The 54,109-nt window shown below is 69.3% G+C and carries 59 protein-coding genes and 4 pseudogenes (1 of these 63 cut by a window edge); 31 read left to right on the top strand and 32 right to left on the bottom strand.

The window, feature by feature from the left end:
- A protein-coding gene (locus ACZ6ZQ_RS33195; RefSeq protein WP_469772228.1) for a winged helix-turn-helix transcriptional regulator crosses the window boundary here: on the bottom strand, window positions 1-72 show its beginning. Its footprint begins 330 nt before the window's first position; only the first 72 of its 402 coding nucleotides appear in the window; the start codon lies at window positions 70-72; its stop codon lies beyond the left edge, outside the window.
- 1,386 nt (window positions 73-1,458) lie between these two features.
- Here ACZ6ZQ_RS33195 and ACZ6ZQ_RS33190 point away from each other — a divergent pair.
- The 7 genes and pseudogenes from ACZ6ZQ_RS33190 to ACZ6ZQ_RS33160 form a co-directional block, all read left to right on the top strand.
- Window positions 1,459-2,466 (top strand): serine/threonine-protein kinase, encoded by a 1,008-nt coding sequence (locus tag ACZ6ZQ_RS33190; RefSeq protein ID WP_469772227.1) that lies wholly within the window; start codon window positions 1,459-1,461, stop codon window positions 2,464-2,466.
- A gap of 535 nt (window positions 2,467-3,001) precedes the next feature.
- Window positions 3,002-3,658 (top strand): recombinase family protein, encoded by a 657-nt coding sequence (locus tag ACZ6ZQ_RS33185; protein WP_469772226.1) that lies wholly within the window; start codon window positions 3,002-3,004, stop codon window positions 3,656-3,658.
- 60 nt (window positions 3,659-3,718) lie between these two features.
- A complete protein-coding gene (locus ACZ6ZQ_RS33180) occupies window positions 3,719-4,036 on the top strand; it encodes a trypco2 family protein (protein WP_469772225.1) in 318 nt (105 codons plus the stop codon).
- Between the two features lies 1 nt (window position 4,037).
- On the top strand, window positions 4,038-6,704 hold the full coding sequence (locus tag ACZ6ZQ_RS33175) for an NACHT domain-containing protein (protein WP_469772224.1): 2,667 nt from the start codon (window positions 4,038-4,040) through the stop codon (window positions 6,702-6,704).
- Window positions 6,701-7,237, top strand: coding sequence for a DUF6801 domain-containing protein (locus ACZ6ZQ_RS33170; RefSeq protein WP_469772223.1), 537 nt, complete (start codon window positions 6,701-6,703; stop codon window positions 7,235-7,237). Before ACZ6ZQ_RS33175 ends, ACZ6ZQ_RS33170 begins: the two co-directional genes overlap by 4 nt.
- Before the next feature lie 60 nt (window positions 7,238-7,297).
- A complete protein-coding gene (locus tag ACZ6ZQ_RS33165; RefSeq protein WP_469772222.1) occupies window positions 7,298-7,828 on the top strand; it encodes a hypothetical protein in 531 nt (176 codons plus the stop codon).
- A 279-nt stretch (window positions 7,829-8,107) separates the two neighbouring features.
- Window positions 8,108-8,473: pseudogene (locus ACZ6ZQ_RS33160) on the top strand (ISKra4 family transposase); the annotation flags it as partial.
- A 128-nt stretch (window positions 8,474-8,601) separates the two neighbouring features.
- On the opposite strand, the gene ACZ6ZQ_RS33155 reads toward ACZ6ZQ_RS33160, so the two are convergent.
- Complete coding sequence (locus tag ACZ6ZQ_RS33155; protein WP_469772221.1) at window positions 8,602-9,024, bottom strand: DUF6223 family protein; 423 nt, start codon at window positions 9,022-9,024, stop codon at window positions 8,602-8,604.
- A gap of 219 nt (window positions 9,025-9,243) precedes the next feature.
- On the opposite strand from ACZ6ZQ_RS33155, the gene ACZ6ZQ_RS33150 reads away from it, so the two are divergent.
- The 4 genes from ACZ6ZQ_RS33150 (at window position 9,244) to ACZ6ZQ_RS33135 (ending at window position 12,865) form a co-directional block, all read left to right on the top strand.
- Window positions 9,244-10,371, top strand: coding sequence for a sensor histidine kinase (locus ACZ6ZQ_RS33150; protein WP_469772220.1), 1,128 nt, complete (start codon window positions 9,244-9,246; stop codon window positions 10,369-10,371).
- A complete protein-coding gene (locus ACZ6ZQ_RS33145) occupies window positions 10,368-11,030 on the top strand; it encodes a response regulator (protein ID WP_469772219.1) in 663 nt (220 codons plus the stop codon). The genes ACZ6ZQ_RS33150 and ACZ6ZQ_RS33145 overlap by 4 nt, the downstream gene beginning before the upstream one ends.
- A gap of 480 nt (window positions 11,031-11,510) precedes the next feature.
- Complete coding sequence (locus ACZ6ZQ_RS33140; protein WP_469772218.1) at window positions 11,511-11,927, top strand: hypothetical protein; 417 nt, start codon at window positions 11,511-11,513, stop codon at window positions 11,925-11,927.
- A 443-nt stretch (window positions 11,928-12,370) separates the two neighbouring features.
- Window positions 12,371-12,865, top strand: a complete 495-nt coding sequence (locus ACZ6ZQ_RS33135; RefSeq protein ID WP_469772217.1) for a hypothetical protein — start codon at window positions 12,371-12,373, stop codon at window positions 12,863-12,865.
- Between the two features lie 97 nt (window positions 12,866-12,962).
- Here ACZ6ZQ_RS33135 and ACZ6ZQ_RS33130 read toward each other — a convergent pair whose 3' ends face one another.
- Entirely contained in the window at window positions 12,963-13,865 is a 903-nt protein-coding gene (locus ACZ6ZQ_RS33130; protein ID WP_469772233.1) for an EamA family transporter, read from the bottom strand.
- A gap of 147 nt (window positions 13,866-14,012) precedes the next feature.
- Window positions 14,013-14,492 carry a MarR family winged helix-turn-helix transcriptional regulator gene (locus tag ACZ6ZQ_RS33125; RefSeq protein WP_469772216.1) on the bottom strand — a complete coding sequence of 160 codons (480 nt, stop codon included), beginning with the start codon at window positions 14,490-14,492 and terminating at the stop codon, window positions 14,013-14,015.
- 68 nt (window positions 14,493-14,560) lie between these two features.
- Here ACZ6ZQ_RS33125 and ACZ6ZQ_RS33120 point away from each other — a divergent pair, with 68 nt between their 5' ends.
- Window positions 14,561-15,400, top strand: coding sequence for an alpha/beta fold hydrolase (locus ACZ6ZQ_RS33120; RefSeq protein WP_469772215.1), 840 nt, complete (start codon window positions 14,561-14,563; stop codon window positions 15,398-15,400).
- Window positions 15,401-16,040: 640 nt separating this feature from the next.
- Here ACZ6ZQ_RS33120 and ACZ6ZQ_RS33115 read toward each other — a convergent pair.
- Window positions 16,041-16,745 carry a type 1 glutamine amidotransferase domain-containing protein gene (locus ACZ6ZQ_RS33115; RefSeq protein WP_469772214.1) on the bottom strand — a complete coding sequence of 235 codons (705 nt, stop codon included), beginning with the start codon at window positions 16,743-16,745 and terminating at the stop codon, window positions 16,041-16,043.
- 137 nt (window positions 16,746-16,882) lie between these two features.
- On the opposite strand from ACZ6ZQ_RS33115, the gene ACZ6ZQ_RS33110 reads away from it, so the two are divergent.
- The 6 genes from ACZ6ZQ_RS33110 to ACZ6ZQ_RS33085 all read left to right on the top strand — a co-directional run bounded on the left by ACZ6ZQ_RS33110 (window position 16,883) and on the right by ACZ6ZQ_RS33085 (window position 22,999).
- Complete coding sequence (locus ACZ6ZQ_RS33110) at window positions 16,883-17,791, top strand: LysR family transcriptional regulator (RefSeq protein WP_469772213.1); 909 nt, start codon at window positions 16,883-16,885, stop codon at window positions 17,789-17,791.
- 342 nt (window positions 17,792-18,133) lie between these two features.
- On the top strand, window positions 18,134-19,393 hold the full coding sequence (locus ACZ6ZQ_RS33105) for a glycosyltransferase (protein ID WP_469772212.1): 1,260 nt from the start codon (window positions 18,134-18,136) through the stop codon (window positions 19,391-19,393).
- A 663-nt stretch (window positions 19,394-20,056) separates the two neighbouring features.
- The gene (locus tag ACZ6ZQ_RS33100) at window positions 20,057-20,575 is read left to right on the top strand and encodes a hypothetical protein (RefSeq protein WP_469772211.1); all 519 of its coding nucleotides are present in this window, start codon (window positions 20,057-20,059) and stop codon (window positions 20,573-20,575) included.
- Between the two features lie 211 nt (window positions 20,576-20,786).
- Window positions 20,787-21,311, top strand: coding sequence for a DUF1153 domain-containing protein (locus tag ACZ6ZQ_RS33095; RefSeq protein WP_469772210.1), 525 nt, complete (start codon window positions 20,787-20,789; stop codon window positions 21,309-21,311).
- 474 nt (window positions 21,312-21,785) lie between these two features.
- Window positions 21,786-22,331, top strand: a complete 546-nt coding sequence (locus ACZ6ZQ_RS33090; RefSeq protein ID WP_469772209.1) for a hypothetical protein — start codon at window positions 21,786-21,788, stop codon at window positions 22,329-22,331.
- Between the two features lie 248 nt (window positions 22,332-22,579).
- A complete protein-coding gene (locus tag ACZ6ZQ_RS33085) occupies window positions 22,580-22,999 on the top strand; it encodes a hypothetical protein (RefSeq protein ID WP_469772208.1) in 420 nt (139 codons plus the stop codon).
- Window positions 23,000-23,139: 140 nt separating this feature from the next.
- Here the strand turns inward: ACZ6ZQ_RS33085 and ACZ6ZQ_RS33080 are convergent, their stop codons facing one another.
- A complete protein-coding gene (locus ACZ6ZQ_RS33080) occupies window positions 23,140-23,607 on the bottom strand; it encodes a hypothetical protein (protein ID WP_469772207.1) in 468 nt (155 codons plus the stop codon).
- Between the two features lie 232 nt (window positions 23,608-23,839).
- Here ACZ6ZQ_RS33080 and ACZ6ZQ_RS33075 point away from each other — a divergent pair, with 232 nt between their 5' ends.
- A complete protein-coding gene (locus tag ACZ6ZQ_RS33075; RefSeq protein WP_469772206.1) occupies window positions 23,840-24,016 on the top strand; it encodes a hypothetical protein in 177 nt (58 codons plus the stop codon).
- 112 nt (window positions 24,017-24,128) lie between these two features.
- On the opposite strand, the gene ACZ6ZQ_RS33070 is transcribed toward ACZ6ZQ_RS33075, so the two are convergent.
- The 5 genes and pseudogenes from ACZ6ZQ_RS33070 to ACZ6ZQ_RS33050 all read right to left on the bottom strand — a co-directional run bounded on the left by ACZ6ZQ_RS33070 (window position 24,129) and on the right by ACZ6ZQ_RS33050 (window position 27,910).
- Window positions 24,129-24,761 (bottom strand): class I SAM-dependent methyltransferase, encoded by a 633-nt coding sequence (locus ACZ6ZQ_RS33070; RefSeq protein WP_469772205.1) that lies wholly within the window; start codon window positions 24,759-24,761, stop codon window positions 24,129-24,131.
- Window positions 24,762-25,565: 804 nt separating this feature from the next.
- Window positions 25,566-26,090: a hypothetical protein gene (locus tag ACZ6ZQ_RS33065; RefSeq protein ID WP_469772204.1), complete on the bottom strand. Its 525-nt coding sequence runs from the start codon at window positions 26,088-26,090 to the stop codon at window positions 25,566-25,568.
- A 524-nt stretch (window positions 26,091-26,614) separates the two neighbouring features.
- Complete coding sequence (locus ACZ6ZQ_RS33060; protein ID WP_469772203.1) at window positions 26,615-26,995, bottom strand: hypothetical protein; 381 nt, start codon at window positions 26,993-26,995, stop codon at window positions 26,615-26,617.
- Between the two features lie 223 nt (window positions 26,996-27,218).
- Window positions 27,219-27,370: pseudogene (locus ACZ6ZQ_RS33055) on the bottom strand (LexA family protein); the annotation flags it as partial.
- Window positions 27,371-27,547: 177 nt separating this feature from the next.
- Window positions 27,548-27,910 (bottom strand): hypothetical protein, encoded by a 363-nt coding sequence (locus ACZ6ZQ_RS33050; protein ID WP_469772202.1) that lies wholly within the window; start codon window positions 27,908-27,910, stop codon window positions 27,548-27,550.
- A 230-nt stretch (window positions 27,911-28,140) separates the two neighbouring features.
- Between ACZ6ZQ_RS33050 and ACZ6ZQ_RS33045 the strand changes: the two genes are divergently transcribed.
- Window positions 28,141-28,620, top strand: coding sequence for an HIT family protein (locus ACZ6ZQ_RS33045; RefSeq protein WP_469772201.1), 480 nt, complete (start codon window positions 28,141-28,143; stop codon window positions 28,618-28,620).
- Between the two features lie 427 nt (window positions 28,621-29,047).
- Here ACZ6ZQ_RS33045 and ACZ6ZQ_RS33040 read toward each other — a convergent pair whose 3' ends face one another.
- Both ACZ6ZQ_RS33040 and ACZ6ZQ_RS33035 read right to left on the bottom strand, forming a co-directional pair.
- Complete coding sequence (locus ACZ6ZQ_RS33040) at window positions 29,048-29,551, bottom strand: DUF3995 domain-containing protein (protein WP_469772200.1); 504 nt, start codon at window positions 29,549-29,551, stop codon at window positions 29,048-29,050.
- Entirely contained in the window at window positions 29,548-29,889 is a 342-nt protein-coding gene (locus tag ACZ6ZQ_RS33035) for a DUF6191 domain-containing protein (RefSeq protein WP_469772199.1), read from the bottom strand. Before ACZ6ZQ_RS33035 ends, ACZ6ZQ_RS33040 begins: the two co-directional genes overlap by 4 nt.
- Window positions 29,890-30,445: 556 nt before the next feature.
- Here ACZ6ZQ_RS33035 and ACZ6ZQ_RS33030 point away from each other — a divergent pair.
- Window positions 30,446-31,021 (top strand): hypothetical protein, encoded by a 576-nt coding sequence (locus ACZ6ZQ_RS33030; protein ID WP_469772198.1) that lies wholly within the window; start codon window positions 30,446-30,448, stop codon window positions 31,019-31,021.
- Entirely contained in the window at window positions 31,018-31,548 is a 531-nt protein-coding gene (locus ACZ6ZQ_RS33025) for a hypothetical protein (protein ID WP_469772197.1), read from the top strand. Before ACZ6ZQ_RS33030 ends, ACZ6ZQ_RS33025 begins: the two co-directional genes overlap by 4 nt.
- On the opposite strand, the gene ACZ6ZQ_RS33020 is transcribed toward ACZ6ZQ_RS33025, so the two are convergent.
- The 8 genes from ACZ6ZQ_RS33020 to ACZ6ZQ_RS32985 form a co-directional block, all read right to left on the bottom strand.
- Entirely contained in the window at window positions 31,484-31,972 is a 489-nt protein-coding gene (locus tag ACZ6ZQ_RS33020; protein ID WP_469772196.1) for a luciferase domain-containing protein, read from the bottom strand. The two genes, ACZ6ZQ_RS33025 and ACZ6ZQ_RS33020, sit on opposite strands and share 65 nt — an antisense overlap.
- 563 nt (window positions 31,973-32,535) lie before the next feature.
- Window positions 32,536-32,970: a hypothetical protein gene (locus ACZ6ZQ_RS33015; protein WP_469772195.1), complete on the bottom strand. Its 435-nt coding sequence runs from the start codon at window positions 32,968-32,970 to the stop codon at window positions 32,536-32,538.
- Window positions 32,967-33,401 (bottom strand): MarR family winged helix-turn-helix transcriptional regulator, encoded by a 435-nt coding sequence (locus tag ACZ6ZQ_RS33010; RefSeq protein WP_469772194.1) that lies wholly within the window; start codon window positions 33,399-33,401, stop codon window positions 32,967-32,969. The genes ACZ6ZQ_RS33015 and ACZ6ZQ_RS33010 overlap by 4 nt, the downstream gene beginning before the upstream one ends.
- A gap of 322 nt (window positions 33,402-33,723) precedes the next feature.
- Complete coding sequence (locus ACZ6ZQ_RS33005; RefSeq protein WP_469772193.1) at window positions 33,724-34,008, bottom strand: sulfurtransferase TusA family protein; 285 nt, start codon at window positions 34,006-34,008, stop codon at window positions 33,724-33,726.
- The gene (locus ACZ6ZQ_RS33000; RefSeq protein WP_469772192.1) at window positions 34,005-34,175 is read right to left on the bottom strand and encodes a hypothetical protein; all 171 of its coding nucleotides are present in this window, start codon (window positions 34,173-34,175) and stop codon (window positions 34,005-34,007) included. Before ACZ6ZQ_RS33000 ends, ACZ6ZQ_RS33005 begins: the two co-directional genes overlap by 4 nt.
- Window positions 34,172-34,603 (bottom strand): aminotransferase class V-fold PLP-dependent enzyme, encoded by a 432-nt coding sequence (locus ACZ6ZQ_RS32995; RefSeq protein ID WP_469772191.1) that lies wholly within the window; start codon window positions 34,601-34,603, stop codon window positions 34,172-34,174. The genes ACZ6ZQ_RS33000 and ACZ6ZQ_RS32995 overlap by 4 nt, the downstream gene beginning before the upstream one ends.
- Window positions 34,542-35,219, bottom strand: a complete 678-nt coding sequence (locus ACZ6ZQ_RS32990) for a cysteine desulfurase family protein (protein WP_469772190.1) — start codon at window positions 35,217-35,219, stop codon at window positions 34,542-34,544. The genes ACZ6ZQ_RS32995 and ACZ6ZQ_RS32990 overlap by 62 nt, the downstream gene beginning before the upstream one ends.
- Window positions 35,216-35,884, bottom strand: coding sequence for an ArsR/SmtB family transcription factor (locus tag ACZ6ZQ_RS32985; RefSeq protein WP_469772189.1), 669 nt, complete (start codon window positions 35,882-35,884; stop codon window positions 35,216-35,218). The genes ACZ6ZQ_RS32990 and ACZ6ZQ_RS32985 overlap by 4 nt, the downstream gene beginning before the upstream one ends.
- An 86-nt stretch (window positions 35,885-35,970) precedes the next feature.
- On the opposite strand from ACZ6ZQ_RS32985, the gene ACZ6ZQ_RS32980 reads away from it, so the two are divergent.
- Window positions 35,971-37,335, top strand: coding sequence for an MBL fold metallo-hydrolase (locus ACZ6ZQ_RS32980; RefSeq protein WP_469772188.1), 1,365 nt, complete (start codon window positions 35,971-35,973; stop codon window positions 37,333-37,335).
- On the top strand, window positions 37,332-38,588 hold the full coding sequence (locus ACZ6ZQ_RS32975) for an MFS transporter (RefSeq protein ID WP_469772187.1): 1,257 nt from the start codon (window positions 37,332-37,334) through the stop codon (window positions 38,586-38,588). Before ACZ6ZQ_RS32980 ends, ACZ6ZQ_RS32975 begins: the two co-directional genes overlap by 4 nt.
- 45 nt (window positions 38,589-38,633) lie before the next feature.
- Here the strand turns inward: ACZ6ZQ_RS32975 and ACZ6ZQ_RS32970 are convergent, their stop codons facing one another.
- Window positions 38,634-38,774, bottom strand: a complete 141-nt coding sequence (locus ACZ6ZQ_RS32970; protein WP_469772186.1) for a hypothetical protein — start codon at window positions 38,772-38,774, stop codon at window positions 38,634-38,636.
- A gap of 20 nt (window positions 38,775-38,794) precedes the next feature.
- Here ACZ6ZQ_RS32970 and ACZ6ZQ_RS32965 point away from each other — a divergent pair, with 20 nt between their 5' ends.
- A complete protein-coding gene (locus tag ACZ6ZQ_RS32965; RefSeq protein WP_469772185.1) occupies window positions 38,795-39,889 on the top strand; it encodes a cytochrome P450 in 1,095 nt (364 codons plus the stop codon).
- On the top strand, window positions 39,886-40,137 hold the full coding sequence (locus ACZ6ZQ_RS32960) for a hypothetical protein (RefSeq protein WP_469772184.1): 252 nt from the start codon (window positions 39,886-39,888) through the stop codon (window positions 40,135-40,137). The genes ACZ6ZQ_RS32965 and ACZ6ZQ_RS32960 overlap by 4 nt, the downstream gene beginning before the upstream one ends.
- Window positions 40,138-40,279: 142 nt before the next feature.
- Here the strand turns inward: ACZ6ZQ_RS32960 and ACZ6ZQ_RS32955 are convergent, their stop codons facing one another.
- The 6 genes and pseudogenes from ACZ6ZQ_RS32955 to ACZ6ZQ_RS32930 all read right to left on the bottom strand — a co-directional run bounded on the left by ACZ6ZQ_RS32955 (window position 40,280) and on the right by ACZ6ZQ_RS32930 (window position 44,856).
- A complete protein-coding gene (locus ACZ6ZQ_RS32955; protein ID WP_469772183.1) occupies window positions 40,280-41,485 on the bottom strand; it encodes an RNA polymerase sigma factor in 1,206 nt (401 codons plus the stop codon).
- A complete protein-coding gene (locus ACZ6ZQ_RS32950; RefSeq protein WP_469772182.1) occupies window positions 41,482-41,832 on the bottom strand; it encodes a YciI family protein in 351 nt (116 codons plus the stop codon). Before ACZ6ZQ_RS32950 ends, ACZ6ZQ_RS32955 begins: the two co-directional genes overlap by 4 nt.
- A 41-nt stretch (window positions 41,833-41,873) precedes the next feature.
- Window positions 41,874-42,356, bottom strand: a complete 483-nt coding sequence (locus ACZ6ZQ_RS32945) for a VOC family protein (protein ID WP_469772181.1) — start codon at window positions 42,354-42,356, stop codon at window positions 41,874-41,876.
- Between the two features lie 618 nt (window positions 42,357-42,974).
- Window positions 42,975-43,352 (bottom strand): annotated as a pseudogene (locus ACZ6ZQ_RS32940) (GntR family transcriptional regulator); the annotation flags it as partial.
- A complete protein-coding gene (locus ACZ6ZQ_RS32935; RefSeq protein ID WP_469772180.1) occupies window positions 43,345-44,139 on the bottom strand; it encodes a hypothetical protein in 795 nt (264 codons plus the stop codon). The pseudogene ACZ6ZQ_RS32940 and the gene ACZ6ZQ_RS32935, both read right to left, overlap by 8 nt.
- A 90-nt stretch (window positions 44,140-44,229) precedes the next feature.
- Window positions 44,230-44,856: an SUKH-4 family immunity protein gene (locus ACZ6ZQ_RS32930; protein WP_469772179.1), complete on the bottom strand. Its 627-nt coding sequence runs from the start codon at window positions 44,854-44,856 to the stop codon at window positions 44,230-44,232.
- On the opposite strand from ACZ6ZQ_RS32930, the gene ACZ6ZQ_RS32925 reads away from it, so the two are divergent.
- Both ACZ6ZQ_RS32925 and ACZ6ZQ_RS32920 read left to right on the top strand, forming a co-directional pair.
- Window positions 44,840-45,313: a DUF4158 domain-containing protein gene (locus ACZ6ZQ_RS32925; protein ID WP_469772236.1), complete on the top strand. Its 474-nt coding sequence runs from the start codon at window positions 44,840-44,842 to the stop codon at window positions 45,311-45,313. The two genes, ACZ6ZQ_RS32930 and ACZ6ZQ_RS32925, sit on opposite strands and share 17 nt — an antisense overlap.
- 138 nt (window positions 45,314-45,451) lie before the next feature.
- Window positions 45,452-48,304 carry an FG-GAP-like repeat-containing protein gene (locus ACZ6ZQ_RS32920; RefSeq protein WP_469772178.1) on the top strand — a complete coding sequence of 951 codons (2,853 nt, stop codon included), beginning with the start codon at window positions 45,452-45,454 and terminating at the stop codon, window positions 48,302-48,304.
- A gap of 23 nt (window positions 48,305-48,327) precedes the next feature.
- Here ACZ6ZQ_RS32920 and ACZ6ZQ_RS32915 read toward each other — a convergent pair whose 3' ends face one another.
- Window positions 48,328-48,519 (bottom strand): hypothetical protein, encoded by a 192-nt coding sequence (locus ACZ6ZQ_RS32915; RefSeq protein WP_469772177.1) that lies wholly within the window; start codon window positions 48,517-48,519, stop codon window positions 48,328-48,330.
- 89 nt (window positions 48,520-48,608) lie between these two features.
- Here ACZ6ZQ_RS32915 and ACZ6ZQ_RS32910 point away from each other — a divergent pair.
- Window positions 48,609-49,115: pseudogene (locus ACZ6ZQ_RS32910) on the top strand (oxidoreductase); the annotation flags it as partial.
- 427 nt (window positions 49,116-49,542) lie between these two features.
- Here ACZ6ZQ_RS32910 and ACZ6ZQ_RS32905 read toward each other — a convergent pair.
- Complete coding sequence (locus tag ACZ6ZQ_RS32905; protein ID WP_469772176.1) at window positions 49,543-50,121, bottom strand: hypothetical protein; 579 nt, start codon at window positions 50,119-50,121, stop codon at window positions 49,543-49,545.
- Window positions 50,122-50,257: 136 nt separating this feature from the next.
- Here ACZ6ZQ_RS32905 and ACZ6ZQ_RS32900 point away from each other — a divergent pair, with 136 nt between their 5' ends.
- Window positions 50,258-50,965: a hypothetical protein gene (locus ACZ6ZQ_RS32900; RefSeq protein WP_469772175.1), complete on the top strand. Its 708-nt coding sequence runs from the start codon at window positions 50,258-50,260 to the stop codon at window positions 50,963-50,965.
- Window positions 50,966-51,087: 122 nt separating this feature from the next.
- Here the strand turns inward: ACZ6ZQ_RS32900 and ACZ6ZQ_RS32895 are convergent, their stop codons facing one another.
- Entirely contained in the window at window positions 51,088-51,210 is a 123-nt protein-coding gene (locus tag ACZ6ZQ_RS32895) for a hypothetical protein (protein ID WP_469772174.1), read from the bottom strand.
- A gap of 668 nt (window positions 51,211-51,878) precedes the next feature.
- Between ACZ6ZQ_RS32895 and ACZ6ZQ_RS32890 the strand changes: the two genes are divergently transcribed.
- Window positions 51,879-52,424 carry a hypothetical protein gene (locus tag ACZ6ZQ_RS32890; protein WP_469772173.1) on the top strand — a complete coding sequence of 182 codons (546 nt, stop codon included), beginning with the start codon at window positions 51,879-51,881 and terminating at the stop codon, window positions 52,422-52,424.
- A 331-nt stretch (window positions 52,425-52,755) separates the two neighbouring features.
- Here ACZ6ZQ_RS32890 and ACZ6ZQ_RS32885 read toward each other — a convergent pair whose 3' ends face one another.
- Window positions 52,756-53,892, bottom strand: coding sequence for a serpin family protein (locus ACZ6ZQ_RS32885; RefSeq protein WP_469772172.1), 1,137 nt, complete (start codon window positions 53,890-53,892; stop codon window positions 52,756-52,758).
- Between the last annotated feature and the right edge of the window lie 217 nt (window positions 53,893-54,109).

Below are 54,109 nucleotides of genomic sequence, written 5' to 3'. Positions count from 1 at the left end.
AGTGGTCCAGCGACTGAAGACCAAGTCGATCACCGGGCTGATCGGGCACGCCTGCTCCACGGGACCGGTCACGGCACCACCCTTTCCTCCTCGGCCTCGTCGTCACCTGACCGCGAACGGGACACTCACCTGAAGAAAACCACTATACGAAGGATACTGGCCTGGTGAAGTCCGGGAGCGGCCCCAAAACCCCGCCCCGGGACCGCAGACCGAACAGCCGCCCGCTCATCACGCACCCAAACGGCCCGGCAACCATGAACGCAGACATCACCATGCCGTTCCCGCTCCTGCCCACGCGCGAAGGCCACCCGCCCGAGACCGGACCCGAAGTCCCGCACCCGCAGCCCACACAGACCAGGCCCACCCGACCGGGTCCCACCCATCCAGCCGGCACTCGCCACAACCATGCCGGCCCCAACCCGCTGGCGTACGTGCTCGAGCGACGACGACCCGAGCACCACACGGCGTAGCACTACTCCAGCCACCCACCCGGCAGATGACGCCTGGATCACACAAGGCCGGCGAAGGCACAGCACGTGAGGCGAGAGCCCGCCGACACGCACGCCGTCACTGGGCGCACCGCATTTCGCCGGCTCCCCTCTCTCTTTTTCGTCCTTCCGAGCCGTGCCGACACCGATACGCCAGCCCCACAAGCCACCCGGCGAACACCAAGATGATCACGAACCGAGTGGGGCACGAACCGGGTAGGGCACGAACCGGGTAGGGCACGAACCGGGTAGGGCACGAACCGGGTGGGGCACGGGCGGACAAGCCCCCACCAGCGGCGGACACTGATCTGGGGCAAGCAGCCCTATGGATCACTCGATAGAATTCAGGCATGGGAGAGCGGCCCGACGCGCCGACCGCGCCCGAACTCGTCCCCGAAACCAACCCCAGCCCCGGCCCCGGCCCCGGCGGCTGCGGCACCGGCTTCGCGGCGATGAGTCCGAGCCGGTACCACCACGCCGGATCCGGCCCGCCCAACGCCATCGTCACCGACCACACCCCCACCCCACCCCACCCCGCCCTGCGCGCCAGGGCTGCTCACGGGAACCGGACGGCCAGAGCCGAGAGCCACGCGATGGACCCCTGCGCCGACAGGCACCGCGCCCGCGCCCCCGGCGCCGCACAGGGCAGCCTCACCGGCTGCCGCAACCCGGACACGGACACGGGCAGGCGCTGCGGTCCGGACGGCAGCCGCAGGGGCCGCAGGACTCCGGTACCGGCGGGCCGGCCCGGATGCGGAACCGGTGACCTTAAACCGGCCGGGCCCCCGTACACCGCCGGCTCCGCCGGCTCACCACCGGGCCACGCGCGGCACACCCGGGACCTGGTCCACGACCAGCCGGCCCGCACACCCGCCCCTACAGGCGCCGGTACACCCACCCGAACACCCGCCGGCACAGGGCACCGTCCCAGGCCCTCACCACGCCGGCAAACCGGTGACAGGGGTGCCTGATGGAACAGGCATCGAACGACATGAGCCTGTACGCGGGCCGGCCCTCCGGCCTGATCGGCCAGCAAATCGCCGGCTACCGCATCGAGCGCGAGATCGGCCGCGGCGGCATGGCCGTCGTCTACTGCGCCAAAGACCTCCGCCTGGACCGCACCGTCGCCCTCAAACTCCTCGCCCCCGAACTCGCCCGCAACGACACCTTCCGCCGCCGCTTCACCCACGAATCACGCGTAGCCGCCGCGATCGACCACCCCCACATCGTGCCGATCTTCGAAGCCGGCGAAACCGACGGCGTCCTCTACATCGCCATGCGCTACGTCTCCGGCCTCGACCTACGCGCCCTCCTCGACCGCGACGGCCCCCTACCCGTCCACACCGCCATCCGCATCGCCGCCCAAGTCGCCTCCGCACTCGACGCCGCCCACGACCACGACCTCGTCCACCGCGACGTCAAACCCGGCAACATCCTCATCGCCAAAGGCACCGACATCGACCACCCCGAACACGTCTACCTCACCGACTTCGGACTGACCAAAAAATCCCTGTCCCTCACCGGATTCACCACCGTCGGCGAATTCGTCGGCACCCTCGACTACGTCGCCCCCGAACAAATCTCCGGCCGCCCCGTCGACGGCCGCTGCGACCTCTACAGCCTGGCCTGCGTCGTCTACGAAACCCTCACCGGCAAACCCCCCTTCCAACGCGAAGAAGACATGGCCCTGCTGTGGGCACACCAGTACGACCAGCCACCCGCCCTGACCGAAAAACGCCCCGAGATCACCCCCGCCCTCGACGACGTCCTGGCCAAAGCCCTCGCCAAAATCCCCGACGACCGCTACAACTCCTGCCAAGAATTCGTCACCGCCCTGCGCGCCACCGAAAACCACACCGACAAGACCACCCACCCACCCACCCGCATCGACCACCCCACACCCACCACCACACACCCCAGGCCACCACCCCAACCACCACCCTGGACCCACCCCATCTACCGCCAACCACCCACCTAAGGGCTGTCCCGCAATACCCGGCGGACCAGCGCGCGGCGTCAGATGCGGTACATCGCAAGGCGGAGAGCCATCCCAATACTGGATGTATCGGGACGATTCGACAACGCAGCGAGGTGCCGTAGCTGTCATGCGCCCGGTGGATACTGCAGGTCAGCCCTTAGGGAGCGTCTTCACAGCAGCATCGCCCGCCCAACGTCCCGTCTGCCCGGCGACGTCCGACGCTGGGGGCACCTCCCCTGCCCGAAAGGCTACGGGGGAGATCGCAAGCAAGAGCAAGTGCCATGGCCTGCTCGTGATCGCGCTCACCGACGCGTCGGCATCCCGGCCTACTTCCTGCCCAGCGCCCGCGAACTCGGCCGCACCGATCTCACCTGACATCGGTGTTCCATATCCTTGGAAGCGGAACAGGGATCCCGATGCTCCGTCAGAAGGTACGCGTCCTAGGGCGATCAAACCCGCCGACCGTTCCGCAAGTCGTTCCACGCATCACGTTCCGGAAAACCCGTACGGCGTCGGCTCCCGGTACGGTACGGCCATGCCAACCGACCACCGTCACCCCGCCAGCGGCCTCGATTTGGGGTACGCCGGGGTCTCCACCACCAAGCAGAGTCTGGAACGCCAACTCGACGCCCTCGGGGCGGCGGGCATCCCGGACGAACGGATCTACGTCGACAAGAAGAGCGGCGCCACCGTCGAGCGCCCCGGCCTGACCGATCTGCTTGCCTGCGCTCGGTCCGGCGACACGATCGTGGTCTACACCCTCGATAGGCTCGGAAGGAATCTGCGCGAAGTCCTCAATCTCGTCCACGAGCTCAACGACAAGCAGATCGGGGTCCGTTCACTAGCCGACCCCTTGCCGATCAACACCGCCGACGAGGGCATGGGCCGCATCGCCTTTCTGCTGCTGGCCCTGCTAGCCGAGATGGAACGCACCTTCAGCGCCGAACGCGCCACCCACGCCCGCGCCGTCGCCGAAGCCGCCGACCGCCGCATCGGCCGACCCGTCGACCACCCGCCGACAAGATCGAGTACGCCAGGCTCCTCAAACATCAGGGCAGCAGCCTCGGCCAGATCACGGCCAAGACCGGGATCCCCAAGACCTCACTCCACCGCTACCTCACGCAAGCAGATCCTGCCGCCGCACCACCCGGAAACTCGTGATGACCTACGCCTTGGGCCCGCGGCAAGTTGAAATCGACCACCGGGACTGGCACCACTCACTCCTGAACCTCACAGTCGAAGAGGAGTAGCTATGGCGACGATCGGGTTGGCCGCAGCCATCGAGGAACTGCGGCAAGAGCTCTACCAGGCCCAGGCCCGGGGAGCCCAGCAGCAGTTCGCCTTTCAGATCGAGGAAGCCGAGCTGGAGTTGCTGCTGGAACTGCGTAATGACGGCACGGGCGAGGGGAAGCTGCAGTTCGGGGTGGCGACCGTGGGCGGGGGCGGATCCCATTCCTCGGTCCGCGGGCACAAGCTGACGCTGAAGCTACAGGTCAAGGACCGGGCCACGGGCGGAGCCAGCCCCGAGATCGGTCGTCGGCAGTCCGGCTCCTGGGATGACGAGGGCTGAGTTGGACCGTCGAAGACTGGCTCTGATCCGTGGTGGTAACGCCAAGGAGTTCCGTCGCATCGGTACCGGCTATCTGATCGGGCGTCGCCTGGTGCTGACGGCCCGGCACGTCGCCGAGGAAAGCAAGGGCATGCCATGGGCCCGGATCGACGTGCGTGTGGGGCACCCCCAGGACGCTGACGTCCATTGCCGAGCAACGGTGCGCTGGACTCACCCGGAAGAAGCCGATGTTGCTTTGCTGCTGCTGGACGACGAGGTCGACGTGCCCGGAATGGTGCGCTGGGGCCGTCCCGTCGGCAACACCCCGCTGCCCTATCAGGGTCTTGGGTACCCCTCGGCAACCTTCAGGGATGGGCAGCACAAAGTGGAGCACCTGAGAGGGAAGCTGCCTCCTCAGGCCGGCGGTGTCGGCGCCCAAGATCTGTATGTCCTGGACCAGGAGTCTGCGCCGGACATGCGTGCGGACGGCGAGCAGGCCTGGTCCGGAGCTTCCGGCAGCGCGGTCTTCTGCCAAGACCATCTGGTCGGCGTCGTCATCCACGATGACCACGCGTTCGCGAACCGCCGCCTGCACGCCTGCCCGGCCCGCACCTTCACCAGCGACCCCGCATTCGCCACACTCCTGCAGCGTTACGGCGATGGCCCTCTTGGGCTGGTCGACATCACAGCCGTACCGCCCGACCGCGCGCCAAGCCGCCACCCGGCGCTGGCCAAGAAACTCCGTATCCTCACACAAAGGGTCCTCGCCGACCTGGGGCAGGACCAGGTTCAGCAGCAATTACGGAGCGGGCCGCCGCTGCCCGTGCATTGTGACGCGGCACCCGAGGAGTTGACCGGTCGGAGGAAGGGTGCCCGGAGGACCTCGGCGGCACTGGCGGCCGCTTCCCCGCTGGACCTGGCAGGTCCGCTGAAGAACATCGCGGCCGTCTACGAGGAGAATGAGCGCAGCCAACTGCTGGTGCTGGGCGGGGCCGGTTCGGGGAAGTCCGTCTTGATCCGGCGCTTCGCGCAGGCCCGCCTGGAGGACACTGACTGGACCGAGAAGAGACCAGTGCCGGTGATCTTCAGTCTGGGGTCATGGGACCCCACCGCCACGTCCCTGCGGGACTGGCTGATCGACCGCCTGGAGCGGGATCACCCCTTCCTGGCCAGACGGCTCCCCCACAGAGGGACATGGGCCACTGAACTGATCGTGGGGGGCCACGTGCTGGTGATCCTGGACGGGTTCGACGAGGTGGCGGAGGACCTTTACGAACCCGCGCTGCGGCAGCTCGGGGCCTCCAATCTGCCGCTGCTGCTGACGAGCCGCCCCGCAGCGCTCAGAGGCGTCAAGCCAAGCGAAGGGCTCTTTCCGGGGATCGAACTGACGAACCTCACCCCCGACGACTGCTCCGCCCGCCTCGACGCCTTGACCGGATGGGCACCCGTCCTGGACCGGTTGAGCAGCCACTCCGGCGAACCGGCCGCCGCCCGGCTCGCCGCCGTACTGACCACTCCCCTGATGCTCACCATGGCCGAGGCCTTCCACGCGTCCGGCGGCGATCCTGAAGGCTTGCTGAAACTCGCAGAGTTCAGCTCCCAAGACGCGCTGGAGAAGCACCTCCTGGACGCCTTCATCCCCAGGACGTACGACCCCATCCTCAACCTGTCCGTCCCGAAACGCCGACGCTGGAACGCCGAGCGCGCAGGCCACTGGCTCGGCTACCTCGCCACGCACCTCAAGACGGACGCACAGAAGCCCGACGCACAGGACATCGAGTGGTGGCAGTTGGGCACGACCATGAGCCTGCCCGCGCGCATGGTCGTCTCCGGGGCCCTGTGCGGGCTCGTGTCGGGGACGGCGGTCGCACTCGTCCACGCCCTCATGAGCCACCCCCCGGCGGCGCTCCTCGACATGTTCCTGAACGTGCTGGGAATCGGGCTGGCCTTCGGGCTCGTGCACGGACTCGCGTCGAAAGTCGAGGCCGGCGGCGCCTTCAAGCCGTCCCGCATGCAGATCCGGGTACGCGGCGAGTCGATGGAGGTGAGGTCGAGGAGAGTGCGGGAGACCTTCCTCCCCAGAGTCGGCGGCGGACTGGCCGGCGGACTGGTCTTCGGGATCGTCTTCGGTGGCGGGGTCGCGGTCTACGCGATGCTCCTGTCCTACCCTTGGCCCTTGGTCGCCCTGTTGTTCGGGAACTGGCTCGTGTCCGGGCCCCTACTCGGACTGGCGGTCGGGATCGTCCTCGCGCTGGTGGCCTGGCTCGAGACGGACGCCAAGCCGGAGGAATCAGTCAGCGCGACGGACCTGTTGCGCACGAACCGCACCATCGTGCTCGTTCAGGCGGCCGTGGTGGGGCTGGTCCTCGGGCTTGGATACGGGACCGCCGTCACGCATTTCAACGGCTTCGCCCTCGGCGTCCCGACCGGGATCGGGGGCGGACTCGCGGCCGCGGTCGGAGTCGGCACGCTGACCGCGTGGGGCCGCTGGGTGGTCCTGGTCCGCCTCTGGCTGCCCCTGTCAAGACGCCTGCCTTGGAGGGTGAACGCCTTCCTGGACGACGCCCGCGCTCGAGGCGTACTGCGCCAGGCCGGCGCGGTCTACCAGTTCCGCCACGCACGGCTGCGGGACCTCCTCGCCGAGGCACACCGGCAACACGAACTGCCGACGGAAGGCGGGAGCCGATGAGCGTCGGGCGCGACACGGCCCGCGGCGGCACGCGGACGTACGGCACCGGGGCGGCGGCCCTGGGAGTCGCCGGAGCGATGACGGCCGCGCTGGGTAGCGTGGCATGGGGTATTCCGCCCGCCTCCGCACAGCCGGTGTCGATCAAGCTGAGCTACACCTGCGCGTTCACGGGGATCGGCACCGCACCGGTCACGATGAGGATCAGCACGGACATCCCGAGTTCGCTCGAAGTCGGCGACTCCAGCCCGAGAGCCGCCGTGAACGGCGTGGCGACGGTGGATGCGAGCTTCACCGCGCTGGCGCCGCTCGTCGGCGCGAGGACCCTGAAGGGCTCCGTGGACGGGACCGCCACCGTGTCCGCACCGCAGGGCGACAGCCACCTGTCCGTGCCCATAACGATCCCCCGAACCCCCATCCCGGCCTTTGGCGCATTCGACATGTCCGCCAAGGGCACCGCGCCCCCCATCACCTTCACCCGGCCGGGCCACGCGAAGGTCACCGTCGGCAATCTCGGCCGGGTGCGGTTCCTTTGAAGGGAAGCGCACGACATCGGCTTGCTTGCGGATGATCGCGGAGCCTGTCAGGGCCCCGACGTGACCGTACTTCTGGGAGACAAGAACAGGTTCGCCGCTGAGGTCGGTGATGGGGAGCACTCGCTGCGCCGGGTGGACCTGTGGGCCGCGGGGCAATGGCTGACCTGCGACGACAGCATGGCGTTCATCGGGCAGTTCCGCTCCGACGTGATGGACACGGTGGCGTGGCTGCGCTCCGGAGCCTGCTCTCCGTTGCCGTTCGACGGTCTGTCCCCGGAAGCCACCCACCGGCGTCTCATGCACCGTGCCGGCGCTGACGACGAGACCGAAGAGGAATACCGGTTCCGCAGCCAGTTCCGGGTCTTGAGCTGGGGACCCAGCACCGACAACGTAACCGCTCATCTTTTCCGCGACGCTGACCGCTTGGCGCTCACTCTTCAGTTCTGGCGCGAGGAACACCTGGTCAGGCATTCAGACCATGCGGGCAAGGTCTTCGTGGCGGAGGTCCCGGCCGAGGAGTTCGTCGGGATCCTTGAGGATCTTGCGGCTGTGCTCGACGACAGCCGGGATCCGTCGCCCTTGAGCGGCTGAACTGCCCGAACACCGACCGGGCTGTATTCCTCCGCTGGTCTCTACCGTGGTGGTGGAGGAGGGCTGGTGGATGGGCTCACCGTTCGAGGAGCTGGAAGTCCGGGAGGCGGCCGCCCGGGTTCGGGTGGAAGAACTGGAAGCCGCGATCGCCGATCTGTCCGCAAAACTGGCGCTGGCCAGGGACGGGCTTGAGCGCCTGCGGATCACGCGGGAGACGGTCGCCGAAGTCCTCGCAGAGATCACGCCGGAGACGGCGGTCGCGGCCGGGACGTCACCGGAAGGCGAGTCGAGCTCGTGGTCGCTGCAGAAGTGGACATCGACGCCTTCTACCGCGCGCGGATCCCGGTCCCGTGCAGCCGGGACATGCCTCTGGTGGTCCAGGTGGACGGCAAGGGCGTGGTCATGCGGCCCGAGGCCCTGCGCGAGGCCACCCGCCGAGCTGTCGAGAAAGCCGCCAGCGGCCGGCTCGCGCCGGGCGAGAAGCCGAACCGTAAGCGGATAGCCACCGTGGCCTGCGTCTTCGACACCCGCCCGGCCCCCAGACGCCCGCACGACCTGGTCCACCCGCCAGGCGGCCGCAGCGGTGAACGCCCCGCCCGCCCCGGGCCGAAGGCCGTTCGACGTCGAGTACGACCACCGCACCGAACCCGTCACCCAGCACGACCGGCTCCGTGCCACCCCGCTCCCCGTCCCCTTTGCCGGGAGCACCGACAGTCGACACACCACGGAACGCCCCTTCAGACAGACCGAACGCGCGCTCGTACCCGCTGAGGTCAGCCGGTACGGCGGGAGCGGGTCAGAGCCAGCCCGCCGAGAGCCATACCGATCAGCCCCACCAGCATGGCCACGTAGGCTCCGCCCAGCCCGTTGCCGGTGCCGAGACCACCGTCGGCGGTGACCGCGACCAGCCCGCCGAGGGCCATGCTGATCAGCCCCGCCACCACAGCGACCACGGCGCCGAGTGATCCGTTGGCAGTGCCGAGACGACCCGCGGGGCGGGCCAGCGCCAGTCCCGCGATGACCACACCGGCCAGCCCCAGCAGCGCGCCCGTGGTGGCTGCGAGTCGCCCGAGGCTGAAGTCGTAGAAACTGGCGGCGACCGGCTGGACCGAGGCGTGCGCGGCCGCCGGCGCGGCAAGCCCGATACCTGGGAGCAGAGCGGCCGCGGCGACGGAAAGCAGGCGACGAACAGACATCAAGGTGCTCCTTGTCTCTTCTGCGACTTGTGTCGCCTGAGCATGTCTGCCGGACCCGCCCCCGGTCGTCCGACGGACGCAGACACTTCGCACTGCGCGGACGCATCATCCGGCTACCGCGGACACCGCAGGAGGCGTGAAGGTACTGCGTGTGCGGTAGCCGGTTGCTCGTCCACGAGGGTGACTCGCCCCGCGGCAGCAGCCAGCTAGGGTGCGCGCATGAGTGCAGGTGAGTCCGGTGCCCGGGCCCGTGTCGCAGACTGGGTCATTGCTGTCGGCGTGGCGGCCGCGCTGCTGGTCACCGGACTGTCCGGGCAGCGTTCCGCCACGGACCTCAACTTGTTCGGGTACGCGCTGCTGACGGCCGGCGGGCTGGCACTGGCCGTGCGCCGCCGGGCTCCGGTTGCCGTCCTGGCCGTCGCCGGCTTGTGCGCGGTGGGGTACCAGGCGATCGGTTTCGATGTGCCTGCCGTCGCGTACCTGTTCGCGGTGTACGCAGCGGTGCGGGCGGGACACCGCACCGTCACGGTGGCCGCGAGCGTGGCCATGCTGGCCATGCTCCCGCTCGCGGCCCTGGCCTCGGGCATGCACGACACGGGCGAGGCGTTCGCGCAGGCCCGAGGTGCGCTGGAGCTGGCCTGGCTGATCGCGGCCGGCGCCGCGGGTGAGGCGCTGCGGCAGGCCGAGCGGCGGGCGGACGAAGCCGAGCGCACCCGGGAGGAGACCGCGCGGCGCCGCGCAGACGAGGAGCGGCTGCACATCGCGCGGGAGCTGCACGATTCGCTCACCCATCAGATCTCGGTCATCAAGGTGCAGGCCGAAGTCGCCGTCCACGTTGCCCGCAAGCGTGGCGAAACGGTGCCGGAGGCTCTGCTGGCGATCCAGGAGGCCGGTCGTGAGGCGAGCCGGGAGCTGCGCGCGACGCTGGAGGCGCTGCGCGACGACGACACGGCGCCGCCGCGTGGGCTCGACGACGTCTTGGAACTGGTCGAACGAGCAAGAAAGGCCGGCCTGGAGGCAACGCTGACGATCGAGGGACAGCGGCACGACGTGCCGGCTGCGGTGGACCGGACCGTCTACCGGATCGTTCAGGAGTCGCTGACCAACATCACCCGTCACGCGGATGCCGGCACGGCATCGGTCCGGATCGACTGCCGTCCGGACGCCCTCGCGATACGCATCGACGACGACGGCAAGGCCACACCGGTCGTCGCGCCGAAGCCCGGAGTCGGGTTGCTCGGGATGCGCGAACGCGTCACCGCCCTCGGCGGCCGGCTGCGGGCGGAACCGCGGGGCGAGGGCGGCTTCACCGTCCAGGCAGAACTCCCCCTGGACCGGACGTCATGATCCGTGTCCTGCTGGTCGACGACCAGCCACTCATTCGCAGCGGGTTCCGTGCGCTCCTCGATCTCGAAGAGGACATCAAAGTGGTGGCCGAGGCCGCCGACGGCAACGAGGGACTGAAGCTCGCCAAAGAGCACCTGCCCGACGTTGCGCTCATCGACATCCAGATGCCGGTCGTCGACGGCATCGAGGCGACCCGGCGCATCGCCGCAGACCCGGCTCTGGCCGGGATGCACGTCGTCATCCTGACCAATTACGGCCTCGACGAATACGTCTTCAACGCGCTGCGCGCCGGCGCTGCCGGATTCCTGGTCAAGGACATCGTGCCGGAAGACTTCCTGCACGCTGTACGCGTCGCCGCGCGCGGCGACGCCCTGCTGGCACCCTCGATCACCCGCAAACTGATCAGCCGGCACGTCACCCAGCCGCTCCCCATCGACACCGGCACGGGGCTGGAAGAGCTGACCAGCCGCGAACGCGAGGCCGTCGTCCTCGTCGCGCAGGGCCTGTCCAACGACGAGATCGCGGGCCGTCTGATGATCAGCCCGCTCACCGCGAAAACCCACATCAACCGGGCCATGGCCAAGGTCCACGCCCGCGACCGGGCCCAGCTCGTGGTCCTCGCCTACCAATCCGGCCTGGTAGACCCACGCAACTCTTGACATCGACGCTCCGAGTACATACCTCCTGATGATCCTCATACTGAACAGCCTCTCGGGGGTGCTGCCGATTGTCGTGAACATCGAAGACGGCGCAGTTCGCGTGCCTCCTGAAGAACTGGACAACCACTGTCGCCAGTCGTGAACAGAGCCAGGCCCGCGCCGGTTTCCGGCGCGGGACGGGTGAACACGGCGACAAGCACCAGGGAGTCAGGGCGTCAGAGCGCCGGGGATCTTGCCCGATACGGGGCCTGCGTGTTCCGTAGCCCGGAAGCAGGACGCGATGATCTGGTCGCCGCCCCGTGGACCGACTCCGCCGTCCCCGCCGGTCACTGCCGGGGACCTTCGGCGCTGCGGGACATCGGACGGTAGTGGGCGCCTGTTTCTGAACCCCCAACTAGCAGGCCAACAGCCGACGGCGTTTACTCGTGCTGTCTCAGCGTCGACCCGCCTTCTTGAGGCGACCGGGGAAACCCTGTGAAGGTGCCCGCTGGCAAGGGGGTGGGAAATACGCTTGGTGCCGCGGTCGTCGGGCACGGATCGGCTGTGCTCGTGCTATCGCCATTGACGGGAGCCAGGATGGGCTATTTAGACGGCATAGAACCACGCCTCAGGAAAGCGTTGGAGCTCCGCAAACTCTCCCTCCACGAGCGGGCAGACAGGAGGGGTTACTTCGACGTGTACTGGGATGACGGCATCAAGAACGCTCCAGACGACCGCGGACTCCCTGTCGGGTTCCTGAACGTGTCCGCCTACCCTTCCGGCTTCATGCAGCGCAAGGTTGAGTTCTGGTGGGTCAGCATTTCCAGTCCAGTGGTCCATGAGGTCGCCAGCAGGCTTCCTGACATCAACGAAGCCATCAGCGTGTTCCTTGTCCATCTCCCCGACCGATACTCCTGAACCAACCGCTGGCGGTGCTCTTGAGTGCCTGCTTCTGAGCCCCCGGAAGACGCGGGCTCAGTAGCCTGGAACGAGGCGGACAGCCAAGATCACCGTCATTACCTTGAGATCGATCAAGCTACCGGACTCCTGGGAGGGCCCCGGCCGGCGGTGGTACGGACCGACGCCACGCTGTTCGCCGCTTCTTTCGCTCACGCCTCACCAGCAGCGACTCCCGTTCGGGGAACGGTCACAGTGACCGTTCCCCGAACGCCTTCCCAACATCCCATTTCGGGTTACGCCTCCTGACCTGCTCATACGGAGTTCAGAAGCAGGCACTCACGAGAGTCGACAACGCCCTTTCCTCGTCGTGGTCCGGGTGCATTCGACAGGACGGCCTGTCCGATGGAGCCCGACCGATAGCGGCTGACGGGCCGGTGTCCGGTCGGGCAGGGTGCCGGCTGATGAGCGATGAACACGAGATGGCGTACGTCCACCACGACTCTGTCGAGGGCCTGCTGCAACGGGGGCGTGGCCTCGACGCGGTACGAGCGCTCCAGGACCCGCAGCGAGTGGCCGCGTTTGTACATGACGGCATCCGTCGTGACCAGCGATGGGACGGGACCGACGATCGGTCTCTGTGCCTGGCGCGGCTGGTCCAACCCCTGGAGCTGTCCCCCACGCCAGTCGTGGACCAGCTGGTGGCGGACGAGGAGGCCTGTTTGCGGGCCTGCGAGGTCCTGGAGCTGCTGGCTCTCGCTGGATCGGACGATATGTGCTCAGGCCGCGGTGGCCTCCAGCGCGCGTCCGGCCAGGGCACCGTTCACGGACCTCGCGCCGGAGCGGACCAGCGCGACCAGGTGGGCCCGGTGATCACCCGTCGGCGTTCCTGGGCGGACGCGACCGGCTTGAACACCACCGCCAGGACGGCAGCCGGGCTGCTGGGGCGGCGAGGATGAGGAGCTCAGCGTTGCTCGCACCTCGTACCTCGTTGAGCCGGATCCCGACAGCATGATCCGGTACCGGCGAGATGACCGCTCCTCGCGCTATCGGCGCTCAGGCGTCCGGGCGGGTGCCGCGTGCGGCGCCCGCCGATGCGGCCACCACGCACAGCACCGCGATCCACTGCGACCAGTGCAGCGACTCCCGGAGCACGATGAGGCCGATGAGGGCCGCCACAGCTGGTTCGAGGCTCATCAGGATGCCGAACACGCGCGGTGGGATCTTGCGTAGTGCTTCCAGATCCAGCGAGTACGGGATCACCGACGACAGCAGTGCCACGCCGAGCCCCAGAACCAGGACCCACGGCTGAATCAGCGCCGTTCCGCCGTCGGCCACGCCGAACGGCACAGCCACCAGTGCCGCGACGGCCATCCCCAGAGCCAGACCATTGCCTTGCGTGGTGTGGCGGCCCAGCGCAGCGCCGAGAAGGATGTACAGGCCCCAGCACGTTCCTGCGCCGAGGGCGAACAGGAGACCGGCAAGGTCGAGGTCGCCGCGTCCCTCCATCAGCAGGACCACGCCGCCTGCCGCGAGCACGGCCCAGAACGCATCCAGCCATCGTCTCGACCCGGCCAGGGCCACCGCCAGCGGCCCGAGGAACTCGATGGTTACCGCGATCCCCAGCGGGATCCGGGCCAGCGCCAGGTAGAAGCACAGGTTCATCAGGCCGAGAATCACGCCGTAGCTGAGCACCACTGTCCACGTGCGACGATTCATGCGCAGTGACGGCCGCCACAACAGCATCAGCACCGCCGCCGCGAAGAACAGCCGCAACGCGACTGTCCCGAAGCTGCCCACTGCGCCGAACAGGTGCTTGGCCAATGCCGAGCCCACCTGAACGCTGACAATGCCGAGCACTACCAGCGCCGGTGGCGGGATCGCGCCGAAACTACGTCCCGCCAGCGCGGCCAGGGAAGACCGGGGGAACGGGGCGCGCCTGGTCCTGTCGATGTTCATGGTGGCCACGCGTGGATTCTCAACGACCCGGGCGCCGCACGGCACATGATTTTTCCTCAGATCCCAAGGCGCGATCCAGGTGGTGCCCATGAGGTGCCGAACCTGCTCGCCTGATCTCCCCGCCCGCACCGTCCGGTTCAGCCAGGTTCACCGACCGGTGGCGTCCTCCCGTTGGACCTGCCGCCCTGCGGCAACGACGTCGCGCATCTCCACCAAGAAGCGCCGCACCGTGGCCAGCTCCGCATCTTCGAAGGAACGCATCGCCACGACCATGTTGTTGATCAGCGGCCCGAAGAACGACCAGCCCATGGCCATGGCCTTGTCCTCCACCACCAACAGGACCCGGCGGCGGTCGTGGGTGTCCCGTTCGCGGCGGACAAGACCGAGCCGCTCCAGTCGGTCGATCAGGGCAGTGGTGGAGGCCGAGTTCAGCCCCAGCCTGCTGCTGAGCCGACCTGGTGTGGCTGTGAGGCCGGCCCGGTCGGCTTCCAACAGGTGGATCAGTGCGCGCACATCCGTGGGATGCAGCCCATTGGCGTCGGCGAACTCGGCGCCGAAGAGGTCGAGTTCTACGGTGATGGCCCGCAGCAGATGGACCAGTTGGAGAGAGGGGGCCTGGTCGTCCATGTGTTCCCTCCACGCTATTGTCTCGATGGTCGAGAGAGTCGATGGCCGAATAGTTGCATGGAGGAGTCATGGACGGCGAAGCGGCCTTCTACGCGGCGTACGACGCAGTGTTGCGACGGTGGCCTGCGGATACCCGAAGCATTGATGCACCCTGCGCCTACGGCACCACACGGGTCCATCTCTGCGGCCCCGAGGACGCCACCCCGCTCCTTTTGCTGCCCGGCGGCGGAACCACCTCGGCGGTATGGTTCGCCAACATCGAGGCCCTCAGCCGCACTCACCGGGTGCACGCAGTCGACCTGATGGGCGACATCGGACGCAGCATCCACGAAGGGCCCCCGCTGCGCCGCGCCGCAGACCTGATGTCCTGGCTGGACGCGCTCTACGAGGCGCTGGGGCTCGATGCAGCCCAGCTGTGCGGCCACTCCTACGGAGCCTGGATCGCGCTGAACTACACGCTGCACGCACCCCATCGGGTCAGCAGGCTCGCCCTGCTCGATCCCACCAACTGTTTCGCCGGCATGAGCCCCCGCTATCTGCTGCGCGCGGTGCCCATGCTGCTGAGGCGCACCGCGGAGCGCCAACGCGCCTTCTTCCGCTGGGAGACCGGGGACGCTCCCCAGAACCCCCTGTGGCGAGACTTCCTGGACACGACCGCCTCCGCCCGGCGCTCCAAGGTCGTCGCGATGCGACGACCCAGGACGCAGGACCTGCGGGCCTGTGCCGTCCGGACCCTGGTGCTGCTGGCGGAGCACAGCCGGGCACACGACGTACGGCACGTCACCGCCGGCGCGAGCCGGCTCCTGCAGAACGCAACCCTCGCTACCCTGCCGGGCGCCTCCCACCACTCCATTCCGACCGAGCAGCCGGCCCAACTCAACCGCCTGCTGTCACAGTTCCTGGCCTGACCGTCCACGACCGCACCGCGACCACTGCCTGAAACGCCAACGAACCAGGCAGGAGGAGCGCCCGGGACTTCCAGAGATCCTCATCAGCACGACGGCCACCAAGCCGCCCATGCTGTGCCCGACCAACCGCCGCGCCGGCGACACCCGCAGCAGCCAGGGCCACAGCGAGCACACTGGCATGTGATCCCAGCATGCAACCGAAGCCCGCCGGCCGGCCACCGAGGCCGCCCCATCAGGCCGATCAGCAGCGACCGGCACCCGGCCGGCAGCTGATGCACCACCACGTCCATGACACAGGCCGAGATGGCACCCGGACCATGGACGCAGACGTGCGGCGGCTCCCGCCCCGGGAGCCCCACCCAGCACATCCGATCACCCCCCAGGCGTCACGACGGCACTACGCACAGGCTCCCCCCCTGCAGCCAACATCCACGAAGAGACCTGCATCCATGGACAGAGCAGAGCAGCCACCGCAGTCCGGCGCACCGCCGCCATGCACAACGCACTCGCCGCGCAGGCCCTGATGCCGGCACAGGCACCGGTCAGCAGACCTCGTCCGTCGTATGCCCGCAGCAGTCGTGCGGTCGGCGGCCGGCTCGGGCCCGAGCGGCAGGGCTGCGCGGCGGGCAGCCGGGGAGGGTCAGGCGTCCTTGAGGGCGGCGAGGACCTGCTTGGCGGTGGTGATGCTGGACTGCGGGTTCTGGCCGGTGATCAGGTTGCCGTCGACGATCACGGTGTCGGACCAGGGGGCGCCGGTCTTCAGATCCGCGCCGCGCCCGGCGAGGCGGGTCTCGACCAGCCACGGCGCCGCGTCGCCGAGCCCGCCCTGGCGCTCCTCGTCATCCGTGAAGCTGGTGAGGCTGCGTCCGGTGAAGACGAAGGTGCCGTCCGCGTGCTCGGCGCTGAGCAGGGCTGCGACGCCGTGACACAGGGCGGCGATGGTCTCGCCGCGGTCGTCCGCGTCGGCGAGCAGGGCGCCGAGCTCGGGGTTGGCGGCCAGGTCGGTCATCGGCGCGTGGCCGCCGGGCAGGTAGAGGGCGTCGTAGTCGGCGGCGCGGACGGCGGCCAGGCTGAGCGGGGCGGCGAGGTCCGCCTCGATGGACTCCAGGTACGCCTTGAAGGTGGCGCCGTCGGCGGGCTCGACCCCGCCACGCTCGTCCAGCGAGATCGCGTCGACGGTCGGGCGGACGCCGCCGGGGGTGGCGATGTCCACCTGGTGGCCGGCTTCGGCCAGCACCTTGTGCGAGGCGGCGACCTCCTCGGCCCAGTAGCCGGTGGGGTGTGCGGTGCCGTCGGCCAGGGTCAGGGTGTCGGCGGCCGAGATGATCATCAGAATCTTCGCCATGGGGGAAACGGTCCTCTTCTCGTGCGGGGACGTGGCCCGGGGTGACGTCCCCCGGGTAGTGACACCAATCCAGTCTTCATCAGATCCGCATTGCTTCCGCGCCTGTTCCATAAGGATTCTTATGTATTGTGGGTTGCGTGACGGACCTCGATCTGCTGGCGACCTTCCTGGAGATCCACCGCCGGGGCTCGCTGACCGCCGCCGCCACCGCACTGGGCATCTCCCAGCCCGCCGTCAGCGGACAACTCGCCCGGCTGGAAGAGCAGCTCGGCGGCGTCCTGTTCACCCGATCACGCCACGGCGCCCACCCCACCGCCCGAGCGCACGAGCTCGCCCGCCGGATCGGTCCGCACCTGGACCGCCTGCGCCACGCGCTGGCCGAGGACGCCGACGAACAGGCCTGCCAGGGGACCGTGAGACTCGGCGCAGCAGGCGAGTTCGCCGCGGCCCGCCTGTTGCCCGTGCTCGCCCCCGTCACCCGCCGCGGCCTGCACCTGCGCATCACCCTCGGCCTCGCCGAGCCGCTGCTCGTCTCCCTCGCCGGCGGGGAGCTGGACCTGGTGGTGTCCTCCATCCGGCCACCGGCGAAGCTGCGCGGCCTGGCCGCGATGCCCTACGTGGACGAGGAGTTCGTGCTCGTGGGGACCCCGACCGCCGCCCGCTCGATCGACCCGCAGCACCTCGCCGAGGACCCGGTCGCGGCCCTCGCCCACCTGCCGCTGGTGGCGTATGCCGAGGAACTGCCCCTCATCCGCCGGTACTGGCGAAGCGAGTTCGACCGCCGCCCGCCCAACCCCGTCTCCGTCCTGGTACCCGACCTGCGGGCGGTGCTCACGGCCGTGATCGCCGACGCGGGGATCTCGGTCCTCCCCCGCTACCTGGCCGAACCCGCCCTGAACGCCGGCTCGCTGGAACAGCTGCACCGCACCCGGGTACCGCCGCTCAACACCCTCTACCTGGTCACCCGCTCCGGCGACGCCCAGCCCGCCGTCCAACTCGTCCACCGCCGGCTCCTCGACCAGGCCACCACCTGGGGCCCCCTGTGAGCCCCGCCTCACAGGCCGCGGCCGGCACAGGGACAGGACCGCGATCCCTCCGCGACGTCCGCGACCACGTCCGGCAAGAACGACAGCTCCTTCAGACGGAGCAACGTCTCATCCACGACGCTGAACGGTCGGCCACAGCCAGAACGAAAGCTGATCATTTTCAGGCAACGTGCGCACGGCCGATCCGGGCGTCAGCCGTCACCCGGCGTGTCCCCTTTCACGGACGCGAGCCAGAACCCGAGTTCCTACAGCACCCCCGTCCTTGCCTCGGAACCATGAACATGGTCCGGGCGAGAAGGCTGGTCATCTTGTTGCGGCAGCCGAAGGGGGAGACTTGCGGTCGTGCGGGTTCTGGTGGTGACAGCGGGGTCGGTCGGGGACGTCATGCCCTATACGGGGCTGGGGGTGCAGTTACGGGAAGCCGGGCACGAGGTGGTGCTGGCAACTCACGCGGGGTTCGAAACGCTCGTACGCAGTCGTGGTCTGGATTTCCGTTCGCTGCCCGTGGATCCACGTGAAGAGCTGGCCTCGGCCCAGGGACAGCGGTTGGCGCGTGCGGGTACGGGGCCGTGGGCGCTGGCCCGTCTGATGCGGATGACGCGGGCTCTCGTCCCGGAGCTGGGCCGCGGGGTGCTCGCTGCTGTGGAGCAGGGCGCGGATGCCGTGCTTCTGTCCGCCTCCGTCGCACGGCTGGGGCATCTGGTGGCCGAGGCGTTGCATGTGCCGAGCATGGGTGTGTATGTCCAGCCCTGGTCCCCCACACGGGAGTTCGCTCCCGCGTTGTTCGGCAAAGGCCGCTCGCTGGGCCGGTGGGGAAACCGGGCTTCCTCGCGGGCCGTGCTGGCGGCGACCGACCGTGTCTACGCCCCCAGCGTCCGCGAGCTGCGCGCCCGCCTCGGCCTTCCCCGCCGCGCCGACAGCAGTTCCGTGCGGCGGGAGAGCGGAGGATGGCCAGTCCTGTACGCCTACAGCCCGACGGTGTTGCCGCGCCCTGCCGATTGGCAGCCGCAAGCGCAGGTGGCCGGGTACCTGTGGCCTGCCCGCCCCCTCGGCTGGCAGCCGGATGCGCACCTGGTCGACTTCCTGCGGGCAGGTCCGCCCCCGGTGTTCATCGGGTTCGGCAGCGTCGTCGCCGACCCAGAACCCCTGGCCGACACCGCAGCGAAGGCGCTGCGGGCGGCGGGCGTGCGCGGTGTCGTCCAGGCCGGGTGGAGTCGGCTGCGCGTATGCACAGACGCTGTGCTGACCGTCGACGAGGTGCCGCACGACTGGCTGTTCCCGCGCATGTCTGTGCTCGTCCACGCTGCGAGCGCGGGAACCACCGCAGCCGGGCTGAGGGCCGGGGTGCCGGCCGTACCGGTGCCGGTCCAGCTCGACCAGCCGTTCTGGGCCGCCCGCCTGACTGCACTGGGCGTCAGTCCCGCACCGCTCCCCTTCCGGCAGCTCACGGCCGAGCGGCTCGCCACCGCGATCCGCCGCACCGCCCAAACCCCCGCCTACCGCACACGCGCCCGTCTCATCGCACAGCGCCTTGCCGCTGAGGACGGAGCCGGCCAGGTGACCGCAGCCGTCCAGCGCCTGCACCAGCGGGCACGCCCATGACCACCCGGCCGGCCGGCACAGGCCGCCGGTGCCCCATGCCGCACAGCACGTACCAACCGCGACGCGGGACCACAGCCACGAACAACCGCACCTGAACAGACCACACGGGATCACGTAACGCGTCCAGGTGACGTCACACCCGGGCTCTGGCGCAACTTCCGTGAAAGCCGCCGACGGTCTTGGAGATCCGCAGTCGACCTCGAACCGGTCAGCGAGAGCCATCCCGCCCGTGGCAGCGTGCGGGCACACGTCCCGGGCGGCAGGCTGCGGGCTGCCCGCGATGACAGTGCGCAGTCCCGGGCGGCAGGGCGGCGAGCTGCCCCGGGGTGGCCGGCGTGGCCGGGTTCGCCGGGATGGCTGCAGGACCGCCCCGCCAGGGTCTTCAGCCGGCTTTTACCCGACACACCGCGGTTCCGTCAAGTCCCGAGTCCTCGGAACATGACCTCACACCGCCCGCCCGGCCTACTTGAAGTGCGGGCCTCACCGGAAACGAAACGAGGCAGCACGGCAAGAACGGAAATTCCTTTCGCACCAGAATTTCCCTCCTCGCCGAACCGCCAGATATCCCGGCACGGTGACCGACAGCAAAAGTAGCTGGCCCCGCCGACTGTCCCCCGAAATTTCCGGGGAATGTCAGCAAACCCCTGCAGAAGGAGAAAATCCATGACCCGCAACATTCACACTCACAACGAGGCCCGGCCCAACCGACGCTTCCGCCTCGCGATGATCTTCGCATCGACCGCAGTGCTCTCCGGGGCCGTGGTCCTCCCCGCATCCGCCGCGACCGTCACGGCCCAGCCCGCGGCCGCGACCGCGTTCGTCGCCGACGGCGGCGCCGGCGGTGCCGGCGGCGACGGCGGCGGCAGCGTCTTCGGTTCCGGAGGCGGCGGCGGCTCCGGCGGCTCCGGCGGCGGCAGCATCGTCGGCGACGGCGGAGCAGGCGGCGAAGGCGGCGAAGGCGGCGGCAGCATCTTCGGCGGCGGCGGCGGAGGCGGCGGAGGCGGCGGAGGCGGCGAGAGCGTCTTCGGCGACGGCGGCGAAGGCGGCGACGGCGGCGGCGGAGGCTTCAGCTTCTTCGGCGACGGCGGCGACGGCGGCGAAGGCGGCGGCGGAGGCGGCAGCATCTTCGGCGACGCCGGACCCGGCGGCGACGGTGGCCCCGGCGGCTTCAGCTTCTTCTAAACCCACCCCGAACGGCCCAGGCCACCACCCGGGGCCACCCCGGTGGGGTGGAGACCACCCGGCCTCCACCCCACCCCCACCCCCACCCCCACCCCCACCCCCCTACCCACCCAATCCCACAGGTCACCGCGAGCAGCCCGGCCCGCCCCACACAACACCCGGACACACCGCCCGCAGGTGACACCCCTTGTCACCGAAACGGAGCACCCCCATGCCCAGAAGCCTCTGGCAGCGCCCCCTCATCCTGGCGGTAGCCTCCCTCGCCATCGCCTCCGGCACCGCCTCCGCCGCACAGGCCCACAGCACCCCGGCACTCTCCACCCACACCACCACCAGCACCAGCACCAGTGACGACGACACCGGCGACCTCCTCGCCCAGCTCACGGACTGCGCCAAGGGCGGCGAAGGCGGCAAGGGAGGCGAAGGCGGAGAAGGCGGCAGGGGCGGCGAACCCGGCGAACCCGGCCAGCCCGGCCAGCCCGGCCAGTCCGGCTGCTTCCAGCTCGGCGACCTGCCCGACAAATCCAAGGAAGACCTCACCGGGATCGACAAGATACGCATCGTCATCGCCCTGATCTCCGGAGACACCACCACCAAGGAAGTCGCCAAGAAATACAAGATGACCGAAAAGGAAGTCGACACCTGGAAGAAGCAATTCCTCGACGGCGACTGGCCCGAACTCCTCGGAGCCGACTTCGACCTCGGCATCCTCGACAACCTCCCCTTCCGCCCCTGACCCCCCACCCCCACCACCACAAACGGGGGCCCAGGCAGCCCACCGACCAACCAGCCACCTGGGCCCCCACACCGCACAGGACACCCCCACACCCCCAAGCCGCGACACACCCCCGCCCCCAAGCCGCGACACCCCCACACCACGAGGCACACCCGGCACCACCTGCCCCAACCACACAACACGAGGCAGGCCGCCCTGGCCGGAGCGTCCCGCTCCACGACGATCCTCACCTCGACCGGGCATGACCTCCCAAGCCGCGCCCCGACCGGCACCTCAAGAACCTGCCAAGTCCCGAAACCCCGGGGCATGACGCCGAGCCCCCACCCGGCTCAAATGAATACGGACCACCAACCCCACCACCCCCTAACTTTCTGCCACCCCGCATCACGCATCACGTAACGACACGAAACACAGAACACCAAAACCCCGCGACCGAAACCCCGCCACCAAACCGCTTTCCGAAAGAGGGAACCCATGCGCATGAGCCCCTGGAAATACCGTCTCGCTCTCACCGTCTCGGCTACCCTCATCGGCGCCGGCGCCATGACAACCGCCGCCACCGCAGCACCCACACCCCAGACCGCCACAACCATCAGCCACACCCCCCTCCAGCACCCCACCGAAGGCGACGGCACACTCCTCGACGACATCGACGTCGGCGACGACAACATCCAAATCGGCGACCAGGTCTGCGCAGGCAACTGCGACGGAACCGTCAACGGCACCGACGGCAGCAACGGCGGAATCTGCGCCGGACTCTGCGACGGCAGCGCCAACGGCGGCACCGGCACCACCGGCAACCCCAACGAAAACGGCGGCGACGGCGGCAACGGCGGAATCTGCGCCGGCATCTGCAACCAAAGCGCCAACGGCGGCAACGGCGGAACCGGCGGCGACGACCCCCTCGGCCTCGACGACGCCGGCGACGGCGGAACCGGCGGAACCGGCGGAACCTGCATCGGCCTCGGCTGCGAAACCAGCGGCACCGGCGGAACCGGTGGAACGGGCGGCATCGGCTAACCTCCCAACCCCGGCGCCCGCCGTGAGAGGCGTCGGGTTCACAAGGCCCGGAACACCCGTGATGTGCGGCGTGATGTCCCCGTCGGTGACGCTCGATCGCCCGCCCGCGTGGTTGGACTCGATACGGGCGACGCCGTCCAGGACCTGCCAGCGCATCCCCCGGCACTTCGGCACGAAATCCGTGACGGAGGCGGCGGCGCCCCGATACGCGGCGAGCCATCCGCTCGGAGATCCCCACCGCCGCGCCAATGACATTGTCCGTCGACGTGCTGCTCAGTCCGCCGGCCGCGGACATCATCGCGGTGAACGACGCGGCACAGCACATCGCCCCCGGCCAGCAGCAGCATCGTGGGGCGGGCGTCGCTGTCCGCACCCAAAAGTGTGTGCGACCCGCCGGTCTGGAGCCCCTGTTCCGCGGGCACCAGCGACGTGATGAAGGGATACGGGGGACGGCGGAAACCGTCGCGGACGACCGTGCCCCGGGGCTCACCGGCGTTGGCCCGGACCAGTACTCCGCAGAGGAGCAGGAGCGGATCACCGGTCGGCACCGCACGCCCGCCGCCGGCCTCCGTCAGGTGGTGTGGACGGCCGAGGCGGTCCTGCAGGCAGCGCTGTCCCAGCAGGGTGTGCCGTACTCGTGGGGCGGCGGCAACAAGAAGAGCCCGTAGCGCGGTATCCGCTGCTCGCCGGGCGGTACAGGACGGTTCCGCCGTGGTCGGCTTTGACTCTTGGCCCGACCACGTTCGCGCTCGCACACCCCCAGCGACGCGAACTGCTGGGCAAGGACGACGGGCCCGACGCCGGTGAGTCACAGGGCCCACCAGCAATACAGCCGCTGGTCGGAAGCCTGAGCGCGCTGAGCCAGTCCGGCCAGGGCTTCCAGGACATCGGCTGTGACCTCGACCCTGATCCCGATCTGCCGGAGTTCGTCGGTCATCGACCAAAGCTCGGCAATGCGGACAAGGTCGCCCATCGATGCCGTGGCGAGGGCATCGATCAGGGTGTCTGTCAGGCTGACCACGAACGGCGGGCCGTCCTCCGGCTCGGACAGCAGTTGGCCCGACCGCGGGCGCTCGCTGGCCTCCTCATAGCTGCAGCCGGTCATGATGGCTTCGAGCTGGGCCATCGCGACGACCGGGTCGATGTTCTTGAGGTAGACCACGTCGAGTTCCGCCTGCCCCGGCCCTCCAGGAGTCTGGAGGACCGCGACGGCAGCCTGATCGTCAGTGGCAGAGAAGTAGTCGCACAGCGGCATGCCGACGATTCTGGCATCCACGGCTGACAGTCCTGCCGGCACCGCCGGGCAGTCGACGACCAACCACACGGGGGTCAATTCTCAGAGACTCGCCAGGGGTCAAAATTCAGAGGCCTCTACGTTCTTGATCGGGTTGGTCCTCCCGTTCGTAGGGTGGGGACACCCAGGGACATCAGGTGTGGCTATCAGAGGGCTGCCGACTTGTGGCTCGTTACGCTTCGCCGCCTGGTGTCCCACGACGACTCGGCCGCCGATGAGGAAATGCGCTGCCCAGATCACCCGGCTCAAGGCAGAGAACACCAAGCTCCGGGAACGGCTGGCCCGGTCGGAGCAGACAGTCGAAGCGCTCAGCGACTTCCGCAGCCAGGCCCTGGCTCGGCCGGCCGCACAGCACGAGGAGATCGTCCGGCTTCGTGAAGCCGCTGCCTGAACGAATCGAGTCAGCCGCCTTCCCGCTCCGCGGACCTCTGTGATCGGGACCTGCAGTTGACGCGGGCGGAGCAGAGGGGAAACGTCACCTGGTCCCGTCCGCCATGGTCCCGTCAGCCGTGGTTACGGAAGACGAGCAGATAGCGCCAGAAAAGGAGCCTGCGGATGCTGCATCCGGGCAGCAGCGCCGCGGCTTCCCGGCGGATCTGGAGCAGGGGCACGGCCGGCTGTCTCACCGGCGCCTTCACCTGTTCTCGACCTGTCGCAGCAGAGACAGGCCGAAGTTTGTCCCTCACGGCGACGGCCAGCCTGGCGACTGCGTTGACGGGCACGGCTGCCAGGCTCCAAGCCCAGTCGAGCCGGGTCTTCTCCGGATAGCAGCCCAAGATCACGAGCACCCCTCCGGGCGCAAGCGCGTCACGCAATGCGGCGACGGTGTCGAACGGCATGTGGTGGATGCTGGCGAGGCACGAGATGAAGTCGTAGTGCGCCTTGGGAAGTTCGACTTCGGTCACGTCCGCATGGTGGAATCGCGGGTTCCGGTCACCGGCTATCCGGCCGGACAGCGCGCGGGCCTCCGCGATGGCCTCCTCCGACGGATCGATCGCATCGACATCTATGCCCAGGTGAGCGAGCCGACGCGCGAACCGGCCGATCCCGCACCCAACATCCAGTGCCGCACCGCAGTTCCGCGGCACCTGGCGCAACAGCAGGCGGTGATAGTGGTCGTTGTGATCAAAGGGCATGGTCCCGACCCTGCCACAGCGGACGCAGTCGGCCTCACCTTCCACCATCAAGACCCCTGCGGTGATCCGCGTCATACCAGCGGGTCGGAATGCAACACAGCCTGCTGTCATCGTCGCGAACGCGGCGCCGGCAGCGGACCTGCTCAATGGCAACACGCGCTCGACCCCACACGGCTTCTGCGGAGACCGCCCTGAGCCATTCCGTGCTGTCGCGTCCCGAAGGACGCGTGCAATGCACCGCCTGCCGCGCAGCCTGGCGCTCCGAAGCCGCCTCACGCCGATCAAAGATCACCTGCCCCGGCATCCCCATCGCGCACGGGCTGCCCGGCACCCGCGAGCACCTCCGCTACCCCAAGTCCCTGGACCGCTCCTGTGCCGAGTGGAACTGCGACGAACCCGACTCCAGGCACTGCCACGAGCCAGATCGTTACTGCGATGCGTTGGCATGCCGACCGTGCTGCCACGACTGCGACTGCGCTGTATGTGTCGGGAGTTCCACGCTCGCCACCTGAAAGTCCTCGAAGACATCCCCGAGTTCACACTCGCCCGGCAACCTCCGCGCCTGCGCAAACAGCAGAGACCCCGGGAGCCGCATGTGCGGCTGTATGGAGGCGCACGCAAGCGGGCGCGCATTCTCGCAGCACCGGGGAGGAGATGGCCCTGCACCTGGGCATCGCCCGGGCCGAGGCCCTTTCCCGCAACCGACCGCGTCTCCTGCAGGAGTCGCTGGCCGGCCCCCGGCCTTGCGAGCACCTACCGGAGCACGTGGTGGTCCTGGCTCCGGAGGCCTGATGCCGACGGAGCTCAGTCCCCGGCCCTGAGTTCAAGCGGGGCGTGCAGGACTTGTGTGTGGATGCGGTTCCCCGTGCGGTAGGTGAACCGGCAGCCCTCGGCCTTGCCCGAGACCGGGGAGGTGACAGCCTCGGCCCGCACAAGGTAGTAGATCGGGCTCTCCTGGCCGGGGGCGATGCGTACCGGCTCCTGCGAGTGATCCCGGGCCAGGTCCGGGTCCTCGACGAAGGACTCGTCATGGGCGCCCAACGCGATCCCGTGCGTGTCGGAGCGTCTGGCCGCCCTGGCCTCGCCCGTGCTCCAGTGCGCCGGTGCACCCACAAGCTCCGCCCCGAGCACCTCGACCGGCAGGTCGGACGTGTTCCTGAGCGTGGGGCAGGTGAACCAGTAGCCCTTGCCGACCGTGGCGTGGTGGAAGCCGAAAGCGCCTCCCCAGTCGTCCTCCAGCGCGTGCCCCCGTGCCGTGGCCGCGGACGCACTCGTCCCCAGGCCCATCACCACCACCGCTGCCCCCGCCGCGAACAGCTGTGCTCTCATCCCGCCCCCTGCCCACTGCATGTACGAGCCCGTGCTCGTGACCGGAGTGGATCACACCGTGAACACCCTGGTCGACCCCGCTTGAGCAGAATCAGAGACTGCGAGGCTCAGCCGGGCCGGCGCCGTCGACATCCCGCTCTACACCACGCAGTCCGTCGACGCGCTGCCCACCACACGGACCGACATCGGCCGGCAGGTCGATACCTCCTTGGGCATGGCTTGGCAGCCGGGCTGGGGCGGGGGAACTCGGGGCGCCGGACTGACTCTTGGTTCCGGCGCCTGCCGCCGCTCTGTGGGCTCGCGACCGCAACAGCAGGCAGGGCGCTGTCCTGGGGGCGCTACCAGTTGACGGTGAGGCGGCGGGGTGCCGGACCGGATCGGTCCTTGGCGACGAGGACGTTGACCACGGTCGGCTCGGTGCGGTCGACTCCGCAGCTTGACACCTTTGCACCGTGGGGCGTCTTCCTCGGACTCGCCACCTGCCTCATCACCCACCGACACGTCCGACGTCTTTGTTGGACCACTTAGTCGCCGGCCCGGTCTGCCACCTCGCTGAGCCGGGCTATCTCCGCCGCGTGCTCGCTCATGCGAATGCTGGTGCCGCCGCCCGTCCACAGGATCGCGCCGATGACCGAGACCGGCACCGACAGGCCGAGGACGGCGAGGGCCTCCGGCCAGTCGCGTTCGGCTGCGCACGGCGATTCGCCCGCGCCCTCGTTGGCCGTAGCCCGCTCGGCGGTCAGGCGGGGCTCGCACTCGCGGTCGTCCCCCACCGTGTAAGGCATCACCAGCAGCACGGCACACCAGGCCCACAGCAGCGCCGCCACCCCCAGCAGGACGAAGCCCCGGTTCTGGGTCTTTCTGGCGCGGGCACGGAAGTCTCTGTCGTACTGGAATGATCCCATGGCCGCCGAACATAGCAGTCGGCCTCTCTGCGGCGCGGCGTCCCCGAGTGGCCCCCGCGAGGACCAGTGCTGCACCCACCAGGCCTGCCGCGCCGAACAGTTCACGGATCTGTGGCTCACCGCACCGACGCCATCCCATCGTCATGGAAGTCCTGCCCGGCTGCCGGCGGCGATGGCGCAGGCCGCGGCCGCCGAGGCGGACGACCGCAGCCCGGCCGCGCGCGTGGCCGTCCTGGCGACGCAGCCTTTTGATGGTGGCTTCGCCGTCCAGGAGGGCGGCGACGTGTCGCCGTGGTCGGCTGTCGCCTGCCGCCGAACGGACACGATGTCGCCGTCGCAGATCGCCGCGTCCACCATGGAGTCGCCGACCACTTGAAACCGACGAGTTCGCCGAATCTCGGAGGACTCTGCCTGGGAACCAGCGGCGATTCTTCCCCTTCTCGTTGAGTCTGGTGTGGGTTCGCTTGTGTGTCTGGACGGGGTTCTCCCCCGGCCGCAGCGTCGACCCGGTGTGGGCGAGGACATTGGGTGCGCGGCCCGCGAGCCCGCGTGTCACGCGTAGCTGACGATCACCATCAGCGCCACGCACTCCGCCAGGAGTTGCGCGATCAACGCCACCCGCCGCACCCGTACCGCAGGCGCGGCCAGCGCGACGACACACGCCACACCGCCCAAGCCGACGCCCCACACAAACAGCCATCCGGGCAGCGACGGGCCGCACTGCTCCCCGTACGTCATACAGCGCCCCGCCCGCTCGGAGGCGAGGGTCAGCATGCCGAACGCCAGTGCGGCGGGTACGAAGAGGACGGCGGACAGGACGGACCAGAAGCGGCTGCTGCGGCCGCCGAAGCCAGTGGCGCCCGTGGCGCGCGTCTCCTTGGTTGCGGGCGTCGACCGGGACTCTGTTGTGTTCATGCCCCGATCAAACCTCGGCATCCCCGTCCGCCGCAGCCATCCGCGTATTCACATCGCGGATGCGAGGTACTCACAGCCAATACCACCAGCACCTCTTCCGCGGGCCCGACCCCTTCGGAGGCGAACAAGGCCAGGATCGCGGAGGTGAGCATCCCGTCGGTGAGCCCGGTGCGCTGAGGAGGATGGGGATCGAAGAGCGGTCCTTGATCACCAGAATGTAGGTTTTGGCCATGACTGGTGACTGGCGGATGGACCGGATCGGGACTGCGCTGAGGGGCGAGAACCCGACCGTGCTGCGACGGCTGACGTCGGGGTTCGCGGTGATCGGGGACGTTCAGTTCCTGCCCGGCTACTCGGTTCTGCTCGTGGACGAGCCGGACGTGCAGCGGTTGTCGGACCTGCCGAGGGCGAAGCGACTGTCGTTCCTGTCTGACATGGACCGGCTCGGCGAAGCGGTCGAGCGTGCCTGTCGGCGGCTGGACCCGGCTTTCCGCCGGGTCAACCTGGAGATCCTGGGGAACACGGACCCGTTCTTGCATGCGCATGTCTGGCCGCGGTTCGAGTGGGAGCCAGCCGATGTGGTGGGTGCTCCGGTGTGGCTCTATCCGCGTGAACGGTGGAGCGACGAGCGGTTCAGACTCAGTCCGCAGCATGACGTGCTGCGGGATGCGATCAGCAGCGAACTGGACCAACTGCGCTCGGTGACCTGACTCTTGCGGGCCCGCCGGCCGTCAGGCCGGCGGGCCCGGTGATCAGCGACGGTCAGCCGAGGCTCACTGGAGGCGCCTGAGCGGGTGAAGAGCACCCCCCGCGAGCGTCCCGGGCACGATCACCACGAAAGGCAGCGCCTGCCGCGGAGCATCGTACCCAGTCCGGCACGGCCTCACCCCGCGGGCGCACCAGACCGCGGCACAGCAGCACGGACGTCTCGGACAGCAGACAGCGCAAAGGCGTAGGACACGTTGGCTCACCGCCGCCATAGTGGAGTGTTTTCGACAATGTGAAGTACAGCCGATGGGGCAATGAAACTGGGTGCCGCTGGTCCGGCAACGAGATTGGGAGCCACCCTGCCTGATGGTGTGTGACCTGCCGCCGTTCGAGTAGTGGGGCTGTGAGCTGACCGGCGGAGCAGCCAGCTTACGGACGGGGGCGCGGTTCTGCGTCGGTATGCATGCGGGACCGAAGGGTGGCGAGGCCGAAGGCCAGTCCTCCGGCGATGAACCAGGGGTTCCACAGGGCCAGCGTCCAGGCCCGCTGCCCCACGCTCACGGAGGTGTCCAGGTGCGTTGTGTTGGTGAGCAGCAGCACCTCGATACCGATCCCACGGACCAGTAGGAGGGCACTGACGCCCCACCCCAGCCACCTTGCCAGCAGAGCGGGAACGCCCCGGAGCCTGGACCGGGCAAGGAGCCATGCCAGCAAAGCGCCGAGGAGGCAGAGCGCACCCACGCCCCACAAACCGGCTGCGACGAACCACAGCGGGCGCTCGGTGGCCAGCGGACCGGCGGAGACGCTCAGCCCCACATCACCGCCGACGGCCCAGTAGAAGTGCAACCCGGCGAACGCGGCCGCCCACAAGCATGCGATACGCCCCCACAGCATGGACGGTTCTGCGCCCGTTCCCTCCGGTTCGCGTTTCACCGTCGGCCCTCACGGGCGTCGCGCCTGTCAGCGCACGGGCTGTCCGCTTCCTGTGGCAACACGATGAACGCGGTGCCCTTGGTCAGGTCGATGCTGGAGCGAGGCGGTGCACCGTCGCTCTCGTCGTCCCGCCGCAGCAGCTCCACCCGCCGCTGCTCCAGCTCTACCGTCTTGTTTCCGTTCACGACCGCCGTGAATTCATCGAATGCTGTGTTCGACAACGACCGCCCCGTGCGCCTGCGTAGCCACGGGAACATGCCCAGCCCCGTGAACCATCGCCACGCGCTCTCCACCAGGGCGCACAAGACCAGTAGACACGCGAACGCCGGGAACGACATGAGCCAAATCGTCACAGATGATCCCTCATCGCCCTCAACACAGTTGACTGCCGGGAACTGGCGGAAGAGGGGGCGTCGTCCTCATCGGACGTGCCCACCGGGAAGACTCGGGGCTCCAGACATGGGTCCGCGCATGGACCGCTCGCACAGACTTCGCGGGCAACGGACTCTGCCCGGAGCGGCAACGGCCGGCCGTTCCCCTCGACCGCAATCGTTGGACTCGTCTCGCTGATTGCCATGGGATCACTGTTCTGGATCCGCAGCGCGCAGGGATCGGGCCTGCGCATGATCCGCCTCCCCCATGCGGCGGAGGCGCCGCCGTGGAGATCCACCGCATGGCGGAGTGCAGTGGGCAGGCCGGCTTCGGTGGACCTTTGGCGCTAACGTCTGAGTCGGCTCCACTCTTCCGGTCCGAGTTGGCTCCACTTGACGGGTGAAGGCGCGTTTGATCCGGCTTGGAGCGGCTCCAGCTTCCGGTCTGTTCCGGCCCCGGGCTCGGCTGCTGGCGCCCTAAAGTCCGGCGACTTGGACGCCACCTGCTGTCAGACTTCGCGCCATGACCCGACCTGACCTGACCGAGATAGAACACCTGAGAGAAATCGAGAGACTTGCCCGAGAGGTCCAGTCCGCTGCCTTTCAAGACGGGTGGCTTTCCTATGGCCCTGACCCCGAGAACGCGACCGGCCTGCAGCGGGCTGTGAACGCACTAGCCCGGGCTCTGCGGCACTACCACTTTCCTGGAGACGGCTGCGTCGAGGAGGACCGGGCCGTGGTCGAGTTGGCGGGTGTGGTGGTCATCCGGCCGGGAATCATGCCGTCCGAGCTGAACGAGACGTATGAGCAGGCTTGCCTGCGCATCGGGGTGGAGCCCCGTGAGGAGGGGTGGGCGCTATGGAACACCTGGGGCAAGGGGCAGACCCGCATCACCATGGTCGTCTCCGCTGTTGACACCACCGAGGGACTGCTCGCGAACTGGTCGCGAGGCGTGGACATCCATCCCGTCCTGCCCCTGCCCTCGCAAGTCGCGCTGGTTCAGCAGGGCTGGGCCGGACCCATGACTCTGTCTCCGCTCGCTGCGCAGAAGGTCGGCTTCCCTGGAACGGATCATGGTGATGGCAGAGTGTGCCCGTGAGTTACAGCATCTTCCTGCTCCGGTTCGTGGACGGCGAGGTCGTCGCCCTGGACGCCGAACGGTTCCAGCAGGTGGTGGAGCCGTACGTGGTGGCGGGCGGCCCGGAGGAGGGCTTCTCCCAGCTCCGCGCGGAGGACGGGGGCGAGGCGGACCTCTACCACGCGTCCCAGGACAAGGACGGAATGTCGTGCGTGACGGCGACGCACTTCGCCCGTGGCGCGATGAGCGGCGTGCTCGCCCGGCAGGCGGCAGCCCTCGGGGCCTCGATCGTGCCCCGGGACGGAGGCGCGCTGATCTTCCACGAGGACGACCGCCGTCATCTTCCTGTGGACCTCCAGGGGAAGGCGGTGGCGTCGATGCCGTACGGGGCCCTTGCGGCTGCTTCGACGCAGCCCTTGACAGAGGTGCGTCGGCCGTGCCGGTCACCTGCGCCGGCGTCCCGGCGCGGAGTGGGGAGAGCGATCAGGCCGCGGCGAGCCCAGAGGTCGGTGCGTGGCCGGTGGCGTAACGGTAGGAGCTGGCGATGACCTTCTTGGCCACCTCCAGTTCGGCCCCGTCGCGCGGGGCGTAGAACATGACGACATTGACGCCACGGTCGTAGAGCGGGTGCTTCTCGCCCCATCCGGAGGCCAGGAACGCGGCGTGGTCGGCAGGGTCCAGGGTCAGGTGCAGACTGCCGTCGGCGTGCAGGTGCACGAACTCCGCGTCCCCGCGCGGCAGGAACAGCCGGGCACCGCGGGCGGGGGCGGCATCGCCGAGGAACACCGCCCAGGTGCTGGGTACGGAGATCTCGCTACGGCCCGAGACGGTGCCGGGGAGCGCGGTGGCCATCCACCGCCGCAGCGCCTCCTTGATCTGCGGCGGGCTGGGCTGGGTGAGCTGCAGGTGCGGGACCTCGGGCCCGGTCTCGGGCCGGTCACCCTCACGCTCGGGCAGCGCGGGGAACCTCATCGTGGTGGCTCTTTCGGTGGTGCGGACGGCCCGTCGGCAGGACGGGCAGCCGGCTGATCGCCGAGCGGTCCGGCCGACTGCCGGCCCGCTTGCTGACACCACCAACCTAGTATCCTGTGCATAGTGGTTTCCTGCAGGAAACTACCCGGCCGCTGAGTACGGGGACTGCCGGGCGAGAGCGGAAGGAAGGGCGCCGTGACCGATCCGGCGCAGCAGGCGTGCCCGATCAACGTGCACCGCACCGCGCGCATCAAAGGGCGCACCACCGCACCGCGCCCGCACCTTGCCCGCACCGCGCCCGCATGGGGTGCGCACCGGTCGCGGGCGGGCACCTCTATCGCACACCCCCTTGTCCGCGGCCTGTTCAGCAGCCGCGGCGGGGCCGGTCCAGGCCGTCGGTGCGCATGCGGGCCCGGGCAGGCCAACTCGCTGGCCACCACCAGTCGTTCGACCGCTGGGACCTGCGCTGACACCGTCATCACGAGCGCCTCCAGATGCCGAACGGCCCTCCCGCGTGGCTGCGGTCGAGGCGGGGAGGGCCATTGCTGATCGATGTGGAGTTCTCACTCACCGGCCTGTTGCCAGGGGAAGGGCGTGAGGTCGGGCTCGACCCAGCCGGTCCTGGCCGGGGTGCCGGCCAGCGTCGAGGGCCGGTAGAAGCGGGTCAGTAGCTTCTTGTCGAGCAGAGCGGGGTGTCGGCCGGCGAAGCGGTCGAAGTCCGCCGCGTCCGACTGACCGATGTGGTGGCCCACCAGCTCGACCCAGGCTCGGCTGACGGTGGCGTTGTATTTCTGCGGGGCTCCTGCGTAACGGGCGGTGCGCTGGATGCCGTCGCTGACCAGGCCAACCGCCGCGGCGGTTCCGTAGCGCCGCACGGCCAGCCAGGTCAGGTGGATGTGCTCGCGGTGCCCGAACCGCTCGGTGGTGGCCATTACCTCCCCCATCAGCTCCGTGAACGGTGAGGACTCCTCATCCGCGCCGTGGCTGCTTCCGATCACGTCCCCTCCTCGATCAGTGCATCCACGACCGCGCGGAAACCGGTGACCGCTTCGGCGGGCAGCCCGTCCAGCGCACGGCTTTCAAGATCGGCCAGCGTCTGTGTGATCAGGACTGCCGCCGCCCGTCCCGAGTCAGTGAGTTCGATGAGCACCGAGCGGCGGTCAACCGCGCGGGTGCTGCGGGTGATGTGACCACGTCGCTCCAACCGGTCCAGCACGCTGGTCAGCGTCGTGGGGCGGGTGCCGACGGCGGCACCCAGCTGGGACACGGTACGGCCCTGGCCGTCGGCGAGGTTGGCCAGAGCGTTGATCTCGGAGGCGGTCATGTCGAGGTCGACGAGTTCGGTAGCGATCAGTTGCAAGGTGGCGTGGGTCGCGCGCTGCAAGGTCAGCAGCACCGACCACCCAGATGAGACGGATTCGGACTTCACGCTTTCGAATATTACGAAATCGCAGTAACAGCAGGCAAGCCCCTACACCATGGTCACGCCGCCGCTCAGCACCCCGAAGGTCAATCCACCGGCGCCCGTGACGCCCGCATCATCAACACGAGTGACACACCGAGTCCTACAAAGACCGGGGAAGCCCGGTTGCGAGGCCTGGTTCAGGAGCTATCCATCGAGGTTGCCACCCACCCGCACTGGGCCACCGGTGAGGGCGAGGACCGGGTGAAAGCGCGGATGGCGTTGAAGAACCACCCCGACGGCGTGCCGGATGCGGCGTAGCCCGGACGGCGCACCCCGGCTGCCCCGGTCAGCGGATCTGGTCGGCGCGGTGCCAGGGGGCATCGCGCCGGGTGCGGACCGGGGTAGCAGTGAGCCGCAGCGCGTAGAGCGCACGATCGGGGTCGGGTACGGAGCCGAGGCAGGTGTGGCCGGTCATGTGGCACCAGGCCGGCAGGTCCAGCGGAGCCGCGGGGTCACGGGCGATCACGTGGACGAGCGTTCCCTCGGGCGCGTCGGCGATCTCACGGCGTAGCAGGAGCAGAAGCTGTACGCACAGAAGGTCGCCGCCGTCGACGACCAGGTCTGGTGTCACCGGGGCACTGTCCGGCCGGCCGCAGGCGGCGCGGCGGCTTGGCTTCCGGTCGACCGCGCACAGGCGACGGTCAGCAGCTCGACGGCCCGGTCGATGTCGGCGGCGGTGGTCCAGCGGCCGAGGGAGAGCCGGAGCGCGGAGAGGCTGCGGGCTTCAGGCAGGCTCATGGCGCTGAGTACCGGGAAGGCCGGTGGTCGCCGCTGTGGCAGGCGGAGGCGGTGGAGGCGGCCATCTCGGGTACGGCATCGAGGAGTTCATGGCCCTGGATACCGTCGATGCTGATGTTGAGCGTGTTGGGCAGGCGGCCGTCGGCGGGGCCGTTGAGGTGGACCCGGTCAGGGAGGCGATCGGTGAGACCGGCGTGGAGGCGGTCGCGCAGGGTCGCGATGCGCTGCGGACCACCGCCGGCAAGTTCCTCGGCGGCGAGTTGCGCGGCGGCGCCCAGGGCGACGGCGAGGGCGACGTTCTCGGTGCCGGCACGCAGGCCGCTTTCCTGCCCGCCTCCGTAGACCAGGGGTTCGAGGGCGACTCGGTCACGGATGTACAGGGCGGCGATGCCCTTGGGCGCGTACATCTTGTGGCCGACGATCGTCATGAGGTCGACGCCCAGGTCCCGTAAATTCAAGTGAGATCTTTCCGGCTGCCTGGGCGGCGTCGCAGTGGAAGAGGGCGCCGTGGGCGTGGGTGATGCGGGTCAGTTCGGCGATGGGCTGGAGGGCGCCGGTCTCGTTGTTGGCGGCCATGACCGAGACGAGGACGGTGTGTTCGGTGAGCGAGGCCGCCAGAGCCGCCGGGTCGACCCGGCCGTCACCATCAACAGGCAGGTACGTCACCTCGGCATCGCGGAGGCGTTCCAGGGCGTGGCAGGTCTCCAGGACGGCCGGGTGCTCGGTGACCTGCGTGATCACATGCGGGCGGTCGGCTTTGGCGGCGAGTACGGCGCCGCGGAGGGCGAGGTTGTCGGCCTCGGATCCGGAGCCTGTGAAGACGATCTCTGCGGCGTCGGCCCTGATGAGCGCGGCGACCTGGCCGCGGGCGCGGGCCAGGGCCTGCTTGGGTTCGGTGCCGTAGGCGTGGGCGCTGGAGGGATTGCCGAACCAGTCCGCCAGGTACGGCTGCACCGCTTCCGCCGCTCTCGGGTCGACCGGGGTGGTGGCGTTGTCGTCCAGGTAGAGCGGACCGGAGGCGAAGGCGGGATGCGCGGGGGTCATGCGACGGCCCCGCTGTCCACGGGCAGCGCCGCCAGCCGCCATTCCAGCATCCCGTCGGTCAGTCGCACCGCCCTGCGACCCCGCTCGCGAAGGAGGCGGACAGCGTCGTAGGCGAGAACGCAGTAGGCACCCCGGCAGTACGCCACCACCTCGGCCTCCTCCGGCAACTCGGCGATGCGGTCGGCGAGTTCCTCGACCGGGATGGAGAGCGCGCCGGGGATGTGCCCCGCCGCGTACTCCTCGGCCGGCCGCACATCGAGGACCACGACCTCGCCCGCCGCCGCGCGGGCGAGCAGATCCTCCCGGTCCACCTCGGCCGCATCGTCCGTGCCGAGGTAAGCCGTGCGGGCGGGCTCGACGGCGCTCTGGTGGGCCTGAGCGACCTGGCGCAGCAGGGCGTAGAGGGCGGCGACGTCGTCTCCGGCCAGCCGGTAGTGGATGCGCACCCCGTCGCGCCGGGTGGCCACGAGTCCGGCCTGCTTGAGGGCCTGCAGGTGTGCCGAGGCGGTGGTCAGGTTGAGCCGGGCGGCCCTGGCCAGGGCATCGACCGTGCGCTCGCCCTGGGCCAGCAGGTCCAGCAACTCCAGGCGTTTTCCGCTGCCCAGGGCCTTGCCGGTGCGGGCGAAGGCGTCGTACAGCGCGGTCTTGCGCGCGGCATCTCCCATGGCATCCTCCATAAATCCATGGAATATTGTAGATGGGGGTGAGCGTGGTGACCACCCGGGCCGAGCCGTGACACCTGGAGGATCCGATGGGCTTCGCCGACGATCACTTGATGCCGCTGGTCGACACCGGCCTCGGCAACAGTGCCTACCTCGTCGATCTCGGCGACGGACGTGCTCTGGCCGTGGACGCGAGCCGCGATCTGCGCGCCCTGCGGGCCGCGGCCGAGCGCCGCGGGCTGACTGTGGCGTTCGCTGCCGACACCCATCTGCACGCCGACTTCCTCACCGGCGCGCTGCAGCTCGCCGCCGACGACGGCGCCACGGTGCTGGCCTCCGCCGCTGGACGCCGTGTCTTTCCGCACTCTGCGCTGGCCGACGGCGACGAGGTGGACCTGGGAGGGCTGACGCTGCGGGCGCTGGCCACCCCCGGCCATACGGACGAGCACCTGTCCTTCCTGCTCCTGGACGGCGCCAGTGAACTCGGAGTCTTTACCGGCGGTTCGCTGATCGTCGGCTCGGCGGCCCGTACGGACCTGCTCGGCGCCGACCGCGCGGAAGAGCTGGCCCGCGCCCAGTACCGGTCACTGCGGCGCCTGGCCGAGCTGCCGGACGAAACCGGGGTGTGGCCCACGCACGGCGCCGGGTCCTTCTGCTCCGCCCCGCCGGGCGCGGATCGCACCACCACCATTGCCGCGCAGAAGCGGGCCAACCCGCTGCTTGCCGCGGCCGACGAGGACGCCTTCGTACGAGAGTTGCTGGGGAGTCTCGGTTCCTACCCGGCCTACTTCGATCGCCTCGCCGAGGTGAATCGGCGCGGACCCGTGATCGTCCCTGCGGCGCCCACCCTCACCCCACTCACGGCTTCAGAGGTGCGCCGTCTGCTCGGCCACGGCGCCGCGGTCATCGACGTACGCCCTGCCGCGGACTTCGCCGCCGGCCACATCCCCGGCGCGATCTCCATCCCGTTGCGTGACCAGTTCGCCACCTGGCTCGGCTGGCTGCTGCCCGATGACACACCGCTCGTGTTCATCGCCGGCGCCGGTCAAGATCTTGCCGAACTCACCTGGCAGGCCCTGAAGATCGGGTACGAACGGCTGGCCGGGCACCTCGACGGCGGAATGACCGCCTGGGCCGCCGAGGGTGGACAGCAGGAGACCATCGAGCTGGTCAGCGCCGACCGGATGTCTGGCCGCCCGGTTCTCGACGTACGCCAGCGGGCTGAGCACAGGGCCGGCCACATTCCGGGCGCGATCCATATCGAACTCGGCGCCCTCACCGCAGATCCCGATGCTGCGCCGGACGGCGCGGTGGTCCACTGCGGGCACGGCGAGCGTGCCATGACCGCCGCGAGCCTGCTGCAGCGGTCCGGACACCAGAACCTGGCCGTTCTCGACGGCGGACCCGCCGACTGGGCCGAGGCCACCGGCCGCCCCTTGGAGGAGAGCGCATGACGACCCATGCCACCGGCGAGTCCCGTTCCGGCATACGTCTCGGACTGCGCGCCAACCTCACCCAGTTCGCCCTGCTCGTCCTCGTCAACGCACTCGTCGGCGGCATGCTCGGTCAGGAACGTACCGTCCTGCCGCTGCTCGCCGACGACGTCTTCCACCTGTCCGCCTACACCGCCGCCCTCACCTACATCCTGGCCTTCGGCGCCACCAAGGCAGTCACCAACTTCTTCGCCGGCACCTGGTCAGACCGCTTCGGCCGCAAACCGGTCCTGATCGCCGGATGGCTGATCGCCCTGCCCGTGCCGGCCATGCTCGCCTGGGGTCCCACCTGGGGCTGGATCATCGCCGCGAACATCCTCCTCGGCGTCAACCAGGGATTGACCTGGTCCACCACCGTCATCATGAAGATCGACCTGGTCGGCCCGGAACGCCGCGGCCTGGCCATGGGCTTCAACGAGGCCGCCGGCTATGTCGCCGTCGCCGCCACGGCCATGGCCACCGGCGCCATCGCCGAACACGCAGGACTGCGCCCCGAGCCGTTCCTCCTCGGCGCCGCATACGCCGTTCTCGCCCTCGGCCTGTCCACCCTCGCGGTGCGCGAGACCCGCGACCACGCCCGCTACGAAGCCGCCCGGCACCCGGTGGACTCCGCCACGGAGCTGACGACGGGACAGATCGCCCGGCGCACCAGCTTCACGGACAAGGCCCTGTCCGCCGCAAGCCAGGCCGGCATGGTCAACAACCTCAACGACGCCCTGGCCTGGGGCATCTTCCCGCTGCTGTTCGCCGCGAACGGACTGTCCATCGCCCGGATCGGCGTCCTGGCCGCCCTCTACCCGGCCGTCTGGGGTGCGGGGCAGATGGTCACCGGCTGGTGGTCCGATCACATCGGCCGCAAACACCTGATCACCGCCGGGATGCTGCTGCAGGCAGCCGCCATCGGACTCGTCGCCGCCGGCACGACCTTCGGCGTCTGGGCCACCGCCCAGGTCCTCCTCGGCATCGGCACCGCCCTGGTCTACCCCACCCTGCTCGCCGTCATCGGCGACGTCGCCCACCCCGCCTGGCGGGCCCGCGCCGTCGGCGTCTACCGCCTCTGGCGCGACGGCGGCTTCGCCGTCGGCGCCCTCCTCGCCGGAGCCCTCGCCGACGCCTACGGGCTGACCACCGCGATCTGGGCCGTCGCCGCCCTCACTGCCGCCTCCGGCCTCCTCGTGGCGGCGCGGATGTACGAGACGCATCCAAGGCCGTGACCCGCAGGTCTTCCCGACGGCCACAGCAGCGACCTGGACGCGCGCTCAGTCGGTGGACGTGAGGAACGGTGCCAGCAGTTTCAGCGCGTCCATTACCTGGTGCGCGCTGGGCGTACTCTGCGGATCGACGATCCACTGGAGCATCAGCCCCTCACACAGCGCGATGATCGATCCGGGACGCCGCACGCCTCGATCGACTGCGCTCCATGATCCCGGAGTTGGTCGAGGTCGGCGGCTCTGCCGCGCTGCTGATGACCCCACCGCGGATCAGCGCCTGGACCCAGAAGTCGCCGCTGCTGCGCCGGATGACGTTCCTGCCCGTCACCCGCTTCCTGCGAGCACGCGACGCCGTGGACACGATCCTGTACGAGGAGATCGCCCGCCGCCGCGCCGAGCCCATGCCCGGAGCGGCCGACGTGCTCTCCCGACTCCTCGAAGCACGCGACGAAGAAGACCGGCCGCTCAGCGACCAGGAACTGCGCGACGAGCTGATCACCCTGCTCGAAGCCGGTCACGAAACAACAGCGACAGGACTCGCCTGGGCCTTCGAGCGGCTGCTGCGCACACCCGACGTCCTGGCCGAACTGCGGGCCGAACTCGAAAGCGGCAAGGACGAGCGCTACCTGGACGCCGTGGTCAAGGAGGCGCTGCGCTCCCGGCCCGTGGTCTACGACGCTCCGCGTCTGCTGGACGAGCCGCTGAAACTCGGCCCCTACGAGATCCCGGCGGGCTGGTACACCGCACCGATGATCTCCCTGATCCACCGCGATCCGGTCGCCTTCCCGCAGCCGGACGAGTTCCGTCCCGAGCGTTTCCTGGGCGAGGACGCGGCCCGCGCCCAGAAGGCGTGGATGCCCTTCGGCGGCGGGCGCCGCTATTGCGTGGGAGCCCAACTCGCGCTGCTCGAAATGAAGGTCATCATCCGCGAGGTACTGACTCGGATCGACCTGACCGTGCCGGACCCGGCCCCGGAGAAGCCACGGATGCGGCACATCACCCTGGTACCAGCGCGCGGCACCACGGTGGTGGCCAACCGCACTACGGGCCCACGCGAGCCGAGGACGGTGACCGTGCGAGAAGAGATCGCCGCCACCCCGCATCAAGCGTGGGAAGCGGTCGCCGATGTGACGAGGATGGGCGAGTGGAGCCCGGAATGCACGGGCGGGAGCTGGCTCGGCGAACCGGCACGGCCGGTGGCAGGAGCACGGTTCGCAGGCGCCAACCGCAAGGGGCGTATCCGGTGGACCACCCATGCACCATCACAGAGGCCGAACCCGGCCGCGTACTCGGATGGGAAGTGAAGCTCGGCCTGCCCCTGGCCCGCTGGAGCTTCACCTTCACCCCGTCGCCGCACGGCACCCTGGTCGAACAGACCTGGTACGACCTGCGCGTCGGCCCTCTCGGCAGCCTCTCTGCCCGCCTGGGCGAAACCGCTCTGCGCACCGGAGCCCGCGCAGAGCACAACGAACGCACCATGCGCGCCACACTGACGGCACTCAAGCAGCACCTGGAATCCGTGCGGCCCGACCGGCCAGAACCTCACATGTGACTATCGTCAGCGACGCGCCGGACGCCCTGACCGGCGATCCCGAACGCCAGTCGGTCTGCGGCCCGGCAACCGGCAAAAGGACCGGCCGGACCGCGCTATCGACTCGGTCCGGCCCCCGCGACCATTGCGCTGACCAGCGCTCTCACGTCAAGCCTTGGGTCCAGGTGAGGCGTTCTCGAAGTACGGCCTGCTCGGCGGGGTTGGCGGTCAAATCGAGCGCGAGCCGGTCCGCGGCGCGAGCCTGGTCCGGCCGGCCCAGCGCGCGCAGGAGATCGGCGCGGGTGGCGTGGAACAGGTGGTAGCGGTCCAGCTCGGCGGCAAGGTCGTCCACTTCGGACAGGGCGGCCTGTGGCCCTGAGGTGTAGCGCAGGGCGATGGCCCGGTGGAGACGGGTTACGGGGGACGGTGCGAGGTGCAGGAGCATGTCGTAGAGGAGCACGATCTGCTCCCAGTCGGTGTCCTCCCACCGCGCGGCCTCGGCATGACAGGCGACGATCGCGGCCTGGAGCTGATACGGGCCGGGGCTTTTCCGCATGGCGGCACGGGTCAGCAGCCGAGTCGCCTCCGCGATCGCCTCCTGGTCCCACAGCGACCGGTCCTGATCTTGCAGGAGAACCAGCCCGCCCTCGGGGCTGAAGCGGGCGGCTGCCCGGGCGCGGTGCAGCCGGATCAACGCGAGCAGCCCCGCCACCTCGGGCTCGGTCGGCATGAGCCGATGAAGCAGCGCCGCCAGCCACTCGGCGTCGTCTGCGAGATCGCGTGACTGTGCCCGCTCGGCGGTGGACAGGTATCCCTCATTGAACAGCAGATAGATCACCGCGAGCACTTCGGCCAGGCGATCGCCCAGCTCGTCGTCGTCCGGTATCCGGTACGGAATCCCGGCATCGGTGATCTTCCGCTTCGCGCGGGTGATCCGCTGCGCCACGGTCGACTCACGCACCAGGAAGGCCCGTGCGATCTGGGCGGTGGTCAGCCCGCACACCACCCGCAGGGTCATCGCGATCTGCGCCGGCTGGGACAGTGCCGGGTGGCAGCACGTGAAGATCAGCCGCAGCCGTTCATCGGGGTCGGGCCGGGCCGGCCACTGCAGCAGCGCCAGCTTGGCCCTGTAATTGCTCTCGCGTCGCAGCATGTCCAGGCCCCGGCGCCGGGCGACCGTGAACAGCCACGCGTCCGGTCGCTCCGGGATCCCGTCCACCGGCCAGTGCTCCAGGGCGGCCAGGACCGCGTCCTGGACCAGGTCCTCCGCCGTGGCGAAGTCGCCGGTCACATGCACCAGCGACGCGGCCAGCCGGCCGGCGTGTTCCCGCACCACGCCGGCCAGCTGGTCACGCGCCACCTCGGTCACTGGACTGATTGCTCCACGGGGCGAATCTCGACGACCGGGCACCCCGGCCAGGTCGTGGCCATCCTCAGCGCCTCGTCGAGATCAGCAACCTCGATCTCAGCGTAGCCACTGATCACCTCCTTGCCCTCGATGAACGGCCCGTCGACGATCACCGGCTCCCCGCCTTCCAGCCGCACCGTCGTCGCCGTCTCCGGGGCCTGCAGCTTCCGACCACCGCGGATCTTGTCCGCGTGAGTGGCAAACCACTCGTTGACCCGCTCGTAGGCCCGCGCACGCTCGGCCGGTCCCATCGCCTGCAACTCGCCGGCGAACTCCTCGGTGTCCACGAACAACAGCACATACTTCACGCGCCACTCCTCCTGTCTTCTGTGTGTGCAGGTCGGCGCGGCTACGCCTGGTCCTGGCTCTGAAGTTCCGCCATCCGCCGCATCATCTGCGCCGGCTCCACGTCCTCGACGTGCGTCGCGACGGTCCACCCGTGCCCGAACGGGTCCACGATGTACCCGTCCCGGTCGCCGTAGAACTGGTCCTCAGGCTCCCGCTGAAGCGAAGCTCCGAGTTCCACGGCTCGCGCAACGACGGCATCGACATTCTCGACGTAGACGAACAGGAACGAGGGAGACCCGGCAAGGCCACCGGGCGGGGGCGCCTGGGTCCCCCGCTCCGGGGACGCATCCTCGATGATCACGACCGAGTCGCCGATTTCGATCTCGGCATGCGCGATGGTCCCACCGGGACCGGGAAAGCGCATGCGCTCGGTCGCACCGAACACTTCTGCATAGAACTCGAGAGCCTTCGCGGCACCCTGAACAGTGAGACAGGGCGTGACGCGGCGATACCTGTCCGGAATCGGTTCGGGCTTGATTGTCATGTGAACTCCTGGTGCGGTCGTGCTCCGTGCTGCCGGGAACTCCGGCAACACGCTGCTCGGCGGGCCGGGGCAGCCCTGCTGGCTGGCCCGCCACCAGTAAGACGATCGGCGGGCGGCCCGTTACGACACCTTCCGCCTGAGAGAACTGGCGCTGTGAGACAGCGAACATCCATGGTGTCCGCGGCCGACCACGTCACCGCCGGCGCCGACTGTTCGCCGACCGCGGCTACGACTACGACAAGTACCGTCGCCTCCTCCGGGTCTGTGCACTCGGGGACCGGGCAGCCTCCGATCGAACGATGGCTGGGTTCGATTCCCAAGCCGCTGCCGCTGCCCGGCCCCGCTGATCTTCGGGAGGCGTTTCTGTGGTCGGAGTTCCGGACGGTGACGACGACGGTCAGCGTGCACGGCAACACCTCCGCTGCGCCAGGACCATAGGAAGGGGACATTTCAGGGGCCGCGCCGTGGCGTAACTGTGACTCATCACCCACTGTGACCTGCGTTTGTTACTTACGCCTGCCGCTCAAGCCTGTTCCTCACGCCTGTGACTTGCGCCGACACCCCACCCGTCTTGGGCCCGCCCGCTCCGCTGTCGGCCGCGGCCGAAGAGGAGGCGGGGCCCGGTTCCAGGGCGTCGCGGAGGGCGGTCAGGATGTCCTCGGTGCCGGCGCCGAGCGATCGGGCGGCGGAGGCGAAGTCCCGGGCCAGAGTGGCGAGTTGGTCGGCATCGTGCGTGTGCGGCCCGGACGGGAGCGCCGCGACCCGGGTGCCCGCGCCACGGCGGGTGCGGATCAGCTCGGCGGCCTCCAGCTCGCGGTAGGCGCGAGCCACGGTGCCCGGCGCGAGACCGAGGTCGGCGGCGAGCTGGCGCACGGTCGGCAGGCGCTCGCCCTCGGCCAGCCGACCAATGCGGATCAGTGCGGCCAGCTGCGCGCGGATCTGCACGTACGGCGGTACCTGGCTGGTGGTGTCGACGCGGACGGCGGGGTCACTCATCGTCGAAAGTCCCATCGTCGGCTGCCTCGTCGTCGACCGCCCTGGGTGCCACCACGGTGACCAGGGACCATCCGAAGGTGAACAGGCTCAGCAGGCCCAGGGGGCAGATCAGCACGACGGTGGCGGCGCCCAGCGGGCCGACGCAGTCCGTCTCCGTGAGCGCGACGAGGATCATCAGAACGACGAGCAGCACCTGGCTCGACACCATCAGCCCCCAGGCTCCGGTAATCGCCCACGCGCGGTTTCGGCGCTGCTGGTCGTCGCCCGGGCCGTGGGCGATACGGCGCAGGGCCCAGACGCAGGCCGGGGTTCCGACCGCGAGGGCGGCGAACATCGGGCCGCTGTAGTACAGGCCCGGCCAGGGACCGAGGGAAGCGCGCATCCCTTCGCAGGTGACGGTCATGACACGCCCCGCTCCGCCTATCCGGTCGGGGCCGGAGGAGGCGGTGACCGCACCGATCACCAGCAGGGTGACGAGGGACGCCGCCTGCAGAAGAAGCAGGGGCGCCATACGGGGCGGCACTTGGTCTCGGACCAGGCGCGGGGCGAGACTCGCGGTGCGTACCGCTTCCTGGGGACGCAGGGTCAGGGCGTCGCCGAGCAGGACACCAACCACCGCGCACAGGCCGAAAGCGGTGATGGCGAACACCAGGGGCATCGTGATGTCGTCGCTCTCCATCGTGACCAACTGCTGTGCGGCCACGATGCCGATGGCCAGACCGGACCAGCGGGCGTAGTGGTCGGCGTGGTCGAGGAACCGGGACTGGAGCGGGACGGTGTCGAGCATATGGAGATCCCCCCAGATCATCTTGTATCAAGAACTGGGTACAAGATGCCCCGGTCGGGATCTTGTGTCAAACGCTCGACACAAGGCGATTCAAAGGGAGATGGCTTCTGGCACAAGGGAGTCTCCGGCGCAAGGCGCCGGCGCCCTCCGGTCCACGGGTGCCCCCCGGCAATGCGTCTCGCTCCGAGATGGTCGACAACCTCGGACAGGGTCCGCAGCCGCAAGTCGGGGCTGACGGTGCACCCTCGCTCGGCGAGCAGGGACCGGGCGCCGGCGCGAAGCACCGGTTGGTTTTCGTCGACCGACTGCCGGCCGCTCTCGTCCATCTTCGTCACGGGGCGCGCTTCCGCGGTCGGGAGGCAAGCCTGGCCTGGTGACGCGGGACTCTTCGTTCTCGAACGCTTCCGGGTCCGCTCGCCGGGCCTGCTCGACCACGCCCTGGGTGAAGTCGTCGTAGTCGTCGCCCGCATCGCTCCTACCGGAGTAGACGAATGCCTCCCACACGCGCAGGACGCGCTCCAGACGCTCCACCGAGGAATTGAGCAGCGCGTGCTCCCGATCCGTGCCGCCCTCATAGCCCCGGACCATCCAGACCTCGCCGCTGTCGATGAGCAGCCAATACGTGTTGACACCGTCCTCGAACGCCCCGAGGAACACAGCCCTGCCCGGCGGAAGTCCACGGACCGACAGCTCCCGGGCCGTGTCGCGCACGAACATGCGATGGCAATCGCTCGGCAGAAGGTGCCGGGGCGAGCTCGCGAAGTACGACCCGGCGGGAGCGAAGCGGGACCGGAAGCAGATCCGCGAGGCGCTGGGGTTCCGCCCGTCGACCCTTGCGGATGAGGAGCGGCTGACAGTGTGGCTGGCGGCGGACGTTGGGCCGGTCGAGCTGGTCGAGGACCGGCAACGGGAGGCACTGATGGTGCAGTGCCGGGACGACCGGATCGAGCCGCCCGGCCCGACGCGGGTTGAGAAGGTCCTGGTGGCGGCCCGCAACCGTTGGGAGCGGGCGTTCTGCGCCCGGGCCATCGAGCATCCGCGCGAGGCGTGTGTCGGCCGCCTGCTTGCTGGTGGCCGAGGGCAACGAGGAGGGCGCCGCGCTGCTGGCGTCGCTGAAGCGGGACGCTGGCGCGATGGGACTGGACTCGTTGCTGACGGAGATCACCCAAGCTGACGTCGGTGCGGAAGCCCACTTCCGAAAGAAGACCTGACGGACCCATCACCCCGCCCCGCCGTCGGCCCGGTCCGCATCACGGACCGGGCCGACGGCATTTCGTTGGACCGTTACATGACCTTGTCATAGCTTCCTCGCATGAATCTCTCCGCCGTCGTCCGGGCCCTGCTGCTGCCGCTGATCGCCGGCGCCGCACTGGTGGCCCCGGCACCCGCGACAGCAGCGCCCGTCATCACCGCGCAGCCACCCCAACTTCCCAGCCAGCCAACCCTGTTCACCTCGAACACGACCGTCAGCGGCCGGACCTACGCATGCTTCCGGGTCCCCTCGGTGGTCCGCACCGGCACCGGGGCGCTGATTGCCTTCGCCGAAGCCCGGATGGGCAGCGCGTGCGAGGACACCAAAGAGATGGACATCGTGAGCCGGGCGTCGACGGACGGCGGCGCCACCTGGAGCGCGCCGCAGATCATCGCCCGCAGTCTGTCGAGTGACCCCGCCAACCTGGGCGTGCCGGCCATCAACGCCCAGCCCACACCGATCGTCGACGCCACGTACAAGAACCCGGACACGGGTCAGGTCGAGGGCCAGGTGGTGCTGCTCTACAGCGTGCGGCTGCTCACCAACGGGGGCGTCACCGGCACGGACGGCCAGCCGAACCGTATCCAGACGTTCGCCATGTACAGCCATGACAACGGCCAGACCTGGGTCGGCCGGAAGGACATCACCAGCCAGGTGAACCCCAGGCTGGACGCGCAGCCCGCCACCGAGCAGCAGGGCGTCCGCTTCCTCCAGCCCGGCCCGGGACACGGCATCCAGTTGCGTCCGATCGCGGCCGACGACGAGGGCCGGCTGCTGGCGCCCGCGTATCAGAACGGCCGCCCGGCGACCGACGGAACGTGGGTGAACGACGGCCACCACGCCTCCGCCATCTACACCGACGACCACGGAGCCAGCTGGCACCGCGGCGACATCACCACCAACGCCACGCCCCTGTTCGCGGGCGAGGCCAGCATCGCGCAACTGGCCGACGGCAGCCTCTACATGACCTCCCGCAACAACCAGGCCAGCACCGACGCCGACGCCACCGCGGGCACCAACCGCAACAAGGCCATCAGCCTCAACCGCGGCCAGACCTGGGGCACGGTGACCCCGGCCAACCTGCCCGGTGCGCGGGTCTTCGCCCCGGTGCTGTCCCTCAACAGCGTCCCGCGTGGTGACAGCTTCAACCAGCTGGTGATCACCGAGCCCGTCTACCACGACTCCGCGAGTCCGAGGCTGCAGGGCACCCTCAAGCTCCGCTCCTCCTTCGACGACGGCGCCACCTGGCAGACGCCCGCCGAGGGCCTGACCATCGCCAAGGCGGGCGCTGGCTACTCCGACCTCACCCGCACCGCGTCGGGCGGTCTCGGAGTGATCTACGAGGCCGGGCCCGACCCGTGGCAGGACACCGACACCACGTACGACCACACCTCGGTCCGCTTCACCATCGTCTCCGCCGGCCAGACCGTTCTCACCGGACCGGTGACCGGCGCCCGTACCCCGGACACCGCCGGGGGCAACGCGGCCACCCTGCGCGGCCGTGCCCGGCTGACCGGCGGCAAGTTCGGCCGCGCGGTGACGCTGGCCCCGGACACCTCCGCCGGCTTTGTCGACGTCGCACCGAGCCCCGCGTACGCCCAGCTCAGCGGGGACTTCACGGCCGCCGCCGACTTCAAGTACAGCTCCACCACAGGGCTGCGGGGCATCCTCTGGGGCTTCGGCGTCGGCGGGGGGCTGCCGCAGCTGTGGATCCGGGCGGATCCCGCCAACAACCGGATCGCGGCCAACGCCACCACGGCTTCCGGCAGCATGACGCTGTACTCCACGTCGAGCTACAACGACAACGTCTGGCACCACGTGGCCCTGGAACGCGCGGGCCAGGAGCTGAGCCTGTGGATCGACGGCACCAAGGTCGCCACCGGCACCGCGCCGAGCGGCGCGGTCTCGCCGGCCCGCCCCCAGCCGCTCCAGGTCGGCAACCGGCTGGACGGCGCGCAGCCCTTCGCGGGGTCGATCGACAGCGTGGTGCTCTATGACCGGGCGCTGAGCGCCCAGGAGATCTCCGCCGCGGCGACCGCTGACACGTACTCCGGTACCGGCCTGCTGCTCCACCTGCCCTTCGAGACCGGCGAGGCCGACACCCGCTCCTGGGACGACACCGACGGCGACGGCCAGATGGACGTCTTCAACCGCACCAGCGACGGCAACATCTGGTACTTCGCGGGCTTCGGTGACGCCACCACCGGCGAACGGCACCTGGAGAACCGCACCCTGATCGGCGGCGCCTTCGGCTCGTCCTTCCACCCGGCCCGCGGCGACTTCAACAACGACGGCCTCGGCGACCTCATCGCCATCAACAACCAGGGCCAGCTGAACTTCTGGCTGGGACAGGGCGACGGCATCCTGTCCGCCCCCACAGTCCTGATGTCCGGCACCTCGTTCAGCACCGTCAAGGCGGTCTCCGGCGGCGACTTCAACGCCGACGGCCTCACCGACATCGTCGGCCTCGGCTTCGACGGCAGCCTGTGGTGGTGGCCCGGAAACGGCGACCGTACCTTCGGCGCCCGCCAGGACCTGTGGCCCGGCACGTCCTTCTCCGGCTACGCCGGCGTCCCCACCGGCGACTTCGACGACGACGGCAACACCGATGTCGCCGCCGTCGACTCCAGCGGCACCCTCCGGTGGTGGAAGGGCAACGGCAAGGGCGGCCTGTCCGCCGCGCAACAGCTGGCGTCCGGCACCTCCTTCGCCGCGTACAGCCGCTACTTCACCGGCGACGTGAACTCCGACGGCCACACCGACTTCGCGGCCGTTGACTCCTCCGGAGCCGCCCGCTGGTGGCCCGGCGACGGCGCCGGGCACGTCTCCGCCACCGCCAACACGCTCACGGTCCTCTCCCCCGTCGCCGGGACGACTCCCGCCCTCCTGAACGGAGGCGTCTACACCTTCTGACCTGCCTGTTCCCGCCACACGGCCTACTCCGGCCCTCCGGTCCGGCCCCACCCCCACCTCGGGGTGGGGCCGGGCTCACCGAAGTCCTCGCCGACCCGGCCCGCCGAGATGTCGCGGGCGATACGGGTGCCCCAGTCGACGTACTCCATGACGCGGCCGCGCAACAGCTCGTCGTCCGGCAGCTCCCTCCCCATGCCTCCGGCCATGAGCTCCATCCAGCGATCCCAGGTCAGGCGCCGCCTGGGTGGGGAGATCCACCGAGCAGGTGTGAGGTCACCCCGAGCAAGGGCTGGCCGGTTCTTTTCGGGGCCCTCCCGACGCGCCGGGCCTGCACTCCGCCGAGCAGGTCGCCGCCTGGCGGCAGGTGACCGACGCGGTTCACCGCGAAGCCGGGGTGATCTTCGCGCAGTTGATGCACACGGGCCGCATCGGCCACCCCAGCCTGCTGCCCGACGGCCTGGTCCCGGTTGCCCCCTCCGCCGTCGCCGCGACGGGTCAGGTGTACACCCACCAGGACCCGCAGAACTTCGTCACGCCGAGGGAGCTGGAGCACGACGAGATCGTGCGGACGATCGCCGACTTCGCCGAAGCGGCGCGCAACGCCATAGCCGCCGGCTTCGACGGGGTGGAACTCCACGGCGCGAACGGCTGCCTGATCCACCAGTTCATCGCCCCCAACGCCCATCAGCGCACGGATACCTGGGGAGGCGACGCCGCGGGCCGGGTGCGCTTCGCCGTCGAGGTCGCCGCGGCCGTCGCGGAAGTGATCGGCGGCCACCGGACCGGTATCCGTAGCGTGGGTGGCAAGCCGGGGCGGCCAAGTTGGTCGCGAGGGCGTCCAAACCATTCGTCACAAAACGATCTTGAACGTCTTCGTTCTCGTCTCCACAAGCACCCCTTGGAATTGATCACCAGGTCATGAGTGGGAGAACAACGCCGGCAGCAGCTTCCTCGATGCTTGCCGGTCAGTTGCTCCGTCGACTGGGAGAAGAACTGCGTCCCCCATTCGGCCTACACCGGTGGCCGGTGGTCACGAATCACGGTGTTCTAACAGCGCGACCCGCGATTGAGAGCGGATACGCGGCGGAGTGAGCCGCGCCTCAGGCAGACGGCCAGTCCGTGCAGGTCAACTTCGAGAAGTGGAGACAGCAATGGACTACAACAAGGGCGATCGGGTGCAGTACCAGGGGCAGGACAACCAGAAGCACACGGGCCAGATCCAGCGAGTCCAGGGCCAGTCACCCCAGGTGAAGTACACCGTCCGCGACGAGAAGACGAACAGGGAAGAGCAGGTCGAAGAGCGGCAGATCGACCGGCTGCTCTAGCAACATGACTTCGAGTCGCCCACCCGCGAGGGTGGGCGACTCGGTGGTGAGTGGCTTGCTGCTCGGCAGTATCCGCGGACCCTCGCCGCAGACGGAGGCGCGCACCCTTGGCGAGACAGCCGCGGCTGCACGGATGGTGGCGTGCATGAGCCGGTCGAGGTTGAGTTCCCCGCCACGCAGAAGCACCTGGCGGACGAGAGTCTTGGACACGAACCACAGCCGGGCAGCGGTCTCCCGGTCCAGGGCGCAGGGCGCCACACCCGCGATGGCACCGGCTCGTTCGGTGACCGGTGCGGCTTGCGCGCAGTCCTCGAAGTAGCGGCCGGTGACGCCGTCCACTGTCGGTGAGGCAGCCAGCAGCACCGAGGTCGCAGCGCCCTGCTCGACGGTCTTCTGAAGGGGCAGTGCGAGTCCGGTCGTCTCGATGAAGCCGGCCAGTTGCTCCGCGCCCATGTGCCGGGCCAGCGACGTGTCGGCGATGTTGCCCGGCATCAGCGCGTTGGCGGTGATGCCGTCGTCGGCCCATCGCTCGGCGGCCCCGACGGCGAACAGGATGTTGGCGGTCTTCGACTGGCCGTAGGAGGTCCAGGGGTCGTACGGGCGGAAGCGGTAGTCCAGGTCGTCGAAGATGACCTGGACCGTCCGAGGCAGCCACGAACGCCTCGACCGTCGACCGGTCGGCCAGGTCGAGCCGCTTCACGACGATCAGGCGGCCGTGGGCATCGCCCTCGACCACTGGTGGAGTCCCGACGGTGCCGTGAAGCGGGGTGGCGAGGAAGCGCGTGAACCGGAACGGGCACTCGTCCTTGATCGCATCCGGGAAGTGCTGCGGCAGCCTCCCTCACCGGCCGAGCTCAGCCGCATGTACGGGCCCGAGGCCAAGCATCTCACCGCACTGTCGGCGCTGGACGTCGTGGCAGCTGAAGAGCCGTCCCTGCTGGCCGAGGTCGTGGAGTCCGCCGCGAGTGATCACGTTCGCGAGCGGGCTCTCGATGCAGTGGAAGCGGTGTTCAAGGACGCGGAGGAGGCTGACCTGCGGCTCGTCGAGGCGCTTGGGAATGTCGCCTGCGACGAGAACGTGCCGTTGAATGACCGCGTCAGGGCGCTGGAACTGCTGGACGAGTCGCAGGGGACCAACTCCGTGGACGCGCTCGTACGGGCGACGCGCTGCCCCGAGGTAGAGGTTCAAGCCGCTGCGGCATGGGGGCTGATGTGGGAAGGGGTCATCGAGGACCATCGCGCCATGCTTGAGGAGCTGAGCGCGAACTGGCCCGTGGAGAACGCCCCCTGGGAGATCACGCGGGTGCGGGACATGCTGGACGCCGCCAACGAGTGAGGCGCGCAGCGCGTGTGTGCAGACAACGCATGACGCGGGAAGCTCGTGGTGAGGCTCGCCGCCTTGAGGGTACCCGTCGCGGGCGCCGGCGGGCTCGCCCGGCACCTCCAGAAGAACCCCCCTCAGAAGCGGTGCACCTGGGCGGAGTTGTCCACCCAATGCCAGTTCACCGGGTTGTGAAGCTTCTTCAGTGCGGTGCGCCCGGTCCCGTAGCCCTTCAGGGCGGCTTCCACCGCAGCCGCCAAGCCATCGAGGTTCTCCGGGACCGGCACGCGGAGCAGCAGGTGCTGCTTGCGGTGGGCGAGGAGGAGTTCGCCGGCGGGCGTGCATTCCAGCAGAGGGAAGTGCGTGAGGCTCGGTCAGCGACGGCGACGGGCGGTTGTCCCGCCCCACCGGCGCGTCCCTGAAGCGGACGTGGGGGTACAGGTCGGCGTCGGTCTGCCGGGCGGTGCGCGAGTCGAGGGTCGCGATGGCCCGCAGCGTGGCCTTGAAGCCAGGGGAGCACGCCCGGGCCCGCTGTTCGACTTCATGGAGGGCATGCCCGCAAGCACCATCGAGGATGAGTTCGAGCACGCCTTGAACGCCGACTGGGGCCAGAAGCCGAGATCTTCACCAGTCTTCCAGCTTGCAAACTCCAGCCGCAGGGCCCGACTGAATGAGGCTGAACGCCTCGGGGCCGTGAACGGCCTTCAACGGCCCTGCGGTCGGCATCGCTCCGGGCTCCAACACGATGGTTACGGGCTCACTGCCGCCGAAGGGATCACCTTACGGACCTGGCTGCAGAACACCCGCTGCCGCTTTCGGGCCGGAGCCTCGTTCCGGCCCGCAAGTACGGGCAGTTGTGAGGCTGTACGTACAGTTGTGTCCGGCGGGCTCTGTCGTAAGAGCCGTACGGAAGACAGGAAGAACCCGGATGACGGACATCACCACAGCCGAATGGTGGGAGTCGCTGCCGAGCGGCATCCGCGAACAGGTCGACGGCTACGTCCTCCAGGACGCCCGCTTTCAAGCGATCAGCATCGTTCTCCAAGCCGGCCGTGCCTGCGGTCTGGATCTCAACGGCGCCCAACTTGTTGTCCACGACCGTTACCTCCACCACGGCGACAGGATCGCCCGCACACCCGACAGCCCGCTCGACCTGGAGTCCCTGGCCGCTCGTGCTGCCGGCGTCCCCGGCCGCGTCCTGGCGATCGAGGCCGTCTGGGACGGCGACACCGTCCACGACTGGTTCGTGAACCTGCTCGCCGTCACCGCTGACCCCGCGGGCGAGCATCCGCTGGCCACCATCTACTGGGGCACGGCCGTGCGGCACCTCGGTGACGAGGACCTCGGCCGGCTCCACCCGTCAGCGGCCGCGGCCGACAGAGCCGGCAGAGCCCTCGCTGCCCAACTCTCCGTCCCCTTCCACTTCGCGAGCCCGGACGACCCGGACGACGAGTCGCCCCGCTGGCGGCCTTGAACGACGAGATTGGGCCGTTACCGGATCAGCGTGCTGACCAGGCAGGGAAACGCCTTGGGCCAGGGCGTACTGATGCCTGGCGGCGAGCGCCCTCAGGTCCGGTCACCGAACATGGTGCGCATGGTGTGGAAGGAGACGGATCCAACAACGGGAGCGTCGTTGTCGCGGGCGCCCGCGCCGTGCCTGACCAGGCATGAGCAGCTGCTTCGTTTGTCCTGTACGACTGTTCCGCCCCGTCGGGTGATCGCTGGCCTGCAGCTGTGGTGAGGATCGGTGAAGGTGCGGCCATCAAGTGCCCATGTCCGTACACAGGCTCGGGGCTGCTCTCCGGCTACCAGGAAAGTCTCTCCTCACGGTACGGCTGCGGGTCCGTGACCCAACCGGCGGCCAGGACGAGATTGGACAGTCGGTGCACGGCGAGGAAGCCGAAGGGGTGATGGAAAGCCGCGTACACCTCGGTGGTCACGTACTTCTCCTCAGGAAGCCGGGCGCTGCCTGCCGCCGCCTCCACTGCGGTCACCACCGCGGCTTTGAAGCCCTTGTCGGTGAAGGCCGCGGTCGCAGCCTGTTTGGCGGAGCCGATCGCCGTCGGCCGGTCGCTGATGCCGGGGAAGCGCCCTGCGGACCGGTCGGTCGCCGAGCGCAGTCCGAAGAGGTCGGCGTGGTCCGTCAGGTCGTGTTCGGCAAAGATGTCAAAGGCAACGGTGTTGACATGGAGCTTCGGCGGGGCGGGGCGGAAGTGGCGCACCTCGCACACGGTCACGCCAGGTCCAGCCGTTCCGTAAGGGAGTTGGTCTCCCGGCACGACCTGGTGCCGCCCGGCGAGGATGTTGACGCCCGCCCTCAGTACCTGGCCCGCGGACATGCCCGCCTCACCGAGGAGCAGATGCACGTCCATGCCGGCAGTGCCCACCACTCTGAGGTTGGTGATCTGCCCGGCAGGGGTGTCCGCCACGCCCACGCGGTCGAGCAGTGAGGTGGTGCGCTGCAGTCCGGCAAGTTCCCGATCTTCCCACGGGCCCGATCGGGGGCGGGCGAAGTCGGCAGTGAAGGGGCGTATCCACTCCGTCTCCAGGACGAGCGCGCTCGCCAGCACCAACTCGGTGTCCCTGCTCAGTGCGACCGGCAACTGATTGATCTGCCCGCCGGTCCGCTCGGCCGCCCATGCGTTGAGCGCCCTCTGATCAGACCTGAGCCACCCGGTCAGGTTTCGGTGGGCATGTGGCGGCAGCCCTGCGGCCCATTCATTGCGTACCTTCAGCTTCCGGCTGGTCCACAGGCCCAGCGCCGCGTCCACTCCGCGTACCCCGTCGAGTGCGACGAGGAACTGGCGTGCTGCGTGTGCAGCCCGCTCTGCGGGCAGTCCGACAACCTCTGCCAACTGGTCCCGCGTCGAGCCGCTCGCGCCGTCGGCAAGGAAGGCGAGCAGCGGCCACACGCCGGCGGCGGAGAGAACCGTGCCGCTCACTGCCGTCTCCGCCCACCGTGCCGTCAGTCCGTTGACCGCGTCGACCGTCCGGTGAACTGCCTGAATGTTCGGATTCGTTACTCGCACTCCGCCCCCATTCGAACCTTGCTTCGCAACAGACCCTAGATGAATGAGTCCGATGTTTTCAGTGGTCGTAGGCGATCAGAGATCGTTTGGTCTTGGCGTTGGTAGTCCAGTTGTGCCAGATGCCGGCTGC

Source organism: Streptomyces sp. NPDC053673, assembly GCF_055585225.1.
The sequence above is the reverse complement of the archived record's forward strand: the minus strand, read 5'-3'. Positions and strand labels throughout refer to the sequence as shown.

Coding starts and splice junctions, on each gene's coding strand:
- ACZ6ZQ_RS32890 (WP_469772173.1), top strand. CDS start 51,879: ATGACGGACATCACCACAGCCGAATGGTGGGAGTCGCTGCCGAGCGGC.
- ACZ6ZQ_RS32990 (WP_469772190.1), bottom strand. CDS start 35,219: ATGACCCCCGCGCATCCCGCCTTCGCCTCCGGTCCGCTCTACCTGGAC.
- ACZ6ZQ_RS33115 (WP_469772214.1), bottom strand. CDS start 16,745: ATGGCGAAGATTCTGATGATCATCTCGGCCGCCGACACCCTGACCCTG.
- ACZ6ZQ_RS33085 (WP_469772208.1), top strand. CDS start 22,580: ATGACATTGTCCGTCGACGTGCTGCTCAGTCCGCCGGCCGCGGACATC.
- ACZ6ZQ_RS33095 (WP_469772210.1), top strand. CDS start 20,787: ATGCCCAGAAGCCTCTGGCAGCGCCCCCTCATCCTGGCGGTAGCCTCC.
- ACZ6ZQ_RS33075 (WP_469772206.1), top strand. CDS start 23,840: ATGAGGAAATGCGCTGCCCAGATCACCCGGCTCAAGGCAGAGAACACC.
- ACZ6ZQ_RS33130 (WP_469772233.1), bottom strand. CDS start 13,865: ATGAACATCGACAGGACCAGGCGCGCCCCGTTCCCCCGGTCTTCCCTG.
- ACZ6ZQ_RS32930 (WP_469772179.1), bottom strand. CDS start 44,856: ATGTTCGTGCGCGACACGGCCCGGGAGCTGTCGGTCCGTGGACTTCCG.
- ACZ6ZQ_RS33170 (WP_469772223.1), top strand. CDS start 6,701: ATGAGCGTCGGGCGCGACACGGCCCGCGGCGGCACGCGGACGTACGGC.
- ACZ6ZQ_RS33000 (WP_469772192.1), bottom strand. CDS start 34,175: ATGAGCCTGCCTGAAGCCCGCAGCCTCTCCGCGCTCCGGCTCTCCCTC.
- ACZ6ZQ_RS33180 (WP_469772225.1), top strand. CDS start 3,719: ATGGCGACGATCGGGTTGGCCGCAGCCATCGAGGAACTGCGGCAAGAG.
- ACZ6ZQ_RS33145 (WP_469772219.1), top strand. CDS start 10,368: ATGATCCGTGTCCTGCTGGTCGACGACCAGCCACTCATTCGCAGCGGG.
- ACZ6ZQ_RS33120 (WP_469772215.1), top strand. CDS start 14,561: ATGGACGGCGAAGCGGCCTTCTACGCGGCGTACGACGCAGTGTTGCGA.
- ACZ6ZQ_RS32915 (WP_469772177.1), bottom strand. CDS start 48,519: ATGGAGCTCATGGCCGGAGGCATGGGGAGGGAGCTGCCGGACGACGAG.
- ACZ6ZQ_RS33135 (WP_469772217.1), top strand. CDS start 12,371: ATGAGCGATGAACACGAGATGGCGTACGTCCACCACGACTCTGTCGAG.
- ACZ6ZQ_RS33020 (WP_469772196.1), bottom strand. CDS start 31,972: ATGAGGTTCCCCGCGCTGCCCGAGCGTGAGGGTGACCGGCCCGAGACC.
- ACZ6ZQ_RS33090 (WP_469772209.1), top strand. CDS start 21,786: ATGCGCATGAGCCCCTGGAAATACCGTCTCGCTCTCACCGTCTCGGCT.
- ACZ6ZQ_RS32900 (WP_469772175.1), top strand. CDS start 50,258: ATGACCTGGACCGTCCGAGGCAGCCACGAACGCCTCGACCGTCGACCG.
- ACZ6ZQ_RS33155 (WP_469772221.1), bottom strand. CDS start 9,024: ATGTCTGTTCGTCGCCTGCTTTCCGTCGCCGCGGCCGCTCTGCTCCCA.
- ACZ6ZQ_RS33060 (WP_469772203.1), bottom strand. CDS start 26,995: ATGGGATCATTCCAGTACGACAGAGACTTCCGTGCCCGCGCCAGAAAG.
- ACZ6ZQ_RS33100 (WP_469772211.1), top strand. CDS start 20,057: ATGACCCGCAACATTCACACTCACAACGAGGCCCGGCCCAACCGACGC.
- ACZ6ZQ_RS33150 (WP_469772220.1), top strand. CDS start 9,244: ATGAGTGCAGGTGAGTCCGGTGCCCGGGCCCGTGTCGCAGACTGGGTC.
- ACZ6ZQ_RS32985 (WP_469772189.1), bottom strand. CDS start 35,884: ATGGGAGATGCCGCGCGCAAGACCGCGCTGTACGACGCCTTCGCCCGC.
- ACZ6ZQ_RS33030 (WP_469772198.1), top strand. CDS start 30,446: ATGACCCGACCTGACCTGACCGAGATAGAACACCTGAGAGAAATCGAG.
- ACZ6ZQ_RS32920 (WP_469772178.1), top strand. CDS start 45,452: ATGAATCTCTCCGCCGTCGTCCGGGCCCTGCTGCTGCCGCTGATCGCC.
- ACZ6ZQ_RS33185 (WP_469772226.1), top strand. CDS start 3,002: ATGCCAACCGACCACCGTCACCCCGCCAGCGGCCTCGATTTGGGGTAC.
- ACZ6ZQ_RS33190 (WP_469772227.1), top strand. CDS start 1,459: ATGGAACAGGCATCGAACGACATGAGCCTGTACGCGGGCCGGCCCTCC.
- ACZ6ZQ_RS33070 (WP_469772205.1), bottom strand. CDS start 24,761: ATGCCCTTTGATCACAACGACCACTATCACCGCCTGCTGTTGCGCCAG.
- ACZ6ZQ_RS33065 (WP_469772204.1), bottom strand. CDS start 26,090: ATGAGAGCACAGCTGTTCGCGGCGGGGGCAGCGGTGGTGGTGATGGGC.
- ACZ6ZQ_RS33045 (WP_469772201.1), top strand. CDS start 28,141: ATGACTGGTGACTGGCGGATGGACCGGATCGGGACTGCGCTGAGGGGC.
- ACZ6ZQ_RS32905 (WP_469772176.1), bottom strand. CDS start 50,121: ATGCCGGGCAACATCGCCGACACGTCGCTGGCCCGGCACATGGGCGCG.
- ACZ6ZQ_RS32980 (WP_469772188.1), top strand. CDS start 35,971: ATGGGCTTCGCCGACGATCACTTGATGCCGCTGGTCGACACCGGCCTC.
- ACZ6ZQ_RS33125 (WP_469772216.1), bottom strand. CDS start 14,492: ATGGACGACCAGGCCCCCTCTCTCCAACTGGTCCATCTGCTGCGGGCC.
- ACZ6ZQ_RS33050 (WP_469772202.1), bottom strand. CDS start 27,910: ATGAACACAACAGAGTCCCGGTCGACGCCCGCAACCAAGGAGACGCGC.
- ACZ6ZQ_RS32935 (WP_469772180.1), bottom strand. CDS start 44,139: ATGCTCGACACCGTCCCGCTCCAGTCCCGGTTCCTCGACCACGCCGAC.
- ACZ6ZQ_RS32975 (WP_469772187.1), top strand. CDS start 37,332: ATGACGACCCATGCCACCGGCGAGTCCCGTTCCGGCATACGTCTCGGA.
- ACZ6ZQ_RS33035 (WP_469772199.1), bottom strand. CDS start 29,889: ATGTCGTTCCCGGCGTTCGCGTGTCTACTGGTCTTGTGCGCCCTGGTG.
- ACZ6ZQ_RS32995 (WP_469772191.1), bottom strand. CDS start 34,603: ATGACGATCGTCGGCCACAAGATGTACGCGCCCAAGGGCATCGCCGCC.
- ACZ6ZQ_RS32965 (WP_469772185.1), top strand. CDS start 38,795: ATGATCCCGGAGTTGGTCGAGGTCGGCGGCTCTGCCGCGCTGCTGATG.
- ACZ6ZQ_RS32945 (WP_469772181.1), bottom strand. CDS start 42,356: ATGACAATCAAGCCCGAACCGATTCCGGACAGGTATCGCCGCGTCACG.